Raw genomic sequence first — 57,671 nt, forward strand, 5'->3', positions numbered from 1 at the left:
CGGGCGAGCAGCCCGCCGAGGGTACCGGTGGCGCCGGTGATCAGCACGGTGCCCTCGGGGTCCAGCGCACGGGTGGCGCCGGTGGTGCCGGTCGCGCCCTGGGCGCGGGCGAGCCGCGGGGTGTGCGCCTGTCCGGCGCGCAGCGCGAGCTGCGGCTCCCCGGAGGGGAGGACCGCCGGGAGGGCCCGTACGGACTCCTCGTGCTCGTCGAGGTCGACGAGGGTGAACCGGTCGGGGTTCTCCGACTGCGCCGAGCGCACCAGGCCCCAGACGGCGGCGCCCGGCAGATCGGCGACCTCCGCGCCGGGCTCGGTCGCCACCGCGCCCCGGGTGACGAACACCAGCCGGGAGTCGGCGAACCGCTCGTCGGCCGACCAGTTCTGGGCCAGCTCCAGGGCGGTGCGCAGGGAGTCCCGCACCGCGTCGGCCGGTGCGCCGGGCCCGGCGGCGCAGGACACCAGGACCGCCGCGGGGGCGGCCGTACCGGCGTCGACGGCCGCGCCCAGCGACTCCAGGTCCACATACGACTCCAGGTGGACCCCGGCCGCGAAGAGACTCTCGGTGACGTCCAGCCCGTCGTCGCCGACCAGCGCGGCCCGGGTCAGCGGGGCGGGCCGGCCTGCGCCCGTGAGCGCGGGCCAGTCGAGCTGGAACAGCGACTCGCTGCTCGCGGCGCGGGCGCCGCTGAGCTGATCGCCGGTCATCTTGCGCAGCAGCAGGCCCTCGACGGTGGCCACCGGACGGCCGGTGGGGTCGGCCACCGCGAGCGCCACGGTGTCCTCCCCGGCCGGGGAGATCCGCACCCGCACCTCGTCGGCCCCGGCGGCGTGCAGCGACACCCCGGTCCAGGAGAACGGCAGCCGCCCCTGCGCCGTCCCGGGGTCCTCCCCGGCGAAGAGGGTGCCGAGCGCGATGCCGTGCAGGGAGGCGTCGAGCAGCGCCGGGTGGATCCCGTACCCGGCGGCGGCCGGCCGCTGCTCCTGGGCCAGCCGCACCTCGGCGAACACCTCGTCGCCGCGCAGCCAGGCCGCGCGCAGCCCCTGGAACGCCGGGCCGTAGCCGAAGCCGCCCGCCGCGTACCGCTCGTACATGTCGCCGACGTCGAGTTCGGTGGCGTCCGCCGGAGGCCACGCGGTCAGCTCGGCGGGGGCGCCCGGTGTGGCGGTGGCGAGCGCGCCGGTGGCGTGCGGGGTCCACGGCTCGCCGAACCCGGCGCCCTCGGGGCGGGAGTGGACGTTCAGCGGGCGCCGTCCGCTCTCGTCGGGTTCGCCGACCGTCACCCGGAGGGTGAGCGCGCCGCGCGCGGGGAGGATCAGCGGCGCCTGGAGGGTCAGCTCCTCGACCTGGTCGCAGCCGACCTGGTCACCGGCCTGGATGGCGAGCTCGAGGAAGGCGGTGCCGGGGAAGAGGACCGTGCCGGAGACGGCGTGGTCGGCCAGCCAGGGCTGGGCGGCCAGGGACAGCCGCCCGGTGAGCACCAGGCCGTCGCTGTCGGCGAGTTCCACGGCGGCGCCCAGCAGCGGATGCCCGGCCGGGCCAAGACCCGCCGAGGTGACATCGCCCGCCCGATCCGAGCCGTCCAGCCAGTAGCGCTGCCGCTGGAAGGCGTACGTGGGCAGCTCGACCCGGCGGGCGCCACGGCCCGCGAACACCTGCTCCCAGTCCACCGCGCCACCGTGGGCGTGCACCCGGCCCACCCCGGCCAGCAGCGACTCGGCCTCGCCACGGTCCTTGCGCAGCAGCGGGACGAACGCGGCGGCGTCGGGATCGGCGACGCACTCCTGCCCCATCACGGACAGCACACCGGACGGGCCGACCTCGACATAGCGGGTCACGCCCTGGTCCTCCAGGAACCGCACCCCGTCCCGGAACCGCACCGGCCGCCGCACATGGCGCACCCAGTACTCGGGCGAGCTCAGCTCCTCGGCGACCGCCTCGCCGGTCACATTGGACACCACCGCGATCCGGGGGGTGGCGTAGGTCAGCTCACCGGCGACCTTGGCGAACTCCTCCAGCATGGGGTCCATCAGCGGCGAGTGGGCGGCGACGCCGACCCGCAGCCGCTTGCTCTTGCCGCCGACCGCGTCCGCGATCCGCAGGACGGCCTTCTCCTCACCGGAGATCACCGTGGCGGCCGGGCCGTTGACCGCGCCCAGGGACACCTGGTCCTCCTCGCCCGCCAGATGGGGCAGCACCTCGGCCTCGGCGGTCCGCAGCGAGACCATCGCGCCTCCGGCGGGCAGCGCGTCCATCAGCCGGCCCCGGGCCGCGACCAGCGCACACGCGTCCTCCAGCGAGAACACGCCCGCCACATGGGCGGCCGCCAGTTCGCCCACCGAGTGGCCGACCAGGAAGTCCGCGGTCACGCCCCAGGACTCCAGCAGCCGGTACAGCGCCACCTCGACGGCGAAGAGACCGGTCTGGGTGTAGAGGGTCCGGTCGAGCAGTTCGGCGTCCTCGCCGAAGACCACGTCGCGCACCGCGTGCCCGACATGGCCGTCCAGGTGGCGGTCGAGCTCGGCGCAGACGGCGTCGAAAGCGGCGGCGAAGACCGGGAAGGCGGTGTGCAGGGCGCGTCCCATGCCGAGCCGCTGTGCGCCCTGCCCGGTGAACAGGAACGCCGTCTTGCCCGCACCGGCCACCGCCCCGGGGGTGACGCCGGAGGCCAACTGGTCGAGTTCGCCCAGCAGTTCGGTACGGTTCGATCCCACGACCACGGCGCGGTGGGCGAAGGCGGAGCGGGTGAGCGCCAACGAGTAGCCGATGTCCGCGGCGGACGGCCCGGACGCGCCCGCCACGTAGGACCGCAGCCGCGCGGCCTGGGCCCGCAGGGCCTCCTCGGTCCGCCCCGACAGCGGCCACGGCACCAGGTCGGACGACACGGCGGCGGGGGCGGCGGCGGGCGCGGTGTCCGTGGGTGTCTCGTCAGCGGGTGTTTCGTCGGCGGATATTTCGTCCGCGGCCTCCTCGGCGGGGGCCTGTTCCAGGATCACATGGGCGTTGGTGCCGCTGAATCCGAAGGCGGACACGGCGGCGCGGCGCGGCCGTTCTGCCTCCGGCTCGGGCCATGGCCGGGCCTCGGCCAGCAGCCGTACCGCGCCCGACTCCCACTCCACGTTGGGCGTCGGCTCCTCGGCGTGCAGGGTCTTGGGCAGCACGCCGTGGCGCAGCGCCAGCACCGTCTTGATGACCCCGCCGACGCCCGCGGCGGCCTGGGTGTGGCCGATGTTGGACTTCAGCGAGCCGAGCCACAGCGGCCGGTCCTCGGGGCGGTTCCGGCCGTAGGTGGCGAGCAGCGCGCCCGCCTCGATGGGGTCGCCGAGCGGAGTGCCGGTGCCATGTGCCTCGACCGCGTCCACATCGGCCGGGGTCAGCCCGGCGTCGGCCAGCGCCTGCCGGATGACGCGCTGCTGGGAGGGGCCGTTGGGGGCGGTGAGCCCGCTGCTGGCGCCATCCTGGTTGGTGGCGGAGCCCGTGACGACGGCGAGCACCTGGTGGCCGTTGCGCCGCGCGTCCGACAGCCGCTCCACGAGCAGCATGCCCACGCCCTCGCCCCAGCCGGTGCCGTCGGCGGACGCGGCGAACGCCTTGCAGCGGCCGTCGGAGGCGAGCCCGCGCTGGCGGCTGAAGTCCACGAAGGCCACCGGTGTGGACATCACCATCGACCCGCCGACCAGGGCCAGGGAGCACTCCTGCCGGCGCAGCGCCTGCGCGGCGAGGTGCAGGGCCACCAGCGAGGACGAGCAGGCGGTGTCCACGGTGACCGCGGGTCCTTCGAGACCGAAGGTGTAGGCGATACGGCCGGAGGCGATGCTGCCGGAGCCACCGCTGCCGACGTACCCCTCGACATCGTCGGGCACCTGGCGCAGCCGGGTCGCGTAGTCCTGGTACATCACGCCCGCGAAGACGCCGGTGCGGCTGCCGCGGAGCGTGGCCGGGTCGACCCCCGCGCGCTCCATGGCCTCCCACGCGGTCTCCAGCAGCAGCCGCTGCTGCGGGTCCATGGCGAGGGCCTCGCGCGGGGAGATGCCGAAGAACGCGGGGTCGAAGTGGTCGGCGTCGGTGACGAAGCCGCCTTCGCGCGCGTAGCTCGTCCCCGGCTTGTCCGGGTCCGGGTCGTACAGGGCCTCCAGGTCCCAGCCCCGGTCGGCGGGGAACCCGGTGACCGCGTCACGGCCGTTCGCCACCAGTTCCCACAGGTCCTCCGGCGAGGCCACGCCACCGGGGTAGCGGCAGGCCATCCCGACGATGGCGATGGGCTCGTGGTCCTTTGCCTCGGCCTCCTGGAGGCGCTGGCGAGTGCGGTGCAGATCCGTGGTCACTCGCTTGAGGTAGTCGCGGAGCTTTGCCTCGCTCACCGTTTACCGCCCATCTCTGTGAATTCCAACTCCGTGTACTACAGGCCGAGTTCGTTCTCGATGAAGTCGAAGATCTCGTCGTCCGAGGCGGCGTCGATGCGGCCGGCGACCGCGTCCTCCGCGTCCTCCGGGCCCTGGCCGAGCCGTTCCAGCAGGTCCTGCAGACGCGAGGCGAGCGTGGTGCGCGCCTCGTCGTCGGCGGCGACCTCGGCCAGGTTGCTTTCCAGGGCGTCGAGTTCCGGGAAGGTCATCGACGCGGCGGTGAATGCCTCCGGGGCGATCTCCGCTTCCAGGTACGCGGCGATCGCCGTGGAGGTGGGGTAGTCGAAGAGCAGGGTCACCGGCAGGCGCCGGCCGGTGGCCTTGCCGAGCTGGTTGCGGAGTTCGACCGCGGTGAGCGAGTCGAAGCCGAGGTCCAGCAGTCCGCGCTCCGCCTCGACGGCCGCCACCGACTCGAAGCCCAGCACCCCGGCCACGGTGGTGCGGACCAGGTCCAGCAGGAACCGGCCACGCTCGGCGTCCGGCAGGCTCGTCAGATGCTGCTTGAGCCCCTCGGGCCGCGCGGGCGCGGCCCCGGCTCCGGCGGCCGTCCGCCGGGCGGGCCTGGTGGCGGGCGCGGCCCTCACCAGCCCGCGCAGCAGCGCCGGTACGTCACCGGGCCGTGCCCCGAGCCCCGCGGCGTCCAGCCGCATCGGCAGCACGACGGCGGTGTCCACGGCGCGTGCGGCGTCGAACAGCCCGGCGCCGTCCTCGGAGGAGAACGGGACGATGCCACCGCGCGCCAGCCGGTTCAGATCGGCGCCCGCCAGCTTGCCGGTCATCTCGCTGCGCTGGGCCCACAGCCCCCACGCGTGTGACTGGACGGGCCGGCCCTGGGCGCGGCAGTGCTGGGCGAAGGCGTCGAGGAAGGCGTTGGCCGCCGCGTAGTTGCCCTGGCCCATTCCGCCGAAGGTGCCGGCGATGGAGGAGAACAGGACGAGCGCGGACAGGTCCAGATCGCGGGTCAGCTCGTGCAGAGTGAGCGCGGCGTCGACCTTGGGCCGCAGCACCGTGTCCAGCCGCTCGGGGGTGAGCGAGGAGACCACACCGTCGTCCAGGACGCCCGCCGTGTGCACGACGGCCGTCAGCGGATGTGCGGCGGGGACGGTGGCCAGCAGCGCCGCCAGCGCCTCCCGGTCGGCCACATCGCAGGCGGCGAGGGTGACCCCGGCGCCCAACTCCGCCAGCTCCGCACGGAGTGCGGCCACGCCCTCGGCGTCCGGGCCACGGCGGCTCGTGAGCAGCAGATGCCGCACTCCGCCCTCGGCCACCAGATGGCGGGCGATGACCCCGCCGATGGTGCCGGTGGCCCCGGTGACCAGCACCGTGCCCTCGGGGTCCCAGGCGGGCGGGGCGGTGTCGGGGACGGGGGTGGTGGTGAGCCTGGCCACCGCGATGTCGCCCTGGCGCACGGCGAGTTGTGGCTCGTCCAGGGCGAGCGCGGCCGGCAGGGCGAGCGCCGACTCCTCGTGCTCGTCGAGGTCGACGAGCACGAACCGGCCGGGGTTCTCCGACTGCGCGGAGCGCACCAGGCCCCAGACGGCGGCGTGCGCCAGATCGGGCACGTCCGCGCCGGGCGTGGCGGCCACCGCGCCCCGGGTGATGAACACCAGGCGGGAGGCGGCGAACCGCTCCTCGGTCAGCCAGGCCCGGAGCAGCGCCAGCGCCCGGTGGGTCGCGGCCCGAACGGCGTCGGCCACGCCCTGGGGGTCCGGTGCGCAGGGCACCAGTACGGTGGCGGGCACGGCGGCCGGGTCGGCGGGCAGCGCCTCCAGGTTCGGGTATGTGCGCACATCGAGTCCGACCAGCTTGAAGTCGTCGTCGCCGAGCAGGACCCAGTGCCCGGAGGGTTGTTCGGGCGTGGTGGCGGAGGTGTCGGCGGCCACCCAGTCGAGCCGGTAGAGCGAGTCACCGCCGGTGGCGGCGTCGCCGAGCCGTTCGGGCCGCTTGCGCAGCACCAGCGATTCGACGGTGGCCACCGGCCGCCCGATGGTGTCCGCCACGGTCAGGGCCACCGTGTCGGTGCCGCTCGGCGTGAGCCGCACCCGTATCTCACCGGCCCCGGAGGCGTGCAGTGTCACCCCGGTCCAGGAGAACGGCAACCGGCCCTCGTCCGCCTTGAGCATCGGGCCGAGCGCGATGGTGTGCAGCGCGGCGTCCAGCAGGGCGGGGTGCAGTCCGTAGCCGGTGGCGGCGGACTGCTGCTCCTGCGCCAGCCGTACCTCGGCGAACACCTCGTCGCCGCGCAGCCAGGCCGCGCGCAGCCCCTGGAACGCCGGGCCGTAGCCGAAGCCGCCCGCGGCGAACCGCTCGTACAGGTCCTCGACCTCGATCGGCTCGGCGCCCGGCGGCGGCCACGTCCCGCCCAGGTCGTACGAACCCTCGGCGGCACCGTCCGCCAGCACACCCGTGGCGTGCCGGGTCCACGGCGGCTCACGGTCCGCGTCCTCGGGGCGGGAGTAGACGTTCAGGGCGCGCCGGCCGTCTTCCTCGGGCGGGTCCACCACCAGTTGCAGGGTGACGGCGCCACGCTCGGGCAGGATGAGCGGCGCCTGAAGGGTCAGCTCGTCGACCCGGCCGCAGCCCACCCGGTCCCCGGCCTGGACCGCGAGTTCCAGGAACGCGGTGCCGGGGAAGAGGACCACACCGGAGACCGCGTGGTCGGCCAGCCAGGGCTGGCCGCGCGTGGACAGCCGCCCGGTGAGCACCAGGCCGTCGCTGTCGGCGAGTTCGACGGCCGCGCCCAGCAGGGGGTGCCCGCCGGCGCCGAGACCGGCCGAGGCCACATCGCCCACGGTGGCGGGCGCGTCCAGCCAGTAGCGCTGCCGCTGGAAGGCGTACGTGGGCAGCGCCACCCGGCGGGCGCCACGGCCCGCGAACACCTGCTCCCAGTCCACCGCGCCACCGTGGGCGTGCACCCGGCCCACCCCGGCCAGCAGCGACTCGGCCTCGCCGCGGTCCTTGCGCAGCAGGGGGACGAACGCGGCCGCGGTGTCGGCGTCGGTCTCGGTGTCGGCCTCGGCCAGGCACTCCTGGCCCATGGCGGAGAGCACGCCCGCGGGGCCGAGCTCGACGAAGCGGGTCACATTTCGCTCGGCGAGGAAGCGGATGCCGTCCCCGAAGCGCACCGCCCGGCGGACGTGGCGCACCCAGTACTCCGGCGTGCACAGCTCCTCGCCCGCCGCCTCACCGGTGACGTTGGAGACCACCGCGATGCGCGGCGCGGAGTAGCCGATCCCGGCGGCCACCGTGGCGAACTCGGCGAGCATCGCGTCCATCAGCGGCGAGTGGAAGGCGTGGGAGACGGTGAGCCGCTTGCTCTTGGCCCCGGTCGCTTCCGCGATCCGCAGGACGGTGCCCTCGTCACCGGAGATGACGGTCGCCCGCGGCCCGTTGACCGCCGCCACGCTCACCCGGTCCTCGTGGCCTTCGAGATGCGGCAGCACCTCGGCCTCGGCCGCCTGGAGCGACACCATCGCACCGCCCTCCGGCAGCGCCTGCATCAGCCGGCCCCGGGCCGCCACCAGCGCACAGGCGTCCTCCAGCGAGAACACCCCGGCCACATGGGCGGCCGCCAGCTCGCCCACCGAGTGGCCGACCAGGAAGTCCGGTCGCAGATCCCAGGACTCGACCAGCCGGTACAGCGCCACTTCGAGGGCGAACAGCGCGGTCTGGGTGAACACGGTCCGGTTCAGCCGCTCCGCGTCCTCGCCGAACACCACCTCCCGCACCGAACCGTCCAGATGGCGGTCCAGCTCCGCGCACACCGCGTCGAACGCCGCCGTGAACACCGGAAAGACGTCGTACAACTCCCGCCCCATGCCCGTCCGTTGGGCGCCCTGACCGGTGAACAGGAAGGCCGTCCTACCGGTGTCGGCCACCGTCTCCCGCGCCGCCCCCGAGGCCAGCTCCGCCAGGCCCCGCAGCAGTTCCTCCCGCTCGGCGCCGACGACCACGGCGCGGTGGCCGAAGGCCGCGCGGCCCGTCGCCAGCGCGTAGCCGACATCCACCGGGCGCAGCTCCGGCCGCTCCTCCAGATGGGCGCGCAGCCGCCCGGCCTGCGCCCGCAGGGCCGTCTCGCCGCGCGCGGAGAGCACCCACGGCACCACGTCCGAGTCGACCGTCCGCTCGGCCACCGGCGGGGTGTGCTCGGGGCCCTGCTCCAGCACCACATGGACGTTCGTGCCGCTGACGCCGAAGGCGGACACGCCCGCGCGCCGCGGCCGCCCCGTCTCGGGCCACTCCCGGGCCTCGGTCAGCAGCTCCACCGCACCGGCCGACCAGTCCACGTCGGGCGAGAGTTCATCGGCGTGGAGGGTCTTGGGCAGCACGCCGTGGCGCAGCGCCAGCACCGTCTTGATGATCCCGGCGACGCCCGAAGCGGCCTGGGTGTGGCCGATGTTGGACTTCAGCGCCCCCAGCCACAGCGGCCGGTCGGCGTCCCGCCCCTGGCCGTAGGTGGCCATCAGGGCCTGTGCCTCGATGGGGTCGCCGAGCCGGGTGCCGGTGCCGTGGGTCTCGACCGCGTCCACATCGGTGGCCGACAGGCCAGCCCCGGCCAGCGCCTGGCGGATCACCCGCTGCTGGGAGGGGCCGTTGGGGGCGGTGAGGCCGTTGCTGGCGCCGTCCTGGTTGACGGCCGAGCCGCGCACCAGCGCCAGCACCTCGTGGCCGTATCTCCGCGCGTCGGAGAGCCGCTCCAGCAGCAGCATGCCGACGCCCTCGGCCCACCCGGCGCCGTCGGCGTCCGCCGAGAACGCCTTGCAGCGGCCGTCGGGGGCCATGGCCCGCTGCCGGCTGAACTCGATGAATGTGTCCAGCGTGGACATCACCACGACACCGCCCGCGAGCGCCAGCGAGCACTCCCCCTGGCGCAGCGCCTGGGCCGCCTGGTGGAGGGCGACCAGCGAGGACGAGCAGGCGGTGTCCACGGTGACCGCGGGCCCTTCGAGGCCGAAGGTGTACGAGATGCGCCCGGACGCCACGCTGCTCGCGCTGCCGGTGGCCAGATAGCCCTCGAACTCCTCGGGCGCGCGGGTGAAGCGGGAGCCGTAGTCGTTGTAGCTGGCGCCGATGAAGACTCCGGCCTGGGTGCCCTTCACCGAGGCCGGGTCGATCCCGGCCCGCTCGAACGCCTCCCAGCTGGTCTCCAGCAGCAGCCGCTGCTGGGGGTCGATGGCGAGCGCCTCGCGCGGTGAGATCCCGAAGAACTCGGGGTCGAAGTGGTCGGCCTGGTGGAGGAAGCCACCACCGGTGGCGTAGAAGGTGCCCGGCTTGTCGGGGTCGGGGTCGTAGTGGCCGTCGATGTCCCAGCCGCGGTCGGTGGGGAAGTCCGAGATGGCGTCCCGGCCGTCCATCAGCAGCCGCCACAGCTCCTCGGGGGTGGTCACCCCGCCGGGGAGGCGGCAGCTCATGGCCACGATGGCGATCGGGTCACCGTCCACCGCGACGGCGGCGGGCACCGGCCCCGCCGGGGCGGTGGCCGCGGTTTCACCGGCGCCGCTCTCGGCGAGCAGGAAGCGGGCCAGCGCGGTGACGGTCGGGTAGTCGAAGACGAGGGTGACCGGCAGCCGCAGCCCGGTGGCCGCGTTCAGCCGGTTCCGCAGGTCGACGGCGGTCAGTGAGTCGAAGCCCAGTTCGCGGAAGGCACGCCCGGCCTCGACCGCCGCGGTGTCGGCGTAGCCGAGAGCGGCGGCCACTTCGGTGCTGACGAGGTCGGCCAGCGCGTCCTCGGCCTCCTGCGGCGACAGCCCGGCCAGCCGCTGGGCCAGGGGCGTGTCCTGCTCGCCCGTGGTGGCGGCCGCCTCCTCCGCCCGCCGGGCGTCGGGGAGTTCGCCGAGCACGGCGGCCCCGTCCAGCGAGGGGGTGGCGGCGATGAGCCGGTTCCACTCGACGTCGGCCACGGCCACATGGGTGTCGGCCACGTCCAGGGCGCGCTGCAGGGCGGCGATCGCCAGGTCGGGCGCCATGGCGGGCATACCGGTGGCGCGCAGCCGCGCCTGGACGGCCTCGTCCACCAGCCCGCCGCCGGACCACGCGCCCCAGGCCACGGAGGTGGCGGGGAGGCCCTGGGCGCGGCGGGCGTGTGCGAGCGCGTCGAGGAAGGCGTTGGCGGCCGCGTAGCTGCCCTGGCCGGGGCCGCCGAGCGTGCCCGCGAAGGAGGAGAAGAGCACGAAGGCGGACAGCTCGCGGTCACGGGTGAGCTCGTGCAGATGGAGCGCCGCGTCCACCTTCGGGCGCAGCACCCCGTCGGCGCGCTCGGGGGTGAGGGTGTCGAGCACCCCGTCGTCCAGGACGCCCGCGGTGTGGACGACGGCGTCGAGCGGTGCCTCGTCCGCGTCCAGCGTGGCGAGGAGGTCGGCCAGCGCGTCGCGGTCGGCCGCGTCGCACGCGGCCACGGTCACCCGGGCCCCCGACTCCCGTAGCTCGGCGGCGAGTTCTTCCGCTCCGGGCGCTTCGGGGCCCCGGCGGCTGGTGAGCACCAGGTGTTCGGCGCCGCCCCGGGCCAGCCAGCGCGCCACATGGGCGCCCAGGCCGCCGGTGCCGCCGGTGACCAGCACGGTGCCGCCCGGTTGCCACGGTGCGGTGGGGTCGGTCGGTGCCGCCGGGGCCCTGACCAGCCTGCGCCCGTGGACCCCGGAGGCGCGCACCGCGACCTGGTCCTCGTCCGTCAGCCGGCCCGCGAGCACACCGCACAGCCGCGCGACGGCGCGGTCGTCGAGGGTGCCGGGCAGATCCACCAGACCGCCCCGGCGCCGCGGGTACTCCACGGCCGCGATCCGGCCCAGGCCCCAGCTGAGCGCCTGCAGCGGGTGGTCCAGCGCGTCCGCGCGGCCCACGGACACCGCCCCGCGCGTGGCGTACCACACCGGGACATCGGCCCCGGTGTCGCCGAGCGCCTGCAGCAGGGCGAGGTTGAGGGCCAGGCCGAGCGGCTGCGCCGTGCCCGCGCGGTACGGGTCCTCGACGAGCGCGAGGAGCGAGAGCACCGCGGTCGGCGGCGTATCCGCCGTGGCCTCGCCGAGCCTGCGGGCGAGCGCCTCGCGTACGGCGTCGGCCTCGGTCAGCTCCACCAGCCGCACCTGGGCGCCGCGTTCCCGCAGCGCCTCCGCGACGCGCGGGCCCTCCGGCGCTCCGGCGGGCGCGGCGATCAGCCAGGTGGCACCGGCGGCCGAGCGGTCGTGGGGGGAGGTGAGAGCGTCGCCCAGGGGCTTCCAGGTGACGTGGTAGCGCCAGGAGTCGAGCACGGACCGCTCGCGGCGCGCCCGGCGCCAGGCGGCCAGCGCCGGAACCACCATGGCCAGGGACGACTCGTCGGCGTCCACCTCCAGCGCGGCGGTCAGCGCGGCCAGATCCTCGCGCTCCACGGCGTCCCAGAAGTCCGCGTCCACCGCCTCGCCATCGGTGGGTGCGGAGGCGGATGAGGAGGAGCCTTCGAGCCAGTAGCGCTGCCGCTGGAAGGCGTACGTGGGCAGTTCCACCACGGACGCGCCCAGCCCGGCCAGCACCGCGCCCCAGTCAACCGCCACGCCACGGACGAACGCCTCGCCCAGCGAGGCCAGGAACCGCTCCGGACCACCCTCGTCGCGCCGCAGCGACCCCACGACCACGGCATCCTCGGCGGTCGCCTGAAGCGGCATCGTCAGCACCGGATGGGGGGACATCTCCAGGAACGTCCCGAACCCGGCGGCGGAGAGGGCTCGTACCGCCGACTCCAGCTCGACGGTCTCCCGCAGATTTGTGTACCAGTACCCGGCGTCCAGGCAGGTGGTGTCGATGGTGTCGCCGGTGACCGTCGAGCAGAACGGCACCTCGGTCCGGCGCGGGACGATCGGGGCCAGGACGTCGAGGAGTTCATCGCGCAACTCCTCGACATGGGCCGAGTGGGACGCGTAGTCGACCGGGATCAGCTTCGCCCGTACGCCCTCGGCCTCGCACTCCGCCTGGAGTTCACGCAGTGCCTCCGGGGCACCGGACACCACGATCGAACCGGGACCATTGACCGCCGCCACAGAGATACGGCCGTCCCAGGCGGTGATCCGCTCCCGCACCCGATCAGCGCCCTCCGAGACGGACATCATCCCGCCACGCCCCGCCAGCCCACGCCCAATGGCCTGCGACCGAAGCGCCACCACCCGCGCCCCGTCCTCCAACGACAGCGCACCCGCCACCACCGCGGCCGCGATCTCCCCCTGCGAATGCCCCACCACAGCGGCCGGAGCCACCCCACACGCCCGCCACACCTCCGCCAACGACACCATCACCGCCCACAACCCCGGCTGCACCACATCCACCCGCTCCAACCCCGGACCCTCACCCCGCAACACCTCAGTCAGCGACCAGTCCACAAACGGCGCCAGCCCCGCCTCACACTCCGCGATCCGACCCGCGAACACCGGCGACGAATCCAGCAACTCCACCGCCATCCCCACCCACTGCGACCCCTGCCCCGGAAACACGAACACCGGACGGGTGTCGGTGGCCGTCGCTCCGTCGCCACGCACCACACGCGGGGACTCGCCGCCCGACGCCAACGCGCCAAGTGCGTCGATCAGTTCGTCGCGGTCGCCGCCGAGGACCATCGCTCGGTGGTCGAAGCGGCCACGGGTGGTGGCGAGCGAGTGGCCGACGTCGGCCGGGGAAAGCCCGGGGCGCGCGGTCACATGCGTCAGCAGCCGTTCGGCCTGCGCCCGCAGGCCCGTCGCGCTCTTCGCCGACAGCACCCACGGCAGCACTCCCCGGCCCACCGGGGTGTCCCCCTCGGCCGCGGTCTCCGCACGCTCCTCCTCGGGAGCCTCCTCGAGGATGGTGTGCACATTGGTGCCACTGGCCCCGAAGGCCGAGACGGCGGCCCGGCGGGGCTCCTCGCCGCGCGGCCACTCCCTGGCCTCGGTCAGCAGCTCCACCGCCCCCGCCGACCAGTCGATCCGCGAGGAGCGCTCCTCGGCGTGGAGCGTCCTGGGCAGCAGGCCGTGGCGCATGGCCTGCACCATCTTGATGACACCGCCGACACCACCGGCGGCCTGCGGATGGCCGATGTTGGACTTCAGCGAGCCGATCAGCACGGGGCGGTCCGCCGCGCGGTCCTTCCCGTACGTGGCGAGCAGCGCGCCCGCCTCGATCGGGTCGCCCAGCGGGGTGCCGGTGCCATGGGCCTCGATCGCGTCGATCTGCTCCGCCGTGAGTGCGGCGTTGGCGAGCGCCTGGCGGATCACCCGCTGCTGGGCACGGCCGTTGGGCGCGGTGAGGCCATTGCTGGCGCCGTCCTGGTTGACGGCCGAGCCGCGCACGACGGCCAGCACTTTGTGGCCGTTGCGCCGCGCGTCCGAAAGGCGTTCCAGCAGCAGCATGCCGACGCCCTCGCCGAGGCCCATGCCGTCGGCTCCCTCGGCGAACGCCTTGCAGCGGCCGTCCTGCGCCAGCCCGCGCTGCCGGGCGAAGCCGATGAGCCCCATCGGGGCGCCCATCACGGCGGCGCCGCCCGCGAGGGCGAGCGAGCAGTCGCCCTGGCGCAGCGACTGGCAGGCCAGGTGGAGGGCGACCAACGAGGACGAGCAGGCGGTGTCGATGGTGACGGCCGGGCCCTCCAGACCCAGGGTGTAGGCGACGCGGCCGGACATGATGCTCGCGGAGATGCCCGTGACCAGGTGGCCCTCAAGGCCCTCGGGCATATGGGGCCAGTCGGGGATGTAGCCCTGGTAGGCGGCGCCCACGAAGACGCCGGTCTTGCTGCCGCGCAGCGCCGCCGGATCGATTCCGGCGCGCTCGAACGCCTCCCAGGAGGTCTCCAGCAGCAGCCGCTGCTGCGGGTCCAGCACGGTGGCCTCACGGGGGGAGATACCGAAGAACGCGGGGTCGAACTGGTCGGCGTCGTGGAGGAATCCGCCCTCGGTGGCGTAGACGGTGCCCTGCCGGTCGGGATCCGGGTCGTAGAGGTTCTCCAGGTCCCAGCCGCGGTTGCCGGGGAATCCGGAGATGGCGTCGCGCCCGCCGGTGACCAGCTCCCACAGATCCTCGGGGCCGCGCACATCGCCGGGGTAGCGGCAGCTCATCGCCACGATGGCGATGGGTTCCCGGGAGGCGGCGGTGAGTTGCTGATTGACCCGGCGCAGCCGTTCGGTCTCCTTCAGAGACTCCCGCAGCGCGCCAACGATCTTGTCGGTTGGGTTTGCCATTGTCAGCTCCGCAGTCGAGTCTCGTCAGAGGTCGTTCTTGTCGTAGGCCATGCGCACGAGGTCGTCCACGTCCAGGTCGTCGATGGACTCGGCGGGCTCCTCGTCCGCCGGTGCGGTGGCGGGGTCGAGGGAACCGGCCAGCCGCAACAGCTCGTCCAGCAGTCCGGATTCGCGGAGCCGGAGCACGGGGATGGAGGTCAGCGCCCTGCGGACGTCGGCCTCTTCGGGGTCGAGGGCGGTGGCGGCGGCGTCGGTGTCATCGGGGAAGAGTTCGGTGCCGATGTGTCCGGCGAGCTCCTCCGCGCTCGGGTAGTCGAAGACGACGGTGACGGGGAAGCGGAGCCCGGTGGCGGCGCTAAGGCGATTGCGCAGGTCGACGGCGCTCAGGGAATCGAAGCCCAGCTCGCGGAAGGCGCGCGCGGCGTCGACGGCCTCGGGGCCGGGGTAGCCGAGGACGGTGGCGATCTGCGAGCGTACCAGCGACAGCACGGCCGCCCGCCGGTCCGCCGGGGCCAACTCGGCCAGCCGGTCGCGCAGCGATGAGGACTCGCCGGTCGCGTCCGCCCGGGTGTCGGCGTCGGCGGCGAGGATCCGCGCCACGTCGGGCACCTGGCCGATGAGCGGGCTGGGCCGGGCCGAGGTGAAGACGGGGACGAACCGCTCCCAGTCCACGTCGGCGACCACCACCACGGTCTCGTCCCGCTCCATCACCTGCCAGAACGCGTCGATGGCGAGCCGGGGGGACATGAACGGGATGCCCCGGCCGCGCAGTTGCTCCTCGGCGAGGTTGGCGGCCATCCCGCCCTCCTCGGGGCTCCAGATGCCCCACACCACCGAGGTGGCGGTGAGGCCGCGGGCCCGGCGGTGCTCGGCCAGCCCGTCGAGATAGGCGTTGGCGGCGGCGTACGCGCCGTGTTCGCCACTGCCCCAGACGGCCGAGATGGAGGAGAAGAGCACGAAGGAGTCGAGCGTGTCCCGGTCGAAGAGCGCGTCCAGGTTCGCGGCGCCCGCGACCTTGGCCTCCGCCGTGTCCGCGAACTCGTCCAGATCGGTGTCGGCGAGCGGGACGAGCACACCGGCACCGGCGATGTGCAGTACGGAACGGATCGGCGGGCCCTCGGCCTCCACCTGCCGTACGAGGGACTCCAGCGCGGCACGGTCGGCCACGTCGCACGCGGCCACGGTGACCTTGGCGCCGAGCTCGGTCAGTTCGGCCTTGAGCTTGTCGGCGCCGGGCGCCTCGGGGCCACGGCGGCTGGTGAGCACGAGGTGTTCGGCACCGGCCTGGGCCAGCCGGCGGGCGATCTGGGCTCCGACGCCGCCCGTGCCACCGGTGAGCAGCACGGTGCCCCCGGGGGTCCACGCGGGGCCGCTCCCCCGGTGCTCCGCGGCCCGTACGAGCCGCCGGACGAACACCCCGGAGGGCCGCAGGGCGAGCTGGTCCTCGTCGTCGAGGCGGCCCGCGAGCGCACCGCACAACCGGGTGGTCACCCGGCCGTCGACGGTGTCCGGCAGGTCGACCATGCCGCCCCAGCGCTGGGGGTGTTCGAGGGCGGCGACCCGGCCAAGTCCCCATACGGCCGCCTGGGCGGGGCTGTCGAGGGCGTCGGTGCCGCCGACGGACACGCCGCCACGGGTGGCCAGCCACAGCGGGGCGGCCACCCCGGTGTCGCCGAGGGCCTGGACGAGGGCGAGGGTGAGCGCGAGGCCCATGGGCACGCCCGCGTGTGCGGGGTGCGGTGCGCCGGGGAACCCGAGCAGCGAGAGCACTCCGGCCGGGGCGGCCCCGGCGGTGGCCTCGGCGAGCCGCGCGGCGACCGCGGCGCGGTCGGCCTCGGCCACCTCGACGGTGACGACCGTGGCGCCGTGGGTCTCCAGACCGTCGCGTACGGCGTCGATGAGCTCGGTGCCGGGGTTTCCGACGAGGTTTCCGACGGGGTGTCCGGTGAGGTTTCCGACGGGGTGTCCGATGAGGTTTCCGGCCGGGACCGCGAGCAGCCAGGTGCCGGTCAGGGCCGCCGAGGCCGGGTCCGGCACCCGGTTCCAGGTCACGTGGTAGCGCCAGGAGTCGAGTACGGACCGTTCGCGGCGGCCACGTCGCCAGGAGGACAGCGCCGGGAGCACGGTCCGCAGCGACGAGCGCTCCTCGTCGGCGTCCACCTCCAGCGCGGCGGTCAGCGCGGCCAGATCCTCGCGCTCGACGGCGTCCCAGAACTCGGCGTCCACCGGGTCGCCCCCGGTGGCGGCCGTCTGCCCCGTGGGCCGCTCCAACCAGTAGCGCTGCCGCTGGAAGGCGTACGTGGGCAGTTCCACCACGGACGCGCCCAGCCCGGCGAACACCGCGGCCCAGTCGACCGCCACGCCACGGACGAACGCCTCGCCCAGCGAGGCCAGGAACCGCTCCGGACCACCCTCGTCGCGCCGCAGCGACCCCACGACCACGGCATCCTCGGCGGTCGCCTGAAGCGGCATCGTCAGCACCGGATGCGGCGACATCTCCAGGAACGTCCCGAACCCGGCAGCCGACAGGGCCCGCACCGCCGACTCCAGCTCGACCGTCTCCCGCAGATTGGTGTACCAGTACCCGGCGTCCAGACCGGCGGTGTCCAAGGGTGTGCCCGTGACGGTGGAGTGGAAGGTGATGTCCGAGGTGCGCGGGCGGATCGGGGCGAGCAGGTCGAGCAACTCCTCGCGGAGCGCCTCCACATGGGCCGAGTGGGACGCGTAGTCGACCGGGATCAGCTTCGCCCGTACATCCTCGGCCTCGCACTCCGCCTGGAGTTCACGCAGTGCCTCCGGGGCACCGGACACCACGATCGAACCGGGACCATTGACCGCCGCCACAGAGATACGGCCGTCCCAGGCGGTGATCCGCTCCCGCACCCGATCGGCACCCTCCGAGACGGACATCATCCCGCCACGCCCCGCCAACCCGCGCCCAATGGCCTGCGACCGAAGCGCCACCACCCGCGCCCCGTCCTCCAACGACAGCGCACCCGCCACCACCGCAGCCGCGATCTCCCCCTGCGAATGCCCCACCACAGCGGCCGGAGCCACCCCACACGCCCGCCACACCTCCGCCAACGACACCATCACCGCCCACAACGCCGGCTGCACCACATCCACCCGCTCCAACCCCGGACCCTCACCCCGCAACACCCCGGTCAACGACCAGTCCACAAACGGCGCCAGCCCCGCCTCACACTCCGCGATCCGACCCGCGAACACCGGCGACGAATCCAGCAACTCCACCGCCATCCCCACCCACTGCGACCCCTGCCCCGGAAACACGAACACCGGCTTCCCGGCGTGGCCCGCCACGCCCTGGGCCACGAGGCCACCGGGCTCGGCCCGGGTGAGCGCCGTCAGCCCGGCGCGGAAGTCCTCGGCGCCGCCACCGACCACCACCGCGCGGTGGTCGAAGCGGGCGCGGGTGGTAGCCAGCGAGAAGCCCACATCCGCCGGGGACGGCTCCGGACCCTCCGCGAGACGCGCCAGCAGCCGCTCCGCCTGGCCCCGCAGACCCGACTCGGTCTTGGCCGACAGCACCCACGGCACCGCCGCGCCGCCCACGGGTGCCACGCCCGCCGCCGAGGTATCAGCGGGCCCGGGGGCCTCGGGGGCCTCGGGGGCCTCGGGGGCCTGCTCGATGATGGCGTGGGCGTTGGTACCGCTGGCGCCGAAGGCGGACACCCCGGCGCGGCGGACCCGCCCGGTCTCCGGCCACGGCCGGGCCTCGGTGAGCAGTTCGACGGCGCCCGAGGACCAGTCCACGTTGGGCGACGGCTCCTGGACGTGCAGGGTGCTGGGCAGCACCCCGTGGCGGATCGCCTGCACCATCTTGATCACGCCGCCGACCCCCGCGGCGGCGGCCGTGTGGCCGATGTTGGACTTCAGCGAGCCGAGCCACAGCGGCCGGTCGGCCGGGCGGTTCCTGCCGTACGTGGCGAGCAGGGCGTTCGCCTCGATGGGGTCGCCCAGCGACGTTCCCGTGCCGTGTGCCTCGACCACGTCCACATCGGTCCCGGAGAGGGTGGCGTTGGCCAGCGCCTGGCGGATCACCCGCTGCTGGGCACGGCCGTTGGGCGCGGTGAGGCCGTTGCTGGCGCCGTCCTGGTTGATGGCGGAGCCTCGTACGACCGCGAGCACGGTGTGGCCGTCGCGGCGGGCGTCCGAGAGCCGTTCCAGCAGCAGCACTCCGACGCCCTCGCCCCAGGCGGTGCCGTCGGCCGTCGAGGAGAACGCCTGGCAGCGGGAGGAGGTGGACAGCGCCCGCTGGCGGCTGAACTCGATGAAGCCGCTCGGCGTGGACATCACGGTGGTGCCGCCGGTGAGCGCCATCGAGCAGTCGCCCTGGCGCAGCGCCTGGCACGCCATGTGCAGCGCCACCAGCGAGGACGAGCACATGGTGTCGACCGTGACGGCCGGGCCCTCCAGGCCCAGGGTGTAGGCGACCCGGCCGGAGAGGATGGCACCCGAGGCACCTATGGACATCTGGCCTTCGAGCCCCTCGGGGAGCTCGGTCAGATCGCGGGCGTAGTCGAAGTCGGTGGCGCCCATGAAGATGCCGGTGTCGCTGCCGCGCAGGGTGCCCGGGTCGATTCCGGCCCGTTCGAAGGTCTCCCAGACCACTTCGAGCAGCAGCCGCTGCTGCGGGTCCATGGTGAGGGCCTCGCGCGGCGAGATGCCGAAGAACACCGGGTCGAACTGGTCCACGTCCTGGAGGAATCCGCCCTGGCGGGCGTAGGTGCGGCCCTCGCGGTCGGGGTCCGGGTCGAAGAGGTTCGGCAGGTCCCAGCCCCGGTCGGCCGGGAAGTCGCCCATGCCGTCGCGACCTTCGGCCACGGCCTGCCACAGGTCCTCGGGGGAGCGGATGTCGCCCGCGTAGCGGCAGTTCATCGCCACGATGGCGATGGGCTCGGGGGCCTGCAGCTCCTGGATCCGGCGGTGTGCGGCCCGGAGGTGGCCGGTGGCCCGCTTGAGGTAGTCGCGCAGCTTCTTCTCGTTGTCCATGGTCGTCAGCTCCTCAAGAGGGCCGGAACGTCGGTGGCGGCCGGGGCGGTGGGGCGGCGTTTCATCAGGCCGTCAGATCCCGGCCCAGCAGCTCGAACATCCCGTCGAGCAGCTCGAACATCTCGTCGTCGGTGGCCGATTCGATGTCGTCCAGCTCCAGGGCGGCGAGGGTGGACTGGACGCGGTCGAGTTCGGCGAGCGCCATCGTGTCCACGGGCTCCGAGCCCGATGGCAGGAGTTCCTCCCGCAGCAGCACAGCGAGGTCGTCGGCGGTCGGGTAGTCGAAGACGAGGGTGACCGGCAGCCGCAGCCCGGTGGCGGCGTTCAGCCGGTTGCGCAGGTCGACGGCGGTGAGCGAGTCGAAGCCGAGCTCCTTGAAGGCACGTCCGGTCTCGACCGCGCCCGCGTCTGCGTAGCCGAGGGCCGCGGCCGCCTGCTCGCTCACCAGCTCCACGAGGGCGGTGTGGCGGTCGGCCGGGCTGAGCTCCGCGAGCCGCGTGCGCAGCGCGGCGGCGCCACCGGCCGCCTCCCCATCCGCTCCGGCCGGATCCTGCCCGGTGCCACCCGCCTCGGGGAGTTCGGCGAGCAGCGGCAGCGGGCGGGTGGCGGACAGGGCGGGGGCGAAACGGCCCCAGTCGATGTCGGCCGCGACGAGGAAGCCATCGCCCCGCGCGACCGTCTGCCGCAGCAGCTCCAGGGCCCGTGCGCCGTCGATGGGCGGCGCGCCACGGCGTCGCAGCTGGTCCGCCACCTCGCCGTCGACCATTCCGCCGCCCGCCCAGGCGCTCCAGGCCACCGAGGTGGCGGGCAGGCCGTCCGCGCGGCGCAGCTGGGCGAGCGCGTCGAGATACGCGCTGGCCGCCGCGTAGTTGCCTTGCCCGGCGGCGCCCACGGTGCCGGCGATCGAGGAGATCAGGACGAACGCGTCGAGGTCCAGGTCCCGGTCCCGGCCCCGGCCCCGGCCCCGGGTGAGCTCGTGCAGATGGCGCGCGCCCGCCACCTTGGGGCGCAGTACGGCCTCGATCCGCTCGGGGGTGAGCGCGTCGACGGTGGCGTCGTCCAGCGCGCCCGCGGCGTGCACCACGGCGGTCAGCGGGTGGTCCGCGCCGTCGCCCACGACCTGGTCCAGCAGGTGTGCCAGCGCGGCCCGGTCGGCCACATCGCACGCGGCGACGGTCACCCGGGCGCCGCGCTCGGTCAGTTCGGCCTCGAGCTCGGCCGCGCCCGGGGCCTGGGGCCCGCGACGGCTGACGAGCACCACGTGTTCGGCACCCTCGGCGACCAGTCCGCGGGCGATCTGGGCGCCGACGCCTCCGGTGCCACCGGTGATCAGGACGGTGCCGCGGGGCTGCCAGCGGTCACCGGAGCGGGTGGCCCCGGCTCGCCTGAGCCGCCGGGCGAGGGTGCCCGAAGCGCGGATGGCCAGTTGGTCCTCGCCGTCCTGGCCGGTCAGGGCACGGGCGAGGGCCCGGAAGGCGCCCTCGTCGAGCTTGCCGGGCAGATCGATCAGACCGCCCCAGCGCTGCGGATGCTCCAGGGCGACCGCGCCGCCCAGGCCCCAGACGAGGGCTTGCGCCGGGGCTTCGAGGCGGTCGGCGCCGCTGGTCGAGACGGCGCCGCGGGTGACACACCACAAGGGCGCGTCGACACCCGCCTCGCCCAGCGCCCGCACCAGGTCGAGGGTGGTGGCGAATCCGGTGGGGACGTCGGGGTGTTCCGGGTGCGGAGCCTGGTCGAGAGCGAGCAGGGACACCACACCGCCGGGCGCCCCGGCCTCCCCGAGGGCCTCGGTGATACGGGCGGCGAGCCGGGCGCGGTCGGTGTCGTCCGGGCCGACGCGTACGGGGACGACCTCGACGCCGAGCGCGGCCAGCCCGGCGGTGATGGCCTCGGAGGCGGGACCGGCGGCTGGGGCCTCGATGCCGGTGTCGGTGGCCCCGGAGTCAGCGGGTCCGGCCTCGGCGGCCCCGGCGGCGGCCTCGGCGTCGGCGACCCCGGCGGCGGCCTCGGCGTCGGTGGCGCGAGCTTCGGCGGGCACGGCCACCAGTAGGCGGCCCGGGAGCGCGAGGGCCCGCTGGCTGTCGACCGGTCGCCACCCGATGCGGTAGCGCCAGGCGTCGAGCGCCGCCTGGTCGGTCAGCCGGGACCGCCAGGACGACAGCAGCGGAAGCACCTCGCTGAGCGGTGCGTCGGCAGCCGCGCCCAGCGTCGCCGTCAGCGCGTCCAGGTCGGCCTTCTCGACCGCGGTCCAGAATTCCGTCTCCGCCGGGCCGGTGGCCGCCTCGCTGGCGGGCCCGGTCTGGGGCTCGACCCAGTAGCGGGTGCGCTGGAACGCGTACGTGGGAAGGTCGAGACGCCTCGCTCCCCGCCCGGCGAACAGACCCCGCCAGTCCACCTCCGCGCCGTGGACGTAGCCCTGGGCGAGCGAGAGCAGCATCCGCTCGGGGCCGCCCTCCTCGCGTCGCAGGGTGCCGATGACGGCGGCCGAACCCTCGGCGGCCTCGACGGTGGCCTCGATGGCGGCGGCAAGTACGGGGTGCGGACTCACCTCCACGAACAGCCGGTGGCCGCTGGTGAGCAGCGCCCGGGTGGCCGCTTCGAGCCGTACGGTCTCCCTCAGGTTGCGCGCCCAGTAGGCGGCGTCCAGCGCAGCCGTGTCGAGGGGTTCACCCGTGACGGTCGAGTGGAAGACGATCCGCGAGGTGCGGGGGCGGATGGGGGCGAGGATCCGCAACAGCTCGTCGTGGATCTTCTCCACCTGGGCCGAGTGCGAGGCGTAGTCCACCGGGATCAGCTTCGCCCGGACATCCTCGGCCTCGCATTGGGCCAGCAGTTCGCGCAGCGCGTCCGGTTCACCGGAGACCACCACCGCGCCGGGGCCGTTGACGGCCGCCACGGAGATACGGCCGTCCCAGGCGGCGATCCGTTCCCGCGCCTCCTCGACCGGGAGCGACACGGACATCATGCCGCCGTGTCCGGCCAGCCCACGGGCGATGGCCTGCGAGCGAAGCGCGACGACCCGCGCCCCGTCCTCCAGCGACAGCGCACCCGCCACCACCGCAGCCGCGATCTCCCCCTGCGAATGCCCCACCACAGCGGCCGGAGCCACCCCACACGCCCGCCACACCTCCGCCAACGACACCATCACCGCCCACAACCCCGGCTGCACCACATCCACCCGCTCCAACCCCGGACCCTCACCCCGCAACACCTCAGTCAGCGACCAGTCCACAAACGGCGCCAGCCCCGCCTCACACTCCGCGATCCGACCCGCGAACACCGGCGACGAATCCAGCAGCTCCACCGCCATCCCCACCCACTGCGACCCCTGCCCCGGAAACACGAACACCGGACGGGCCTCCGGAACCGCCGCGCCCTCGCCTCGCACGACGCCCGCCGACACCCCGCCGGAGGTCAACGCCTCCAGGTGGCCCAGCAGTTGGGAGCGGTCCGCGCCCACCGCCGTGGCGCGGTATTCGAAGGCCGACCGTCCGGTGGCGAGCGAGTGGCCGACATCGGCCGGGGACACCTCGGGGCGCTCGTGCAGATGGGCCAGCAGCCGCTCCGCCTGCGCCCGCAGGGCCGCTTCGCTCCGGCCGGAGAGCACCCAGGGGACGGCGGAGCCACCGAGCGCGGTCCCGTCGAGAGCGGGGGCGCCTTCTTCGTGGTCCTCCCCCTCAGCCGGGGCCTGTTCGAGGATGACATGGGCGTTGGTGCCGCTCACGCCGAACGCGGACACCCCGGCGCGGCGCGGACGGCCACGCTCGGGCCACTCCCGTGCCTCGGTCAGCAGCTCGACCGCGCCGGAGGACCAGTTGACGGCCGGGGACGCCTGCTCGACATGGAGTGTCTTCGGCAGCGTGCCGTGGCGGAGCGCCATAACCGTCTTGATGACGCCGCCGACCCCGGCCGCCGCCTGGGTGTGACCGATGTTGGACTTGAGCGAGCCGAGCCACAGCGGCTGACCCGAGGTGCGGCCCTTGCCGTACGTGGCGAGCAGCGCGCCCGCCTCGATGGGATCGCCGAGCGCGGTGCCCGTGCCGTGGGCCTCGACGGCGTCGACGTCGTCCACGGTGAGTCCGGCGGCGGTCAGCGCCGCCTCGATGACCCGGCGCTGGGCGGGGCCGTTGGGCGCGGCGAGGCCGTTGCTGGCACCGTCCTGGTTCATGGCGCTGGAGCGCAGCACGGCGAGGACGGGGTGGCCGTTGCGGCGGGCGTCGGACAGCCGCTCCAGCAGCACCATGCCCGCGCCCTCGCCCCAGCCGGTGCCGTCGGCGCCCGCGGCGAAGGACTTGCAGCGGCCGTTGGCGGCCAGCCCGCGCTGATGGCTGAACTCGACGAAGACACCGGGGGTGGCCATGACCGCCACCCCTCCCGCCAGCGCCAGCGAGCATTCGCCGCGGCGCAGCGCCTGGGCCGCCAGATGCGTGGTCACCAACGACGAGGAGCACGCGGTGTCCAGGGTGATGGCCGGTCCCTCGAGGCCGAGGGTGTAGGAGATCCGGCCGGAGGCCACGCTGGAGACGTTGCCGATGAGCAGATGGCCCTCGACGCTCTGCGGGGCGTACTGCGGGTCCCCGCCGTACTGGAACGAGGCGAGCCCCACGTAGACCCCGGCCCTGGTGCCCTTCAGCGAGAGCGGGTCGATGCCCGCGCGTTCGATCGCCTCCCAGGACACCTCCAGCAGCAGCCGCTGCTGCGGGTCCATGGCCAGCGCCTCGCGCGGGGAGATGCCGAAGAAGGCCGGGTCGAACTGGTCGGCGTCGTGGACGAATCCGCCTTCGCGGGTGTTGCAGGTGCCGGACCGGCCCGGGTCGGGGTCGTAGAGTCCCTCGACGTCCCAGCCCCGGTTGGCGGGGAACTCCGAGACCGCGTCGCGGCCCTCGGCCACCAGCCGCCACAGATCCTCCGGCGAGCGGACCCCGCCGGGGAAGCGACAGCCCATCGAGACGATGGCGATCGGCTCCCGCTCGTCGGCCTCGATCCGTTCCAGCCGGTCACGGGCCTGCTTGAGGTCGGAGGAGACCCGCTTGAGGTAGGTGAGGAGTTTCTCTTCGTTCTCGTTCGCCATCAGGAAGCCCCGAATTCGTTGTCGATGAAGTCGAAGACCTCGTCGGCGGTAGCGGAGAGGAAGCCGGTGTCGGGGGACGGGCCGCCGGTGTGTTCCCCGGGCGTGCCGCCCAACTTCGCCATGAGGTCGTTCAGACGCCCCGTCAGCCGCTCCCGCACCCCGTCGTCGGCCATCAGCTCCGGCAGCGCGGACTCCCACCGGTCCAGGTCGTCGAGGAGGGCGCGCGCGTCCGCCGGGCGGGCCGACGGCAGCTCGCCGCGGAGGTATTCGGCCAGTGGCGCGGGCGCCGGATAGTCGAAGACGAGGGTGGCGGGCAGGTCCAGTCCGGTGACCGCGGCCAGCCGGTTGCGCAGTTCGACGGCGGTGAGCGAGTCGAAGCCCAGCTCCTTGAAGGGGCGGCCGCCCGCGACCGCGTCGGACGAGGAGTGGCCGAGCACGGCCGCTGCCTGGGCGTGCACCAGGTCGCGCAGCGCCCGGTCCAGGTCATCGCCCGTCAGGCCCGCGAGGCTCGCCAGGAAGGTGTCCGCCACGTCATCCGGCCCGGTGGTGTCGGGGGCCGCGGTGGTGGCGAGGGCCTCGCGCACCTCAGGCAGCTCGCCGATCAGCGGCCGGGGGCGCGCGGCGGTGAAGCCGGGCACGAAGCGGTCCCAGCGCACATCGGCGAGGACGAGGGAGGTCTCGCCGGTGTGCAGCGCCTCGCTCAGCGCGGCCACCGCCAACTCCGGTGCCATCGCGGGCAGTCCACGGCGGCTGAGGTGCTCCGCCACCTCGCCGTGCTCGATCATGCCGTGGTCGGCCCAGGGCCCCCAGGCCACCGAAGTGGCGGGGAGACCGCGTGCCTCACGGTGCTCGGCGAGGGCGTCCAGATAGGAGTTGGCGGCCGCGTAGGCGCTCTGCCCGCCGCTCCCCCAGGTGGCGGCGATGGACGAGAAGAGCACGAACGCCTCGAGGTGGTCCTGGTCCAGCAACGCGTCCAGATGGGCGGCGCCCAGCACCTTGCCGTCGGCCATCTCCGCGAAGTCGGCCACCGTACTGTCGGCGAGCTGCGAGAACTCCACGACGCCCGCTGCGTGGAAGACGGCGTGCACCGGGTCGCCCCCGGTGGTGATCCGGCGCAGCAGCGCCGCCACCTCCTCGCGGTCGCGGACGTCGCACGCCGCCACCGTCACCCGGACACCGCCCTCGCCCAGCGCGACCAGCTCGTCGCGCAGCTCGGCGGCTCCGGGCGCCGCCATGCCACGGCGGCTGGTCAGCACGAGGTGTTCGGCACCGGAGCGGGCCAGCCAACGGGCCACCTGGGCGCCGAGCCCGCCGGTGCCCCCGGTGATCAGCACAGTGCCCTGCGGCTTCCAGCTCTCCCGGCCCGGTGTGCGCAGCGGCGCCCGGACCAGCCGCCGGACGAACACCCCGGCGTCGCGGAGGGCGAGTTGGTCCTCCGGGCCACTGCCGCCGGCGATGCCGGAGAGCGCGGCGCACAGCCGGTCCGCCGAGCGCTCGTCGAGGTCGCCGGGGAGGTCGACCAGACCGCCCCACCGCTGGGGGTGCTCCAGAGCCACCACCCGGCCGAGACCCCAGCTGGCGGCCTGCGCGGGGCTGCCGAGCGGATCGGACCCGCTCACCGAGACGGCCCCGGTGGTGGCGAGCCACAGCGGGGCGGCGATCCCCGCGTCGCCCAGCGCCTGGATCAGACCGACGTTGAGAGCCAGACCGGTGGTGAGCGCGGTGTGTCCGGGGTGCGGATCGTCGTCAAGGGCGAGCAGGGAGAGCACACCTGCCGGTGTGCCACCGGTGTCCGCCTCGTGGCGCAGCCGCGCGGCGAGATCGTCACGGCCGGTCGTGGCCACGGTGAGGGGCACCACGCGCGCCCCGCGCCGGTCGAGGGCGGCCGCCACGGCGGCGACCCGCGCACCGCCCGCCCGGCCCTCGGGCACGGCCACCCACCAGGTGCCGGACAGCGGCGCCGTACGCTCCTCGACGGCCACCGGGGACCAGGTGATCCGGTAGCGCCAGGAGTCCACGGTGGCGCGTTCGCTCTGGCCCCGGCGCCAGGAGGAGAGCGCGGGCAGCAGCTCACCGAGCCGCGCCTGCTGGTCGATCTCCAGGGCGGTGGTCAGCGCTTCCAGGTCCTCACGCTCGACCGCCTCCCAGAAGCGGGCCTCCACGGACGACGCGTCCGTGGTGGCGGCGACGGTCGGCGTACCCGGCGTGGCGGGGTCGAACCAGTAGCGCTGCCGCTGGAAGGCGTACGTGGGCAGCTCCACCCGATGCGCACCGCGCCCGGCGAACACCGCCTCCCAATCGACCTCGCCACCGTGAGCGTGCACCTGACCGACGCCGGACAGCAGCGCCTCGGTCTCGTCGCGGTCCTTGCGCAGCAGGGGGACGAACGCCGCCGGGCCGGAGACACATTCGCGGCCCATGGCGGCGAGCACACCGGCCGGGCCGAGCTCCACAAAGCGGGTCACACCCTGGGTCTCGAGGAACCGTATGCCCTCCCCGAAGCGCACCGCCTGACGCACATGGCGCACCCAGTACTCCCCCGAGCACACCTCCCCGCCCGCCAACTCGCCCGTGACGTTCGAGACGACCGCCAAACGCGGTGCGGCATAGCTGATCCGACCCGCCACCTCGGCGAACTCAGCCAGCATCCCCTCCATCAACGGCGAGTGGAACGCATGCGAAACACTCAGCCGCCGGTACTTGACCCCCACCGCCTCCGCCACCGCCAGCACCGCCGACTCCTCACCGGAGATCACAGTCGCCCCCGGGCCATTGACCGCCGCCACACTCACCCGGTCCTCATAACCCGCCAGATACGGCAGCACCTCCGCCTCCGGAGCCTTCAGCGACACCATCGCACCGCCACCGGGCAACGCCTGCATCAGCCGACCCCGGGCCGCCACCAGCGCACAGCCGTCCTCCAGCGAGAACACCCCCGCCACATGAGCGGCCGCGAGCTCCCCCACCGAATGCCCCACCAGAAAGTCCGGCACCAGACCCCAGGACTCCACCAGCCGGAACAGCGCCACCTCCAAAGCGAACAACCCCGTCTGGGTGAACACCGTCCGGTCCAGCGCCTCGGCATCCTCCCCGAACACCACCTCCCGCACCGAACCGCCCAGATGACGGTCCAGCCCGGCACACACCTCGTCGAACACCGCCGCGAACACCGGGAACTCCGCGTACAACCCCCGCCCCATACCAAGCCGTTGAGCGCCCTGCCCGGTGAACAGGAACCCCGTCCTGCCCTCGTCGTCGGACACCGCGCCCGGGACCATGCCCGTCGCGAGCTGCTCCAGCCCGCTCAACAGCTCCTCACGGTCGCGGCCGACGATCGCCGCGCGGTGGCCGAAGGCGGACCGGGTCAACGCCAGCGAATAACCCACGTCCACCGGATCCAGCTCCGGCCGCGCCACCACATACGACCGCAGCCGCTCCGCCTGGGCCCGCAACGCACCCTCGGTACGGGCCGAGAGCACCCACGGCACCACATCGGTGCGCACCGACGGCTCCGGCTCCGGTTCGGCGGGCGGGGTGGCGGCCGAGGCGGCGGGCGGCTCCTCCAGGATGAGGTGGGCGTTGGTGCCGCTGATGCCGAAGGCGGACACCCCGGCGCGCCGCACCCGCTCACCCGCGGGCCACTCCCTGGCCTCGGTCAGCAGCTCGACCGCCCCGGCCGTCCAGTCCACATGCGGAGTGGGCTCCTTGACATGGAGCGTCCTGGGCAGCAGGCCGTGGCGCATCGCCATGACCATCTTGATGACACCGGCGCCACCGGCCGCGCCCTGGGTGTGGCCGATGTTGGACTTCAACGCGCCCAGTCTCAGCGGCCGTTCGGCCTCCCGGCCCTGGCCGTACGTGGCGAGGATGGCCTGGGCCTCGATCGGGTCGCCGAGCGTGGTGCCGGTGCCGTGTGCTTCGACGGCGTCCACCTCGGCGGCCGACAGCCCGGCGTTCGCCAGCGCCTGCCGGATCACCCGCTGCTGCGAGGGGCCGTTCGGGGCGGTGAGGCCGTTGCTGGCGCCGTCCTGGTTGACGGCCGAGCCGCGCACCAGCGCCAGCACCTCATGGCCGTATCTCCGCGCGTCGGACAGCCGCTCCAGGAGCACCATGCTGACACCCTCGCCCCAGCTGGTGCCGTCGGTGTCGGAGGAGAACGCCTTCGACCTGCCGTCGGGGGCGAGCCCGCGCTGCCTGCTGAACTCGATGAACAGGCTCGGCGTCGACATCATGGTCGTGCCGCCCGCCAGTGCCATGGTGCATTCGCCCTGGCGCAGCGCCTGCGCCGCCTGGTGGATGGCGACCAGGGAGGAGGAGCACGCGGTGTCGATGGTGAGCGCCGGGCCCTCCCAGCCGAGGGAGTAGGCGATGCGGCCGGAGACCACGCTGGCGGCCTTGCCGGTCAGCAGATACCCCTCCATGCCCTCGGGGATCTCGCCCAGCCGCGAGGCGTAGTCCTGGCCGGTGGAGCCGATGAACACGCCCGCCGTGCTGCCCTTCGTGGAGTGCGGGTCGATCCCGGCGCGCTCCAGCGCCTCCCAGGAGGTCTCCAGCAGCAGCCGCTGCTGGGGATCCATGGCGAGCGCCTCGCGCGGGGAGATCCCGAAGAACTCGGGGTCGAAGTCGTAGGCGTCGTAGAGGAAGCCGCCTTCCTTGGCGTAACTCCTGCCCGGAGTATCGGGGTTGGGGTCGTAGAGCTCCTCGACGTTCCAGCCGCGGTCGGTCGGGAAAGTGGAGATCACATCGCGGCCGTCCGCCACCAGCTCCCACAGGTCCTCGGGGCCGCGGACCCCGCCGGGCAGTCGGCAGCTCATGGCCACGATGGCGATCGGATCGTCGTCGGCGGGGCGGACGGCGGCCACCACGGCCGCCACTTCCGCCTGCTCGCCCAGTGCCTCGCGCCGCAAGTGGTCCACCAGCACGGCGGGGGTCGGGTAGTCGAAGAGGAGGGTGGTCGGCAGCCGCAGCCCGGTGGCGGCGGCCAGCCGGTTGCGCAACTCCACGGCGGTCAGGGAGTCGAAGCCGACCTCCCGGAAGGCGCGGGTGGCCTCGATGTCGTCCGGGGCGGCTAGCCCCAGCACGCCCGCCGCGTGTTCCCGCACCAGGTCCAGCAGGAACGGGTCCCGCTCGGCCGCCGGCAGGTCGGCCAGCCGCCGCCCGAACGAGCTCTCGTCGCTCTCCGCCGCCCCGCCTCCGCCACCGGCCCGTACGACGCGGCGGACCGGCGTCCTGACCAGGCCGCGCAGATAGGCCGGTACGGCGTCCTGGCCGGGGGTGTCGGCGGCGTTCGCGGCGCGCTTGCGCAGATCGGCCAGGTCGAGCCGGACGGGCACGAGCGTGGCATCGCCCGCCGCCCGCGCCGCGTCGAAGAGCTCCATGCCCTCCGCGCTGGGCAGCGGGCGGATGCCGGAGCGCGCCATGCGCCGCACGTCGGTGTCGTCCAGATGCCCGCTCATGCCGCTGCGCTGCTCCCACAGGCCCCAGGCGAGGGACTGGGCGGCCAGGCCACGGGCCCTGCGGTGCTGGGCGAGGGAGTCCAGGAAGGCGTTGGCGGCGGCGTAGTTGGCCTGTCCGGCGTTGCCGATGGTGGCGACGACGGAGGAGTAGAGCACGAACGCGGCCAGGTCGTGGTCCGCGGTGAGCTCGTGCAGATTCCACGCGGCGTCCACCTTGGGCCGCAGCACCCGGTCGAGCCGCTCGGGGTTCAGCGCGTCCACGACGCCGTCGTCGAGCACACCCGCCGCGTGGATCACGGCCGTCAGCGGATGCGCGGCGGGTATCGCGCCGAGCAGCCCGGCGAGCGCTTCCCGGTCGGCGGCGTCGCAGGCGGCGACGGTGACGGTGACGGTGGCCCCCAACTTGCCCAGTTCGGAGCGGAGTTCGCCCATACCGTCGGCCGCGGGCCCACGCCGGCTGACCAGCAGCAGATGCCGTACGCCGTGCTCGCCCACCAGATGGCGGGCGACGAGCCCCCCGAGGGTCCCGGTGGCGCCGGTGATGAGAACGGTGCCTTCGGGGTCGAGCGGTCGACGGCTGTCGGCGAGCCCGGCGGCCCGGGTGACGGTGGCGGCGGCCCCGGTACACCCGGCGGCGGTGGCCTCGGCCGCCGCCGTCTCCCTCGCCACCCGCCCCAGCCGGGGCGCCCTCACCAGTCCCTCTCGTACCGCGCACTGGGGTTCGCCAGAAGCCATCGCGGCCGGGAGAGCGGTCACCGACTCCGGATCGGCGTCGAGGTCGACGAGGACGAAGCGGCCGGGGTGTTCCGACTGGGCCGAGCGCACCAGGCCCCATACGGCGCCGTGGGCCACGTCCGGGACCTCTTCGCCGGGGGCGACCGCGACCGCGCCGCGGGTGACGAACACCAGCCGGGAGGAGGCGAGGCGGTCATCGGAGATCCAGCGCTGGACCAGCGCCAGCGCTCGGTGGGTGGCCGCGTGGGCCGCCTCCGCCACATCGCCGTCGCCCTCGGCGACGCACGGCACCAGCACCGCGTCCGGCGCATCCGCCGTCTCGTCGTAGGGCACCGCGTCCATTGCCGCGGAGAGCCCGAGCGGATCGTCGCCGAGCACCGCCCAGTTCGCCGGAGTCCCGGTCGCGGTGGTGTCCGCGGCGGACACCCCGGGCCATTCCACGCGGAACAGCGAAGGGTGGAGGGCGGAGTGGCCGCCGATCGGTTCGGGCGTGGCCACCGCCCGCAGCACGAGCCGGTCCACCGAGGCCACCGGGGCGCCGCTCAGGTCGGCCGCGACGACCGCGTACGTATCGGGACCCGTCGGCGTCAGCCGCACCCGCAGCGCCGTGGCGCCGGTGGCGTGCAGGGCGACACCGCTCCATGCGGCGGCCAGCCGCGCTCCGCCGCCATCGCCGCCATCGCCGCCGTCGTCCCCGTCGCCGCCCGGGGCTTCCACCGCGTCGAGCGCCGACTCCAGCAGCACCGGGTGCAGTCCGTAGCGTCCGGCGTCGGCCTCCTCGGCCTCGGTCAGCCCGACCTCGACGTAGCGGTCCGCACCGAGCCGCCAGGCGGCGACGGCGCCTCCCGCCACCTCCACCGGGACGGCGTCGGCCGGGGGCCACGCGGCGAGGCCGATGTCGGCGGCCTGGCCACCGGTGCCGAGGACCGCCGTGGCGTACCGCGTCCACGGCTCGTCGGAGTCCGCGCCCTCGGCGCGCGCGTGGACGCTGAGGGCGCGCGAGCCCCAGCCGTCCGGGGCGCCGACGCGCACCTGGATCACCACGGCGCCCTTCTCGGGCAGCACGAGCGGCGCGTCCAGGGACAGTTCCTCGATCCGGTGGCAGCCGACCTGGTCGCCCGCCCGGATCGCCAGTTCGGCGAGGGCGCTGCCGGGGAGCACGGCCGCGTCGGGGCCGGTGCGCTCGGTCAGCCAGGGGTGGTCCTGGGCGGAGATCCGGCCGGTGAACAGGTGGTCGTCCGCGCCCGCCAGCGGGACCGCAGCACCGAGCAGCGGATGCCCGGCGGCGTCGAGCCCGGCCGCCGCCACATCGCTCGCCCCGACCGGCTTGTCCAGCCAGTACCGCTGCCGCTGGAACGGATACGTCGGCAGCTCCAGGGCACGCTCACCACGCCCCGGCGCACCCCCGAACGCCACGTCCCACGCCGGTTCGACACCCTGGACGTACGCCTCGGCGAACGAGCCGGCGAAGCGCTCCGGGTCGCCCTCGTCCCGGCGCAGCGTGCCGACGACGGCGGCGTTTCCACCCGCGTCCTCGATGGTCTGCTGGAGCGACATGGCGAGCATGGGGTGCGGGGCGCATTCGATGAACGCCGTGTGGCCGTCGGCCAGCAGCGCCCGGGTGGCCCGCTCGAAGTCCACCGGCTCGCGCATGTTCCGGTACCAGTAGTCGGTGTCCAGCTCGGTGGTGTCCAGCGGCCCGCCGGTCACCGTGGAGTAGTACGCGATCCGCGAGGCGCGCGGCCGCACCCCCGCCACCTCGCGCAGCAGCCGCTCGCGCAACCCGTCGACCTGCGGGGAGTGTCCGGCGGTGTCCACGCCCGGCACCCGGCGGGACTTCACCCCGTCGGCGGCGAGTTCGGCCATGAAGGCGTCCAGGGCCTCCGGGTCGCCGGAGACGGTCACGGTGGCGGGGCTGTTGACGGCGGCGATGCCGAGCCGTTCGCTCCACGGCCGCAGCCGATCGGCGACCGCCCCGGCCGACGCGAGCACCGAGAGCATGCCGCCCTTGCCGCTCAGCTCGGCCCACGCCTGGCTGCGCCGGGCCACCACCTTCGCGGCGTCCTGGAGCGAGAGCCCTCCGGCCACGTACGCGGCGGCGATCTCGCCCTGCGAATGGCCGACCACCGCGGCCGGTTCGACGCCGTGACTGCGCCACAGCGCCGCCAGCGACACCATCACCGCGAACAGCGCGGGCTGCACCACGTCGATGCGGGACAGCGACGGGGCGCCCGGCTCACCGCGCAGCACATCGCGCAACGACCAGTCCAGGAACGGCTCCAGGGCGTCGGCACACTCCTCCAGCCGCTCCGCGAAGACCGGCGAGGCGTCCCACAGCGGGAGTGCCATCCCGATCCACTGCGAGCCCTGCCCGGGGAAGACGAACACGGTCTTCCGCCGGCCGCCCGCCGTGCCCTGGACCACATGGGGCGCCGGGGCGCCCCGCGCGAGGGCGCCGAGGCCGTCCAGGAGCCGCTCCCGGTCCCGGCCGACGATCACGGCCCGGTGGCCGAAGGCCGTGCGGGTGGTGGCGAGGGCGTGGCCGAGTGCGGCGAGATCCGTGCCGGGGTGGTCGGCCAGGTGGTCCCGCAGCTGCTCGGCCCGGGTGCGCAGGGCCTGTTCGGTGCGCCCGGACAGCACCCAGGGCAGCACGGGAAGCCCCGGGGCCGCCGGGCGCGGCTCGTCGTGGCTGGCGGCCGGTTCGGCCGGGGCCTGCTCCAGGATGGCGTGTGCGTTGGTGCCGCTGATGCCGAAGGACGACACGGCCGCGCGGCGCGGCCGCGCGCTCTCCGGCTCCGGCCACCGCCGGGCCTCGGTCAGCAGCTCCACGGCCCCGGACGACCAGTCCACATGCGGCGAGGGCTCGTGTACGTGCAGGGTCCGGGGCAGGACGCCGTGGCGCAGCGCCAGCACCATCTTGATGACACCGGCCACGCCCGCCGCCGCCTGGGGGTGGCCGACGTTGGACTTCAGCGAGCCCAGCCACAGCGGCCGGTCCTCGGCGCGGTCCTGACCGTACGTGGCCAGCAGCGCACCCGCCTCGATGGGGTCGCCGAGCGAGGTGCCGGTGCCGTGTGCCTCGACCGCGTCCACATCGGCCGGGGTCAGCCCCGCGTCCGCCAGCGCCTGCCGGATGACCCGCTGCTGGGCCGGGCCGCTCGGGGCGGTGAGGCCGTTGCTCGCGCCGTCCTGGTTGGTGGCGGAGCCACGGACCAGCGCCAGCACCTGGTGGCCGTTGCGCCGCGCGTCCGACAGCCGCTCCAGCAGCACCATGCCCACGCCCTCGCCCCAGCCGGTGCCGTCCGCGCCGGACGAGAACGCCTTGCAGCGGCCGTCGGGTGACAGCGCCTTCTGGCGGCTCAGCTCCACGAAGATCCCGGGGCTGGACATCACGGTGGCACCGCCGGCCAGCGCCAGCGAGCACTCGCCCTGGCGCAGCGACCGTACGGCCATGTGCAGGGCCACCAGGGAGGACGAGCAGGCCGTGTCGACGGTGACCGCCGGGCCCTCGAGACCCCAGGTGTAGGCGATCCGGCCGGAGGCGACGCTGGTGGTGCCACCGGTCAGCAGATAGCCCTCGAACCCTTCCGACGCCTCGTCCATCCGCGGCCCGTAGTCCTGCGGCATGGCGCCGACGAAGACACCGGCGTCGCTGCCCTTGAGCGTGGTGGGGTCGATCCCGGCGCGCTCGAACGCCTCCCACGCGGTCTCCATCAGCAACCGCTGCTGGGGATCCATCGCCTGGGCCTCGCGGGGGCTGATGCCGAAGAAGGCCGGGTCGAACTGGTCGGCCTCGTGGAGGAATCCGCCCTCGCGCACATAGCTGGTGCCGTGGCGGGCCGGGTCCGGGTCGTAGAGCCCCTCCAGGTCCCAGCCCCGGTTGGCGGGGAAGCCCGCGATGGCGTCCCGGCCCTCGCTGACCAGCTGCCACAGCTGCTCGGGGGTGCGCACCCCGCCGGGGAGGCGGCAGCTCATCGCCACGATGGCGATCGGATCGTCGTCGCCGGTGGTGACGGCCCGGGTGGCGGCCGGGCGCGGGGCCACGGCCGCCGGGGAGCCCGCCGCCACGTCCCGGAGGTGGTGGGAGAGGGCCAGCGGGGTGGGGTGGTCGAAGAGGACGGTCCCGGCGAGCCGTGTTCCGGTGGCGGTGCCGAGGAGGTTGCACAGCTCCACGGACATCAGCGAGTCGAAGCCGAGATCCTTGAAGATCTTCTCGGGGTCGACGGCGTCGGGGCCCGGGGAGCCCAGCACCCAGGCGGTATGCGTACGGACCAGCTCCAGCGCCACACGCTCGCGCTCGGCGGCGTCGGTCAGGGCCACGAACTCCTCGCGCCAGGAGAGGGGTTCATCGGTGGCGGCGTCCTCAGTGCCGGGGAGGTCGGTGTCCAGCCAGTAGCGCTGCCGCTGGAAGGCGTACGTGGGCAGCTCCACCCGATGCGCACCGCGCCCGGCGAACACCGCCTCCCAATCGACCTCGCCACCGTGAGCGTGCACCTGACCGACGCCGGACAGCAGCGCCTCGGTCTCGTCGCGGTCCTTGCGCAGCAGGGGGACGAACGCCGCCGGGCCGGAGACACATTCGCGGCCCATGGCGGCGAGCACACCGGCCGGGCCGAGCTCCACAAAGCGGGTCACACCCTGGGTCTCGAGGAACCGTATGCCCTCCCCGAAGCGCACCGCCTGACGCACATGGCGCACCCAGTACTCCCCCGAGCACACCTCCCCGCCCGCCAACTCGCCCGTGACGTTCGAGACGACCGCCAAACGCGGTGCGGCATAGCTGATCCGACCCGCCACCTCGGCGAACTCAGCCAGCATCCCCTCCATCAACGGCGAGTGGAACGCATGCGAAACACTCAGCCGCCGGTACTTGACCCCCACCGCCTCCGCCACCGCCAGCACCGCCGACTCCTCACCGGAGATCACAGTCGCCCCCGGGCCATTGACCGCCGCCACACTCACCCGGTCCTCATAACCCGCCAGATACGGCAGCACCTCCGCCTCCGGAGCCTTCAGCGACACCATCGCACCGCCACCGGGCAACGCCTGCATCAGCCGACCCCGGGCCGCCACCAGCGCACAGCCGTCCTCCAGCGAGAACACCCCCGCCACATGAGCGGCCGCGAGCTCCCCCACCGAATGCCCCACCAGAAAGTCCGGCACCAGACCCCAGGACTCCACCAGCCGGAACAGCGCCACCTCCAAAGCGAACAACCCCGTCTGGGTGAACACCGTCCGGTCCAGCGCCTCGGCATCCTCCCCGAACACCACCTCCCGCACCGAACCGCCCAGATGACGGTCCAGCCCGGCACACACCTCGTCGAACACCGCCGCGAACACCGGGAACTCCGCGTACAACCCCCGCCCCATATCGAGCCGTTGAGCGCCCTGCCCGGTGAACAGGAACCCCGTCCTGCCCTCGTCGTCGGACACCGCGCCCGGGACCATGCCCGTCGCGAGCTGCTCCAGCCCGCTCAACAGCTCCTCACGGTCGCGGCCGACGATCGCCGCGCGGTGGCCGAAGGCGGACCGGGTCAACGCCAGCGAATAACCCACGTCCACCGGATCCAGCTCCGGCCGCGCCACCACATACGACCGCAGCCGCTCCGCCTGGGCCCGCAACGCACCCTCGGTACGGCCGGACACCACCCACGGCACCGTGTCGAGGGCCGTCGGCCGTTCCTCGGCGGGGTCGTCGGCGGGTGCCTCCTCCAGCACCATGTGCACATTGGTGCCGCCCATGCCGAACGAGCTGACGCCCGCGAGCCGTGGGGCGTCCGCCTCCGGGGCCCACGCGTCGAATGCGGTCTGGACCGTGAGGCCCAGGGTGTCCAGGGGGATCGCGGGGTTCGGAGTCTCGTGGTTGAGGCTCGGGAACAGCTCGCGGTGGACGAGCGAGAGCACCGTCTTGATGAGGCCGGTGATCCCGGCCGCGCCTTCGAGGTGGCCCACGTTCGTCTTGGCGGAGCCGACCCGCAGCGGCGCGCCGTCCGCCCGGCCGGCGCCGAGCACCGCGCCCAGCGCCGCGGCCTCGACCGGGTCGCCGACCTTGGTGCCGGTGCCGTGCAGTTCGACGTACTGGACCCGGGCGGGGTCGACCCCGGCGCGCTCGTAGGCGGCGCGCAGCATGGCCTCCTGCCCGTGGATGGCGGGGGTGGTGAGGCTGTCGCCGCCGCCGTCGTTGTTGGCGTCGGAGCCGCGGATCACACACAGCACCGGGTCGCCGTCGCGCAGCGCGTCCGGGAGCCGCTTGAGCACGACGAGGCCGCCGCCCTCGCCGCGCACATAGCCGTTGGCGCGGGCGTCGAAGGTGAAGCAGCGGCCGTCCGGGGAGAGCGCGCCGAACCGGGAGGCGGCGATGAAGCCGTCGGGGGCGAGGTTGAGCTGGACACCGCCCGCGACGGCGGTCTCGGTCTCGCCGCGCCGCAGGCTCTCGCAAGCCAGGTGCACGGCGGCCAGGGAGGAGGACTGCCCGGTGTCCACGGCCACGCTCGGGCCGCGCAGCCCGAGGGCGTAGGAGACCCGGTTGGCGATGATGCCGCGGTTCAGCCCGGTGAGGGTGTGCTGGGTGATGGCGGCGGGTTCGCCGCGGTGGACCAGGGCCGCGTAGTCGTCGGCGATGGCGCCGATGAAGACACCGGTGCGGCTGCTTTCGAGTCGTGCCGGGACGAGTCCGGCGTTTTCCAGGGCCTCCCAGCACAGTTCCAGCGCGAGCCGCTGCTGGGGGTCCATCGACCGTGCCTCTCGGGGTGAAATCCCGAAGAACTCCGGATCGAACTCGGCTGCCCTTTCGACGAACCCGCCGAATCGAATACCGGCGTCCCGGAGCTCATCGGCATACCGGTCCGCCGGGATCTGTGTGATGGCGCTCTCTCCATTGCGCAGCAACTGCCGGAACTCATCCGGGGTCGCCGCTCCCGGTACGCGACATGCCATACCGACGACCGCGATGTGCCCGTCACGCACCAGGGAGTTCTCCGACATCACGACCTCAGACTCTTCTCTCAGTTGAGATTCCGACGCGACTGGACTGACCATGATCCGGAAGTCGACGGTATGGGGCGGGAGTCGACTCAACCACCCCTAACCGCATCCACCCCTAACCCTGGGTGTAGGGGTGGTCATATCTTCTTGAGCGGTTCCCACCAACCGCGGTGTGTCATGTACCACTTGGCGGTTTCCGCGAGGCCGTTCTCGAACGACATCCCGGGGCGGTAGCCGAGTTCCGCGGAGATTTTCGCGATGTCCACCGAGTAACGGCGGTCATGGCCCTTTCGGTCGGGCACCCGCTCGATCAGGGACCGGTCGGCGCCGAGCAGTTCGAGCAGCCGTTCCGTGAGCTCCAGATTGGTCAGCTCGGTGCCGCCGCCGATGTTGTAGACCTCTCCCGGGCGGCCATTCCCGGCGACCAGGGCGATACCGCGGCAGTGGTCGTCCACGTGCAGCCAGTCCCGGACGTTCCCGCCGTCGCCGTAGAGCGGCACCGGTTTTCCGTCCATGAGGTTGGTGACAAAGAGCGGAATGACCTTCTCGGGGTGCTGGTAAGGGCCGTAGTTGTTGGAGCAGCGGGTCACACAGACGGGCAGTCCATGGGTGCGGTGGAAGGCCCGGGCCAGGAGATCGGAGGACGCTTTGGAGGCGGAATACGGGGAGTTGGGTTCGAGGGGGTCCTCCTCGCTCCAGGAGCCGCTTTCGATGGAGCCGTAGACCTCGTCCGTGGAGATGTGGACGAACTTTCCGACCTCCGCGTTCGCGGCCGCGTTGAGGAGGGTGTGGGTACCCAGCACATTGGTGCGCACGAATTCCTCGGCGCCGGATATCGAGCGGTCGACATGCGATTCCGCGGCGAAGTGGACCACCAGATCGGTGTCCCGCAGCAGTTCGCCGACGAGCTCGCCGTCGCAGATGTCACCGCGCACGAAGCGCAGCCGGGGGCTGTCGGCGACCTCGGCCAGGTTGGCCTCGTTGCCCGCGTAGGTGAGCTTGTCGACCACCACGACCTGGGCGTCCGCCCAGGCCGGGTACGCCCCTGTCAAGGTCTGCCGGACGAAGTGGGAGCCGATGAAGCCCGCGCCGCCGGTCACAACTATGCGCACTGGAGACAACCCTTCAGCGGTTATTGGCCGCGATATCCATCAGATATTGTCCGTAGTCCGTCTTGCTGAGCTCCGCACCGAGCTCATAGCAGGCGGCGGCGTCGATGAACCCCATGCGGAAGGCTATCTCCTCGAGACAGGCGATCCGCACGCCCTGGCGCTGTTCCAGAAGCTGCACATACTGGCCCGCCTGGAGCAGCGAGTCATGGGTTCCGGTGTCCAGCCAGGCGAATCCGCGGCCGAGCCCCACCAATCTGGCTTTTCCGCGTTCCAGATAGACGCGGTTGACGTCGGTGATCTCCAGTTCGCCGCGTGCGGAGGGCCGTACGTTCTTGGCGATGTCCACGACGTCGTTGTCGTAGAGATACAGACCGGTGATGGCCAGATTGGATTTGGGGGCGGCCGGCTTCTCCTCGAGGGAGATCAACCGGCCCTGCTCATCCATTTCCCCGACGCCGTAGCGCTCGGGGTCCTTGACTCCGTAGCCGAAGAGCACACAGCCGTCGACATGACTTGCCTCATGGTGCAGCATCTTCGAAAACCCGGGTCCGTGGAAGATATTGTCGCCGAGGACCAGTGCCACCTGGTCGTCGCCGATGAACTCGGCTCCGATGATGAATGCCTCGGCGATTCCATTGGCCTCGGGCTGCTCGGCGTACTCGATCGAAAGACCCAGTCGGCCGCCGTCGCCGAGAAGCGCGCGGAACAGCTCCACATGGAGCGGGGTCGAGATGATCTGGATTTCCCTGACGCCGCCGAGCATGAGCACCGACAGCGGGTAATAGATCATCGGCTTGTTGTAGACAGGAAGGATCTGCTTCGACACGGCATGTGTCAAAGGATGCAGTCGGGTACCGCTTCCTCCGGCGAGGACTATGCCCTTCATGCGGCCAGAAGCTATCAACGCGGTCAGCCCGCGCTCCAGGTCTGCCGCTGCGATAGGGGGGTAATCAGGGGTGGGCATGGAACAGGGGTGGCCGCGTGCGGCCACCCCTTCCGCGGGACATCGCCCCCCGTCCTCGCTCAGGCGATTTCGTCCACCTGGGCCCGGAGCGCGGTCGGCAGCTGCTGCCGACTCCTGATATTCAGCTTGCGGTACACCCGCGTCAAATGCTGTTCCACCGTACTGATGGTGATGAACAGGCTGGCGGCTATTTCCCGGTTCGTATAACCGTCCACCGCCAGGGCGGCCACCCGGGCCTCGGATTCACTGAGCTTGGTGCCCAGGGATGGCGGCACCGCCGGTTTCGGGCCGAGCGGTCCGGACACCGGCCGCACCACCGGCCGTGGATCGCGGGCCTCCAGACCGGAGTCGAGGCGGATCCGGGCACACAGCTCCTCGGCGCCGCACTCCTTGGCCATCCGCCAGGCCCGGCCCATGATGGCGTCGGCCCGCCCCAGCTCCCCGGATCCGCGCAGCGTACGTCCCAGATCGTCCAGCGCCCGGGCCAGCTCCAGGCGGTCGCCGGAGCACTGCAGCTCCTCGACGGCCTGGCCGAGCAGCCGGGAGCGGTTCTCGATGTCTCCCGCCGCGGCCAGTAACCGCAGGGAGACGCCGCGGACCCGGGAGTCCCCGGCGCCGTTCCTGGCCAGTTGCTCGGAGACCAGGTTGGCGGCCTTCTCCCGGTCGCCGAGCTCCAGCCATGCCTCGGCGGCGTCCGACCGCCAGGGCAGCAGCGCCGGCTGGTCGAGCTCCCACAGCTGGGCGAGCCGGCCGGCCATCAGGAATTCGCCGAGCGCCGCGTTGATGCGGTTGGTGGCCAGGTAGTAGCGGCCGCGGGCGCGGGTGTAGCCCAGTCCGTAGATGCTCTTGAACAGCGCCTCGGGGACCGGGCGGCTCAGATGCCGCGCCGCCGCGTCGTGCTTGCCCATCTCCGTGTACGCAAGGATCTGGCTGGCCAGGGGGCCGCCGATGAAGACGCTTCCGTCGCGGCCGGGCACGATCTCCAGGGCAGTGGTCGCATAGGCCGCCGACTCCACGAGATTGCCCTGCCGCAGGGCGATTTCCGCGCGGATCGAGGCGAAGATGGCCCGCCAGCCCGGCGCCCGGCGCCGCTCGGCCTCCTCCATCAGCGCGTCGCACCACGGCGCCGCCTTGTCCGGGCGGCCCGCGTACACCAACGCGTTCACCGAGTTGACGATGGGCTCGAAGGTGGCATCGGTGAGCGGCGAGACCTCGAGCACCTTCTCCGCCGCGGCCACCGGGGACTCCTCACTCCCGCCGCGGCCGAAGAAGCCGCTGAACGCCGCGGTGATCGTCGACAGCGCGGAGGGCCTGCGGGACCTGAGCTGGGTACGGGAGGCACCGCCGTCCTCGCCCTGGCGCGCCGCGGCTCCGGGGGCCCGGTCCTGCGCGCCGGACTCCTGGGCCCAGCGGGCGGTCAGCCGGAACTGGGACATCGACGTGGGTCCCGCGTTGCTCATGACGGCGTTGAGCCGGCCGATGGCGCCGCGCGCCTCCTCGATCCGGCCGTGGGCGAGCAACAGCTCGATCAGCCGCCCGATATGGGAGGCGGGCAGCCGGTCGGCGTACAGCGCGGCCAGCGGCTCCTCCAGCATCCGCTCGGACGCCGAGGGGTTGAGCCGCCACATGATCCCGGCGGTGCCGATCCTGATCCCGGCCCGCAGCTCCTCGTCCGCGCAGGCCGCGTACGCCAGCTCCAGGCAGGCCACCGCGAGCTTGGCGTCGTCCTCGGCGAGCGCCTGTTGCGCGGCGTCCCGCAGCAGCGGCACCGCCCAGGGCTCGTCGGCGGCCTGCGCGGCGAGCAGATGGCGGGCCACGGCGAGGGTCGCCCCACCGCCCTGGTGCAGGAGGACGGCGGCGCGCCGGTTCATGTCCAGCCGGATCTCGGGGTCCATGTCCTCCAGCACCGCGGCCTCGACATACGGGTGGCGGAAGGCCAGACCGGCGACGAGGCCCGCCGCGTCCAGCGCGGCGACTCCGCGGCGGGTTCCGGCGGGGCCGACGCGCAGCAGCCGGCCGAGGAGTTCGAGGGAGGCGGACGCCCCGAGCACCGCGATGCCCTCGGCCAGCCGGGAGACGGTGCGCCCGCTGCGGTAGACGCAGGTGAGTACGGCCTGCACAAACATGTCGCCCACCACGGGTTCCACTGCGCGGCTGCGCCGTGGCGGCGCTCCCGCGGTGCGGTAATCGTCTATCACCGCGCGTAGCAACAACGGATTACCGCCACTCACCTCATACCAGGTGTAGGCGACATCGGTGGAATCCGGAAGTCCCAGCCGAGTGGTGAGCAGATGTGCCGTCTCATCCCAGGACAGCCGCTCCAGTCGCAGCCGCTGGAAATTGGGCTGGCGCAGCAGTTCGGTATTGAAGACGGCGTCTTGTCGTTCGCTGTCCGTCGCCTGTGCGAACACCATGAGGAGTTTGGCGGAGCGTGAACGGGTCGCCAGGTACAGCAGGTACTGAAGTGACGCCGCGTCGACGAGTTGGAGTTCGTCGACGCAGACCACCACCGGTTCACGGGAGGCGAGTTCATGGAGGGCGGCGCGGAACTCCCGGGCTCCCTGGACATGGGTGGGATTCGCGCCGACGGGGTCGCCACCAGGGGTTTCCCGGGGCGGTGCGGCGTCGAGGGCGCCGTGGTCGAGTGCCCGGCGCAAATGGTCGGCGGTCGCCTTGGGCAGCCGGGGCGAGTCCAGGAGCTGGCGCAGTGTGCCGAGCGGGGCCCGGTCGGCCGAGGTTCCGTATGCCTTGAGGACGAGGGCTCCGGCCTTCGCCGCATGGGCCGTGACGGCTTCGAGCGTATGGGTCTTGCCACAACCGACCGCACCCTCGACGAGTACGATGCCCGCCTCTCCGGACAGACATCTGGAAAACGCTCGCCGAAGTCTCTCGAATTGCGCGTCGAATTGTCTGGCTCTGGCCGATGAAAACACCATTGCTCGCACCCCCGAATGCGACGCGAAGCACTGCTCACGGCAGCCCGAACGCCTCCCAGCAAGCTATACGCCCACCGGTCACGCCACCATCGCCGCACGTAAAATCATCGTTAACGAATTACCAATTCTGAGCGGACTGCCCGACGCCCGGCAAAAGCGATGCGAGCGGGACGCCCCTACATGGGGCTGCACGTTGAAGCCGAAGTACACCGACACCCTGACAACCTGCGCCACCCCCGTTCACGTGGGCATTTGTTTCGGAAGGGCCAGCATACACGAGACCCCCTAGCCGCACCCGGGAAAGCTTCCGACATCCTTGACTCCGGCACGAAGTGGTCATACGGAGAGGACTCCGGGGATCGCTTCGAACATTTATTTGCCCGTTTTGATCGTCAATGCGGTTCTTATGTCTGTTGCCGCTGGTAACCGCAAGTGATTCGCCGGGAATTCTCATGCCATAAAGCGGACAGAGGGCCGGCGTACCTATTCCGGTACCGATGAATTCCGGAGCCACACACCTCGCCGCTGGACTATTCCAATGGCATCTGCGTCCGCACACCCATTGTCATCGCTCGTGGCGGTGCAGCCCCCGCCCGCCCTTGCGGCCCAGGTGACCCGCCTCGACCAGCCGCCGAAGATGACGGGCCGGGGTCAGGGCCGGATCCCGGAAGGTGCCGTGCAGGGTGCGCTGGATGGCGAGCGAGACATCCAGGCCGATCACATCCAGCAGGCGCAGCGGGCCCATCGGATAGCCCTGCCCGGCCGCCATCACCGTGTCGATGTCATCGGCGGTGGCCCAGCCCTCCTCGAGCATCGTCACCGCGCTGTTCAGATAGGGGAAGAGCAGGGCGTTGACGATGAAACCGGCCCGGTCCGGGCAGTCCACCGCACGCTTGCCGAGCGCCGCGGCCACCGCGTGCGCCGTGCCGAGCGCTTCCTTGGAGGTCAGCACGGTGTGCACCACCTCGACCAGCCGCATCACCGGGGCGGGGTTGAAGAAGTGCATCCCGATGACGTCCTCGGGCCGCCGCGTCGCCATCGCGCACTCGATCACGGGCAGGCTGGAGGTGGAGGTGGCGAGCACCGCGCCCGGTGCGCACACCCGGTCCAGATCGGCGAAGACGGCCCGCTTGACGTCGATGTCCTCCGCCACGGCCTCGATCACCAGATCGCAGGCGCCGAGCGCCTGGAGTTCACAGCCGGCGGTCAGCCGGCCCATCGCCTCGGTGAGCAGTTCGGGCGCCAGCTTGCCGCGCCGCACCCCGCGCTCCAGCGAGCGCTCCACGGCGGCCGTGGCCTCCTCCGCCCGCGTCTCGCTCCGGGCCACCAGCACCGTCGGATAGCCGGAGCGCGCGCACACCTCCGCGATCCCGACGGCCATCGTGCCCGAGCCCACCACCCCGATCCGCCGCACCGCACGGGCCGGTACCGGCTCACCCAGACCGTCCGTCTCCCCGCCCCGCGCCGCGCCCCCGGCCTCGTACTCGTAGAAGCCGCGGCCCGCCTTCACTCCGAGCAGACCGGCGGACACCATATGGGCCAGGGTGGGCGCGGGCGCGTACCGCGGATCGCCGGTGCGCTCGTACAGCGCCTCCAGAGAGTCCCGCGCGGTGTCCAGGCCCATGGCGTCCAGCTGGGCCAGCGGCCCCATCGGCAGTCCGCAGCCCAGGGTCATGGCGGTGTCGATGCTGTCGCGCGAGGCGTAGCGCCGCTCGTACATGGCCACCGCGTTGTTGAGGTACGCCATGGTGAGCGCGCCCCCGACGAAGCCCGGCCGGTCGGCCACCCGCACCGGGATCCGGCCCAGGTCGCGGACCAGCTCCCGGACGTCGGCCAGGACCGCGTCCGCGGTGAGCGGGGTGCCCACCACCTCCACCGCCGGCTGCTCGCGGTCGGGGCCGAGCGGGAAGAGGTGCAGCCCCACCGTGCGGTCGGTCCGCCCGGAGCCGACGGCGATCTCGGTCACCGGGAGTCCGGTGGTCGTGGTGGCGAACACCGTCTCCGGCGGGCAGTCGGCGTGGGCGCGGGCGAGCAGCCCGCGCTTGGTCTCCAGCCGTTCCGGGACCGCCTCGACCACCAGATCGGCCCGGGCGGCGGCCGCCGGGTCGGTGGTGAACTCGACGGCGGAATCCGGCGCGGCCACCCCCGCCCGGCCGCGCCGCAGGGCCGGTTCGTCCCGCTCCACGGCGATCACCCGCCGGCCGCCGCGGACCAGGGCGTCCACGAGGTGGCGACCGGTGGTGCCGAGCCCGAACACCGCGACGGTGGGGAAGCGCTGTGCCATGCCGATGAGTCCTTTCGCTGGCTTGGACCTTGGGTTGGACACGGGCCGCGGTGGCCGTCCTGCCGTGTGACCCGGGTTGGTCACGGACCGCGGTGGCCGTCCTGCCATGTGAGCAGCGCGGCGCCGAGCGACATCCCGCCGCCGAAACCGGTCAGCAGCAGCGACTCCCCGTCGCCGAAGACCCCCTGCCGCCGGGCGTCGTCGAGCGCCAGCGGGATGGAGGCGGCGCTGGTGTTGCCGTGCCCGGCCACCGTCAGATGAGTGCGCGCCCGCGGCAGTCCGAGATCCGGAAGCGCCTTGGCCAGCAGCACGCCATTGCCCTGATGGGGGATGAAGTGGTCGACGCGCGCGGGGTCCGTGCGGTGTGCGGCCAGCAGGCGCCCTATCGCGCGCCCCAGCTCGGCCAGGACGTATTCGCTGACCGCGCGGCCCCGCATCCGGAAGAAGTGGCCCCCGTCGGCGAGGGTCTTCTCCGACGCCGGGGAGCGGCTGCCACCCGCCGTCACCTCGATCAGCTCGTGGAGCGCGCCGCCGCTGGTGAGCAGCGATCCGCTGAGGCCGTAGCCGGGTCGCACGGGTCCGAGCACCACCGCCCCGGCCCCGTCGCCGAAGAGCACGGCGGTGCGCCGGTCGGTGCGGTCGATGATGCGGGAGTAGACATCGGCGCCGATCACCAGGGCGTACGCGGCGGCGGCGCCGGACCCGGCGGACAGCAGCCCGGCCGCCGTCACCAGGGCGAAGACGAAGCCGCCGCAGACCGCGTCGGACACGGTCTCGGCGGGCAGATACGAGCCGGTGCCGAGGATCCCGATGGGCCGCCCGCCGGATGTCCGGACCGGCTGCTCGGTCATCTGGTTCTCCCGGCCCGCGCGGCCACCGCCGCCGTCGCCGGTGCCATCGCTGTCGTCGCTGTTCGCGGGGTGCGGCGGTGCTCGAGAAGAAGCATTGGGTGGTTCCCTCCGGGTCCATGCCGGGCTTCGACGCTACGGACCGGGCACGGCACGGATAACCCCTAACCCGTCACCCCCCTAGGCCCCCTACCGAATGAACCCGGTCCGCCGTATGACCCGGCGCATGACGGGCACCCGTCGGAGGTGGTACCGGATATATGCAGGCCGAAGGCGCACCGGCCCAGGGAGCGGTCCCCATGGAGTGGTTCACCTCATCCGACTACTGGCTGAGCCGGCTGGTCTTCCAACGGGGGCTGGCCGCCGTCTATCTGATCGCCTTTCTGGTGGCGGCCCGGCAGGGGCGGGCGCTGCTCGGCGAGCGGGGGCTGACGCCGGTGCCGCGCTTCCTGGACCGGGTGCCGTTCCGCCGCTCGCCCAGCCTGTTCCAGCTGCACTACTCCGACCGGTTCTTCGTCTGCTGTGCCTGGCTGGGGGCCGTGCTGTCGGCCGCGCTGCTGGTGGGGGCGGCGGACCGGGCGCCGCTGGCGGTCGCGATGGCGGCGTGGCTGGTGCTGTGGCTGCTGTATCTGTCGATCGTCAACGTGGGGCAGGTGTGGTACGGCTTCGGGTGGGAGTCCCTGCTGCTGGAGTCGGGGTTCCTCGCCGTGTTCCTGGGCAATGAGCACACCGCGCCGCCCGTGCTCATCCTGTGGCTGACGCGCTGGCTGCTGTTCCGGGTGGAGTTCGGCGCCGGGCTGATCAAGATCCGTGGGGACCGCTGCTGGCGGGACCTGACCTGTCTGTACTACCACCATGAGACCCAGCCGATGCCGGGGCCGCTGAGCTGGTACTTCCACCATCTGCCGAAACCGCTGCACCGCGTGGAGGTGGCGGCCAACCATGTGGCGCAGCTGATCGTGCCCGTGGTGCTGTTCACCCCGCAGCCGGTCGCGAGCGTGGCCGCGGGCATCGTCGTGGTCACCCAGCTGTGGCTGGTGGCCTCGGGGAACTTCTCCTGGCTCAACTGGCTGACGATCCTGCTGGCGCTCCCGGCGGTCGACGGCCGCCGGGCCGCCGAGGCGCTGGGGCTGCCCGGGCCGCCGGACCTCGCCGCTCCCCCGGTCTGGTACGAGGCGGTGGTGCTGGCCGCCACCGCTCTGGTGCTGGTGCTCAGCTACTGGCCGGCCCGCAATCTGCTGTCGGGGCGTCAGCTGATGAACCTCTCGTTCAATCCGGTGCACCTGGTCAACACCTACGGGGCGTTCGGGAGCGTCAACCGCAGCCGGCAGGAGGTGGTGATCCAGGGCACCGACGAGGCGGTCCTGACCCCGGACACGGTCTGGCAGGACTACGAGTTCCGGGGCAAGCCGGGCGATGTGCGCCGGTTGCCGCGCCAGTACGCCCCGTACCATCTGCGGCTGGACTGGATGATGTGGTTCGCGGGGCTCTCACCGGGCTACGCCGGGTCCTGGTTCACCCCGCTGATCGGCAAGCTGCTGGTCAACGACCGGGCGACGGTGAGGCTGCTGCGCGCCAATCCGTTCCCGGGGACGCCGCCCACCCATCTGCGGGCGCGGCTGTATCTCTACCGCTTCACCACCCGGGCGGAGCGGCGGGCCACCGGGGCCTGGTGGCACCGCACCCTGCTGAGCGAGTTCCTGCCGCCGGTCAGGCTGGAGGATCACGGCTCGTCACGGGGGTGACACGGGCCCAGGGTGAGGCTGAGGCGGCTGTCCGCCCGGGCTCGGACGGCTGCCGGGCCGAGGCTCACTCGGCTCAGGCTCACTCGGCTCAGGCGTGGCGCCCTTCGCGTTCGGGGTCTCGGCGCCGGGCGGGGGGTTGCGCAGCACGGCGTAGCCGACGCCGACGCCCAGCGCGATCGGCCATTCCAGGACTCCGGCGAGGCCCATGTGGTCGCTGCGCTCACGCCTTCCTCCTACCGGACGCCCTTTTGGTTACTTTATACCGAAATTAGATCAATATAGACCGATTTTATGACCCTGGCACACCAGGGCCGAGGGGAGAGCAGCCCGTGCCGCCCATCACGACGCTCACCGGCCTCGTCTCCGCACCGTCCCGCGCGATGAACGGCCTGCGGCTGCGGCTCGCGGACATCGCCGACGTCCTGCGGGACACCGGCGACCGGCGCACCGGCCGGACGGTGTGGGCGCGGGCGGGCCGGGCTCATGTGGAGGCACGCGGGCTGACCGGCCACGGCGAGGGCCACGAGCGGCTGGTCAAGGAGCTGGAGGACGCGCTGCGGCGGGTGGCGGGCGTCAACTGGGCCGGGGTGAACGCGGCGCTGGGCCAGGTCCTGGTCGACTTCGACGAGGACCGACTCGGTCCCAACGATGTGCTGGAGGTGGTCGAGCGCGTCGAGGAGGCCCATGGGACGGACGCGGACGCCTTCCCGGCGAGCCGTCCGCAACCGCCGTTCGCCTCCGCTCCGGCGACGCTGGCCGCGACCGCGCTCGCCGCCGACTGCCTGGGCCTGCTGACGGCCACGTTCCGGCGGGTGGCGATACGGCCCGCCCTCTCCCCCGCGCTGCGGACCCCGGCCGTGATGGCGGAGCTCCAGCCACGGGTGCGCGGTCTGCTGGAGTCCCGGCTGGGCCGTGCCCACGCCGACGCCCTGATCGGCGTGTCGAACGCCCTGGTGCACGCCCCTGACCAGGGGTGAGGCCCCGCTCGCCCTGGACGCGCTGCAGCGGGTGCTGCAACTCGCCGAGATCCGCGGCCGGCAGGCCGTATGGCAGCGCCGGGAGCCCGAGTTGGTGGCGGACGGCGCTGGGCTCCCGGCGTGCTCGCACCCGCCCACCTCCCGGCCCGCGCCGCTGCCTTCCGGGCCGGTGGAGACCTGCGTCTGTACGCCGCTGGGCCCGATGGCCTGGTCGATCGTCGGTGGCTGCTCGGCCGCCACCGTGGGGGCGGCCGTCGCGCCGCGACTGCTCTTCCCCCGGCGGGTGCCGCTCGCGGTCTGATTCCGAGGATTCCACCCCGGAACAGAACACGAGGATTCCACCTCAGAACGGAACATCCAGGGCGTTTCCCACCCAGATCTTTCCGTCCGTTAACCCACCGCTCACCCGATGTGCGCCGCCCGCTTTCCGGCCCCGGTCAGGCTATGGAACTGGAAGCGGAAGCCTCGCTTCCGATCGTGTCCCATCCAGTGAGGTACTCATGGCCGACATTCTCACGACCGTCCTGGTCAAGCTGGCCCAGCTCGCGCTGGAGGCGTTGGTCGCCCAGCTCGCGAAGACGCTTCTGACCGCCGCCCTCAGGCCGACCGCCGCCCCGGCCGCGGCCTGACACGGCCGACCCGCGGGTTCCCGGACCCCGCCGACCGTGCCCGGACCGCCCCCGCTCAGTGGCCGTACGACGCGGCCCTGTGCACCGGGCCGTGGGCGGTCGGACAGTGCTCCCCGTCGACACGTCCCCGCTCGGCGGGCTCGTCCAGATGGTCCACCTGCAGCGTGGTGTGGGTGATCCCGTACTCGCCGCTCAGCACCGCCTCCAGGTCCTCCCGGACGGCGTGGCAGTCGCCGCCCGCCGCCACCAGGACATGGGCGGAGAGCGAGACCTCGCCCGAGGTGATCTGCCAGACATGCAGATCGTGCACCTCGGCCACCTGCCCATGGGCGACCAGCCGGGCGCCCACCTCATCGGGCTCGACGCCGGTGGGGGCGGCCTCCAGCAGCACCCGCCCGGAGGCCCGCAGCAGTTCCACGCCCGCCTTGATCATGAGGAGCACCACCAGCAGACCGGCGATCGCGTCGGCCCGGGCGAAGCCCGTCGTCACCACCACCAGCCCCGCGATGGCGGTGGCGATGAAGGCGTAGAGATCGTTGAGCACATGCTGGAAGGCGCCCTCGACATTGAGCGAGGAGCGGTTCGCCTTCGACATGCACCACGCGGCCGCGAGATTCACGACCACACCGGCCAGCGCGGTGACCAGCACCAGACCACCGGTCACCTCGGGCGGATCGATCAGCCGCCCCACACCCTCATAGCCGAGATAGGCGCCGAGCAGCAGCAGGGAAAGCCCATTGGCCTGGGCGGAAAGGATTTCCGACCGCTTGAGCCCATAGGTGTATCCGCCACGTGCGGGGCGCGCCGAGAGCCGGATCGCGATGAGCGCGAGAACGATCGAGGCGGCGTCGGTGAGCATATGGGCCGCGTCGGACAGCAGCGCCACGGAGCCGGCGACAATCCCGGCGATGACCTCCACCGCCATGAAGCCGCTGATCAGCGCGAGGGCGAGGGTCAGCCACCGGCGGTCGGCGTTCTCCGCCACCCCGTGGGTGTGGCCGCCGTGGCCGTGCCCGCCGTGCCCCTCGTCGGGTCCGTGCGCATGAGCTCCCACCGGCTCCTCCTCGGATCGTCTTCGGAACAGCGCAATTGAAACAGGCCCGAGGGGAATTCACCAAAGGCTGCAATGGACACGGTTATCAATAAACTCTGACCCCCGCGGCGAATGGGCTTTATGAATGCGGCAACGCTTTTCATTTCACGGTGCGAAAAGGGGAGCGGCCCCGGTCGCCGGGCGGGTCACCGTGGCACCGCCGGATCGGGCCGCCAGGCAGTCGCTGACATGTGCGACACCACGCCGATGCGGGTGAGACCGGCGTGTGGAAGGTGACCCGGCGGGGCGGGGCGCGTTGTCCGAATATGACGACGACGATGCGACGCCGTTCTCTCTCGCAGCCGAGCAGAGCGCTGGACCGGAGCACCGAAGGCGACGGAACGGTACATCAGACCGTTCACACGTCCACGTCCGTACCGATCTACGCGGCGCTGGTCGAGCGCTGGGCCTCCGCGGGACGCGCGGTGCCCGGGCGCTACGACCGCGAGTGGACCGAACTGGTCAACTGTCCGCCCTGGCCGGACCGGATCCGGGCGGCGACCCGCCCGGCGGCACGCTCGTCCGCCGACTGAGCCACCGCCGGACGCACCGGGAAGCGCGGACGCGCCTACTCGTCGTCCCCGCCCTCCAGGCCGCCCTCCGTCTCCAGGTACAGCTCCCGCACCCGCTCCAGCACCTCCGGGTCGGGCTCGTCCCACAGCCCGCGGCTCTCGGCCTCCAGCAGCCGCTCGGCCATGCCGTGCAGCGCCCAGGGGTTGGCCTCCTCCAGGAAGGCGCGGTTCTCCGGGTCGAGCAGATAGGTCTGGGCGAGCTTGTCGTACATCCAGTCGGCGACCACGCCCGTGGTCGCGTCGTAGCCGAAGAGGTAGTCGACCGTCGCGGCGAGCTCGAACGCGCCCTTGTAGCCGTGGCGGCGCATCGCCTCGATCCAGCGCGGGTTGACCACCCGGGCCCGGAAGACCCGTGAGGTCTCCTCGTGGAGGGTGCGGGTGCGGACCGTCTCGGGGCGGGTGGAGTCGCCGATGTACGCGGCGGGCGCGGTGCCCTTCAGGGCGCGCACGGTGGCCACCATGCCGCCGTGGTACTGGAAGTAGTCGTCGGAGTCGGCGATGTCGTGTTCGCGGGTGTCGGTGTTCTTGGCCGCGACCGCGATCCGGCGGTAGGCGCTCTCCATCTCCGCGCGCGCCGGGCGCCCCTCGAGGCCGCGGCCGTAGGCGTAGCCGCCCCAGACCGTGTAGACCTCGGCGAGGTCGGCGTCGGTGCGCCAGTCGCGGCTGTCGATGAGCTGGAGCAGTCCGGCGCCGTAGGTGCCGGGGCGGGAGCCGAAGATCCGGGTGGTGGCGCGGCGCTCGTCACCGTGTGCGGCGAGGTCGGCGCGGGTGTGCGCCCGTACGTAGTTGTCGTCGTCGCTCTCGTCGAGGGTGGCGGCGAGCCGTACGGCGTCGTCCAGCAGCCCGACGACATGCGGGAAGGCGTCCCGGAAGAAGCCGCTGATGCGCAGGGTGACATCGACACGCGGGCGGCCCAGCTGGTCGAGGGGTACCGGTTCGAGCCCCGTCACCCGCCGCGAGGCGTCGTCCCACACCGGTCGGATGCCCAGCAGCGCCAGCGCCTCGGCCACATCGTCGCCGGAGGTGCGCATCGCGCTCGTCCCCCACAGCGAGAGGCCGACGGACTTCGGCCACTGACCGTCGTTGTCGGCGCGGTAGCGCTCCAGCAGCGAATCGGCGAGCGCCTGGCCGGTCTCCCAGGCCAGCCTGCTGGGCACGGCCTTGGGGTCGACGGAGTAGAAGTTGCGGCCGGTCGGCAGGACGTTGACCAGTCCGCGCAGCGGCGAGCCCGACGGGCCGGCCGGGACGAAGCCGCCGTTCAGCGCGTGCACGGCGTGGTCGATCTCGTCCGTCGTGGCGGCCAGCCGGGGTACGACCTCGCGGGCGGCGAAGTCGAGGACCGCGGAGACCGCGGGGCGCTGCTCATCGGGCAGGGTGAGGACCGCCTTCTCGACGGCCTCCGGGGCCCATCCGGCGTCCTCCATCGCCTGGACCAGCGCACGGGCCCGCTCCTCGGCCTCGTCGGCACCGGTGCGGGTGGCGGCCGACTCGTCCAGGCCGAGCGCCTCGCGCAGACCGGGGAGCGCGGACGTACCGCCCCAGATCTGGCGGGCGCGGAGGATGGCCAGTACGAGGTTGACGCGCTCGGGGCCGGTCGGCGCGCCGCCCAGGACATGCAGTCCGTCGCGGATCTGGGCGTCCTTGACCTCGCACAGCCAGCCGTCGACGTGCAGCAGGAAATCGTCGAAGCCGTCGTCGTCCGGCCGCTGCTCCAGGCCCAGGTCGTGGTCGAGCCGGGCGGCCTGGATGAGGGTCCAGATCTGGGCGCGGATGGCGGGGAGCTTGGCCGGGTCCATCGCGGAGATGGCCGCGTACTCGTCCAGCAGCTGCTCCAGCCGGGCGATGTCGCCGTAGGAGTCGGCGCGGGCCATCGGCGGCACGAGGTGGTCGACCAGGGTGGCGTGGACTCGGCGCTTGGCCTGGGTGCCCTCGCCCGGGTCGTTGACCAGGAAGGGGTAGACCAGCGGCAGATCGCCGAGCGCGGCGTCGGGGCCGCAGGCGGCGGACAGCCCCGCGTTCTTACCCGGCAGCCACTCCAGGTTGCCGTGTTTGCCCAGGTGGACCATGGCGTCGGCGCCGAAGCCGCCGTCCGTCCGCGCGGTGGCCATCCAGCGGTAGGCGGCCAGATAGTGGTGCGAGGGCGGCAGATCGGGGTCGTGGTAGATGGCGATGGGGTTCTCGCCGAAGCCGCGCGGCGGCTGGATGACGACCAGGAGGTTGCCGCGGCGCAGCGCGGCCAGCACGATCTCGCCCTCGGGGTCGCGGCTGGTGTCCACGAACATCTCGCCGGGCGGCGGGCCCCAGTGCTCCTCGACCGCGTCCCGGAGCTCCCGCGGGAGCGTGGCGTACCAGCGGCGGTAGTCGGCGGCCGGGATGCGGACGGGGTTGCGGGCGAGCTGCTCCTCGGTGAGCCACTCCTGATCGTGGCCGCCCGCCTCGATGAGGGCGTAGATCAGCTCGTCGCCCTCGCCGGAGACCAGGCCCGGCAGCGCGTCCGGTCCGTCCTCGGGACCGAGGTCGTAGCCTTCGGCGCGCAGCCGGCGCAGCAGTGCGACGGCGCTCGCGGGCGTGTCGAGGCCGACGGCGTTGCCGATCCGGGAGTGCTTGGTGGGGTAGGCGGAGAGGACGAGCGCGAGGCGCTTGTCGGCGGCGGGGATATGGCGGAGCCGGGCGTGTCGTACCGCGATCCCGGCGACACGCGCGGCGCGCTCGGCGTCGGCGGCATAGACCGGCAGACCGTCCTCGTCCACCTCCTTGAACGAGAACGGCACGGTGATGAGCCGCCCGTCGAACTCGGGGACGGCGACCTGGGTCGCGGCGTCCAGCGGCGAAAGACCCTCGTCGTTCTCCTCCCAGGCGGCGCGCGGCGAGGTCAGGCACAGCGCCTGGAGTACGGGCACGTCGAGCGCGGTGAGCGCGCCCGCGTCCCAGGCCTCGTCGTCGCCGCCCGCGGACGCCTCGGCGGGGCGGGTGCCACCGGCCGCGAGAACGGTGGTGACGATGGCGTCGGCCGCGCCGAGGGCCTCGACCAGCTCGGGTTCGGGGGCCCGCAGCGAGGCGACGAACAGCGGCAGCGGGCGGCCCCCGGCGTCCTCCACGGCGCGGCACAGGGCCTCCACGAAGGCGGTATTGCCGCTCATGTGGTGGGCGCGGTAATAGAGCACCGCGATGGTCGGGGCGGCGGTGTCGCCCGGGGCGGCCGCGTGGCCGGTGCGCTCCAGCGGACCCCAGGTGGGCGCGGGCGCGGGCGGTTCGAAGCCATGGCCGGTGAGGAGCACGGTGTCGGAGAGGAACCGGGCCAGTTGGTCCAGGTTGGCGGGTCCGCCGTGGGCGAGGTAGGCGTGGGCCTCGGCGGCGATGCCGACCGGGACCGTGGACGCCTCCATGAGCTGGGCGTCGGGCGCCTGTTCACCGCTGAGGACCACGACGGGCAGATCGCCCGCGAGCAGCGTGTCGAGTCCCTCCTGCCAGGCGCGGATGCCGCCGAGGAGCCGTACGACGACGAGTTCGGCGCCGTCGAGCAGGGCGGGGAGGTCCTCGAGGGCGAGGCGGGCCGGGTTGGCGAGGCGGTACGGCACCGGGCCCGTGGCGGCACGGGCGCTGAGCAGGTCGGTGTCGGACGTCGACAGCAGCAGAATCATGCGGCGCATGCCTTCCTCGGGGTCCGCGCCCCGGGCGGGTTGAAGACGGCGGCAGTTCCTGGCTCGCGCGCCCGCTGCCGTTTCGGCAGCCGCCGCGCTCACAGTGGCGGGACCGCGCCGGATTTCCACCGGCTTCCTACCGTGAGTGCCGTCTTGTGCGTTTCGGCGGGCCGGGACCGACCCGCCGCTGAGCATAGTAAGCGTTGCTGACCTGCCACGGGGCGGTGCGTTCCGGTCTCCGTGGAGTCTGGCCGGGGCGGTGGGCCGGAGCGGATCGTCGGTATGCTCGCCGCCATGCCCCTCCCCCCGACAACCACCCCATCCGGGGATGAAACCCCCGTGCGCGGTCGCGATGACGCCTGTCCGGGCGCGCTGCGGCTGCACCCGGCGGACGACGGTTCGCTGGCCCGGATCCGGGTGCCGGGCGGGCTGCTGACGGCTCGTCAGGCGCAGGCGCTGGGGCGGGTGGCCGAGGAGCTGGGCGACGGGCGGCTGGACATCACCTCACGGGGCAATGCGCAGGTGCGGGGCCTCGCGGCGGGGTGCGGCGCGGAGCTGGCGGCCCGGCTGCGGGCGGCCGGGCTGCTTCCCTCGGACCGCCATGACCGGGTGCGCAACATCGTGGCGTCGCCGCTGTCCGGCCTGGACGGCGCGGGGTACGCCGATGTGGTGGCGTGGGTACGGGAGTTGGACGCCGCGCTGTGCGACGAGGCATGCGTCGGCACGTTGGCGGCACGCGGGGAATTGTCGGGCTTGTCGGGCAGGTTTCTGTTCGCGCTGGACGACGGGCGTGGCGACGTGGCCGCGTTGGGCGCGGATGTGACATTGATCGCAACGCCCGGTGGTGGAGCGGTGCTGCGGGTCGGGGGGCCGCCGGCGGGTGCGGGCGTGGCGAGCGCCGGCCCGGGCGGGGCGGCCGGGGCTGGTGATCTGTGGATGCGGAGCGAGGACGCGGCGCGGGCGGCCGCGCTGGCCGCGGTGGAGTTCCTGGCGAGGGCGCGGGAGAGCGGGACCCGGGCGTGGCGGGTACGTGAACTCCCCGCGCAACACGCGGTGACCGCCGATCGCTTGGCGGCCCGGCTCGCCGACGCGGGCATCGGCACCGGGCCGCACCCGGGCGCGCCGGGCCCGCGCCCGCCGCAGCCGCCGCCGGCCCCCGGGGTGGTCCGCGGCCCGGACGGGCGCCACGCGCTGTCCGTCGCCCTCCCCCTGGGCCGGGTGAGCGCGGCGCAGTGGCGGCTGCTCACCGGGCTCGCCTCCCGGAGCGGGGCGGATGAGCTGCGTATGACACCCTGGCGCGGCGTGGTGCTCCCCGGGTTCGCCCCGGACGACACGCGCGGCGCCTTGTCGGAACTGTCCGGCGCGGGACTGGTGACCACGCCGGACTCGCCGTGGCTCGGGGTCGGCGCGTGTACGGGACGGCCCGGCTGCGCCAAGTCCCTGGCGGATGTGCGGGCCCACGCGACGCGCATGGTCGCGGACACGGCGCGCGGGGCCGCGGAGACAGCGGAAGCGGACACGGCTGAAGCGGACACGGCTGAAGCGGTAACGGACACCGGACGAGCGGTCGCGGGCGGTTCGGAGCCGCGGCCGATGAGCGGCACCGCGTCCGGCGGCGGCCGCCGGGGCGCGCCCGATCCGCCGCCGGTGTACGTCTCCGGCTGTGAACGGCGCTGCGGCCACCCCGGGGGCCGCTGGGTGGACGCGCTGGCGACCGGCGACACGGGCTACCGGGTCACCGTGCGGGGCGGCGCGAAGGGCGACCCGCCGGAGGCGGAGGACGGCGTGGCGGAGGACGGCGTGGAAGTGACAGCAGAGCAGTTGGCCGGCGCCGTTGCGGCGGCCCGTGGAACGACATGATCGAGGACACCGTGTTCGACTACGAGAAGGACGGGGCGGCCATCTACCGCGCGTCCTTTGCCACCATCCGCGCCGAGGCCGACCTCGGCGGGCTCCCCGCCGACGTCAGCCAGGTGGCGGTGCGGATGATCCACGCCTGCGGCATGGTCGACCTGGTCAAGGACCTCGCGTACACCCCCGAGGTGGTCTCCCGCGCCCGCGCCGCGCTGCGGTCCGGCGCGCCCGTGCTCTGCGACGCGCGCATGGTGGCCAGCGGGGTCACCCGCAAGCGGCTGCCCGCCGACAACGAGGTGATCTGCACCCTCGCGGACCCCGCCGTACCGGAGTTGGCGCGGCGCATGGGCACCACGCGCAGCGCCGCCGCGCTGGAGCTGTGGCGGGACCGGCTGGAGGGGGCGGTGGTGGCGGTCGGCAACGCGCCCACGGCGCTGTTCCGGCTGCTGGAGATGATCGAAGAAGGCGGGGCGGGCGCGCCGCGCCCGGCCGCCGTGATCGGCGTGCCGGTGGGCTTCATCGGCGCGGCCGAGTCCAAGGAGGCGCTGGCCGGGCATCCGGCGGCGCTCGACCACCTGGTGGTGCACGGCCGGCGCGGCGGCAGCGCCATCGCCGCGGCCGCGATCAACGCGATAGCGAGCGAGGAAGAGTGAGCGAGCAGCAGACGGGCCGGCTCTACGGTGTGGGGCTCGGCCCCGGCGACCCCTCCCTGATGACCGTACGCGCGGTGGAGGTCATCGCCGCGGCCGACGTCATCGCTTACCACAGCGCCCGGCACGGGCGCAGCATCGCGCGCTCCATCGCCGAGCGCCATCTGCGGCCCGACCACATCGAGGAGCGGCTGGTCTACCCGGTCACCACGGAGACCACCGACCACCCGGGCGGCTATCGCGGCGCGATGGAGGAGTTCTACGCGGACGCGGCCGCCCGGCTCGCCGCGCATCTGGACGCGGGGCGCACGGTCGCGGTGCTCGCGGAGGGCGATCCGCTCTTCTACGGCTCGTACATGCACATGCACAAGCGGCTCGCCGACCGCTACCCCACCGAGGTCATCCCCGGTGTCACCTCGGTCAGCGCCGCGGCCGCCCGGCTCGGCACACCGCTGGTGGAGGGCGAGGAGGTGCTGACGGTCCTCCCCGGCACCCTGCCGGAGGAGGAGTTGACGGCCCGGCTGGCCACGGCGGA

Annotated in this window: 20 protein-coding genes and 1 riboswitch (2 of these 21 running past the window's edge); of the genes, 8 read left to right on the forward strand and 12 right to left on the reverse strand. The window is 73.3% G+C overall.

Going from position 1 to position 57,671, the window contains the following annotated elements; translation table 11 throughout:
• The 10 genes from LIV37_RS06610 to LIV37_RS06655 form a co-directional block, all read right to left on the reverse strand.
• Positions 1-4,358, reverse strand: the 5' portion of a protein-coding gene (locus LIV37_RS06610; protein ID WP_020866321.1) for a type I polyketide synthase. Its footprint begins 1,993 nt before the window's first position; only the first 4,358 of its 6,351 coding nucleotides appear in the window; its start codon is at positions 4,356-4,358; its stop codon lies off the left edge, out of view.
• 38 nt (positions 4,359-4,396) lie between these two features.
• Complete coding sequence (locus LIV37_RS06615) at positions 4,397-14,578, reverse strand: type I polyketide synthase (RefSeq protein ID WP_420877161.1); 10,182 nt, start codon at positions 14,576-14,578, stop codon at positions 4,397-4,399.
• A gap of 18 nt (positions 14,579-14,596) precedes the next feature.
• A complete protein-coding gene (locus LIV37_RS06620) occupies positions 14,597-19,585 on the reverse strand; it encodes a type I polyketide synthase (protein ID WP_020866323.1) in 4,989 nt (1,662 codons plus the stop codon).
• 64 nt (positions 19,586-19,649) lie between these two features.
• A complete protein-coding gene (locus LIV37_RS06625) occupies positions 19,650-24,656 on the reverse strand; it encodes a type I polyketide synthase (RefSeq protein ID WP_020866324.1) in 5,007 nt (1,668 codons plus the stop codon).
• Positions 24,656-37,831 carry a type I polyketide synthase gene (locus tag LIV37_RS06630; protein WP_121825755.1) on the reverse strand — a complete coding sequence of 4,392 codons (13,176 nt, stop codon included), beginning with the start codon at positions 37,829-37,831 and terminating at the stop codon, positions 24,656-24,658. Before LIV37_RS06630 ends, LIV37_RS06625 begins: the two co-directional genes overlap by 1 nt.
• A gap of 137 nt (positions 37,832-37,968) precedes the next feature.
• Positions 37,969-38,943, reverse strand: a complete 975-nt coding sequence (gene rfbB, locus LIV37_RS06635; RefSeq protein WP_121825754.1) for a dTDP-glucose 4,6-dehydratase — start codon at positions 38,941-38,943, stop codon at positions 37,969-37,971.
• Positions 38,944-38,956: 13 nt separating this feature from the next.
• Complete coding sequence (gene rfbA, locus LIV37_RS06640) at positions 38,957-39,829, reverse strand: glucose-1-phosphate thymidylyltransferase RfbA (RefSeq protein WP_121825753.1); 873 nt, start codon at positions 39,827-39,829, stop codon at positions 38,957-38,959.
• Between the two features lie 137 nt (positions 39,830-39,966).
• Positions 39,967-42,843 carry a helix-turn-helix transcriptional regulator gene (locus LIV37_RS06645; protein WP_020866329.1) on the reverse strand — a complete coding sequence of 959 codons (2,877 nt, stop codon included), beginning with the start codon at positions 42,841-42,843 and terminating at the stop codon, positions 39,967-39,969.
• Between the two features lie 565 nt (positions 42,844-43,408).
• Positions 43,409-45,127, reverse strand: a complete 1,719-nt coding sequence (locus LIV37_RS06650) for a 3-hydroxyacyl-CoA dehydrogenase family protein (RefSeq protein WP_020866330.1) — start codon at positions 45,125-45,127, stop codon at positions 43,409-43,411.
• Positions 45,128-45,207: 80 nt separating this feature from the next.
• On the reverse strand, positions 45,208-45,978 hold the full coding sequence (locus tag LIV37_RS06655) for a 3-oxoacyl-ACP synthase III family protein (protein ID WP_020866331.1): 771 nt from the start codon (positions 45,976-45,978) through the stop codon (positions 45,208-45,210).
• A gap of 296 nt (positions 45,979-46,274) precedes the next feature.
• On the opposite strand from LIV37_RS06655, the gene LIV37_RS06660 reads away from it, so the two are divergent.
• The 4 genes from LIV37_RS06660 (at position 46,275) to LIV37_RS51700 (ending at position 49,326) form a co-directional block, all read left to right on the forward strand.
• The gene (locus tag LIV37_RS06660) at positions 46,275-47,720 is read left to right on the forward strand and encodes a lipase maturation factor family protein (protein WP_020866332.1); all 1,446 of its coding nucleotides are present in this window, start codon (positions 46,275-46,277) and stop codon (positions 47,718-47,720) included.
• A gap of 329 nt (positions 47,721-48,049) precedes the next feature.
• Positions 48,050-48,697, forward strand: coding sequence for a hypothetical protein (locus LIV37_RS06665; protein WP_020866333.1), 648 nt, complete (start codon positions 48,050-48,052; stop codon positions 48,695-48,697).
• A 31-nt stretch (positions 48,698-48,728) separates the two neighbouring features.
• Positions 48,729-48,998 carry a hypothetical protein gene (locus LIV37_RS06670; RefSeq protein ID WP_020866334.1) on the forward strand — a complete coding sequence of 90 codons (270 nt, stop codon included), beginning with the start codon at positions 48,729-48,731 and terminating at the stop codon, positions 48,996-48,998.
• A 199-nt stretch (positions 48,999-49,197) separates the two neighbouring features.
• The gene (locus LIV37_RS51700) at positions 49,198-49,326 is read left to right on the forward strand and encodes a hypothetical protein (protein ID WP_020866335.1); all 129 of its coding nucleotides are present in this window, start codon (positions 49,198-49,200) and stop codon (positions 49,324-49,326) included.
• A gap of 55 nt (positions 49,327-49,381) precedes the next feature.
• Here LIV37_RS51700 and LIV37_RS06675 read toward each other — a convergent pair whose 3' ends face one another.
• Positions 49,382-50,380, reverse strand: a complete 999-nt coding sequence (locus LIV37_RS06675) for a cation diffusion facilitator family transporter (RefSeq protein WP_020866336.1) — start codon at positions 50,378-50,380, stop codon at positions 49,382-49,384.
• Between the two features lie 317 nt (positions 50,381-50,697).
• On the opposite strand from LIV37_RS06675, the gene LIV37_RS06680 reads away from it, so the two are divergent.
• Positions 50,698-50,952 carry a hypothetical protein gene (locus LIV37_RS06680; protein WP_121826201.1) on the forward strand — a complete coding sequence of 85 codons (255 nt, stop codon included), beginning with the start codon at positions 50,698-50,700 and terminating at the stop codon, positions 50,950-50,952.
• A 35-nt stretch (positions 50,953-50,987) separates the two neighbouring features.
• Here LIV37_RS06680 and cobN read toward each other — a convergent pair whose 3' ends face one another.
• Positions 50,988-54,632, reverse strand: coding sequence for a cobaltochelatase subunit CobN (gene cobN / locus LIV37_RS06685; RefSeq protein WP_121826200.1), 3,645 nt, complete (start codon positions 54,630-54,632; stop codon positions 50,988-50,990).
• A gap of 52 nt (positions 54,633-54,684) precedes the next feature.
• Positions 54,685-54,771: riboswitch (cobalamin riboswitch) on the reverse strand.
• Between the two features lie 143 nt (positions 54,772-54,914).
• Between cobN and LIV37_RS06690 the strand changes: the two genes are divergently transcribed.
• The 3 genes in view from LIV37_RS06690 to LIV37_RS06700 are tightly spaced (each overlapping or abutting the next) and all read left to right on the forward strand, a layout consistent with a single transcriptional unit that may run on beyond the window.
• Positions 54,915-56,492 (forward strand): nitrite reductase, encoded by a 1,578-nt coding sequence (locus tag LIV37_RS06690; RefSeq protein ID WP_121825752.1) that lies wholly within the window; start codon positions 54,915-54,917, stop codon positions 56,490-56,492.
• Complete coding sequence (locus LIV37_RS06695) at positions 56,489-57,139, forward strand: precorrin-8X methylmutase (protein WP_014056941.1); 651 nt, start codon at positions 56,489-56,491, stop codon at positions 57,137-57,139. The genes LIV37_RS06690 and LIV37_RS06695 overlap by 4 nt, the downstream gene beginning before the upstream one ends.
• A protein-coding gene (locus LIV37_RS06700; protein ID WP_020866339.1) for a precorrin-2 C(20)-methyltransferase crosses the window boundary here: on the forward strand, positions 57,136-57,671 show its 5' portion. It continues 1,063 nt past the right edge of the window; 536 of the gene's 1,599 nt are visible here — the first part of the coding sequence; it begins with the start codon at positions 57,136-57,138; its stop codon lies beyond the right edge, outside the window. Before LIV37_RS06695 ends, LIV37_RS06700 begins: the two co-directional genes overlap by 4 nt.

Origin of the sequence: Streptomyces rapamycinicus NRRL 5491, assembly GCF_024298965.1 — a bacterium.
Taxonomy (GTDB): domain Bacteria; phylum Actinomycetota; class Actinomycetes; order Streptomycetales; family Streptomycetaceae; genus Streptomyces; species Streptomyces rapamycinicus.

Coding starts and splice junctions, on each gene's coding strand:
- rfbA (WP_121825753.1), bottom strand. CDS start 39,829: ATGAAGGGCATAGTCCTCGCCGGAGGAAGCGGTACCCGACTGCATCCT.
- LIV37_RS51700 (WP_020866335.1), top strand. CDS start 49,198: ATGGCCGACATTCTCACGACCGTCCTGGTCAAGCTGGCCCAGCTCGCG.
- LIV37_RS06650 (WP_020866330.1), bottom strand. CDS start 45,127: ATGGCACAGCGCTTCCCCACCGTCGCGGTGTTCGGGCTCGGCACCACC.
- LIV37_RS06655 (WP_020866331.1), bottom strand. CDS start 45,978: ATGACCGAGCAGCCGGTCCGGACATCCGGCGGGCGGCCCATCGGGATC.
- LIV37_RS06695 (WP_014056941.1), top strand. CDS start 56,489: ATGATCGAGGACACCGTGTTCGACTACGAGAAGGACGGGGCGGCCATC.
- LIV37_RS06690 (WP_121825752.1), top strand. CDS start 54,915: ATGCTCGCCGCCATGCCCCTCCCCCCGACAACCACCCCATCCGGGGAT.
- LIV37_RS06660 (WP_020866332.1), top strand. CDS start 46,275: ATGGAGTGGTTCACCTCATCCGACTACTGGCTGAGCCGGCTGGTCTTC.
- LIV37_RS06680 (WP_121826201.1), top strand. CDS start 50,698: ATGCGACGCCGTTCTCTCTCGCAGCCGAGCAGAGCGCTGGACCGGAGC.
- LIV37_RS06630 (WP_121825755.1), bottom strand. CDS start 37,831: ATGTCGGAGAACTCCCTGGTGCGTGACGGGCACATCGCGGTCGTCGGT.
- LIV37_RS06620 (WP_020866323.1), bottom strand. CDS start 19,585: ATGGACAACGAGAAGAAGCTGCGCGACTACCTCAAGCGGGCCACCGGC.
- LIV37_RS06645 (WP_020866329.1), bottom strand. CDS start 42,843: ATGGTGTTTTCATCGGCCAGAGCCAGACAATTCGACGCGCAATTCGAG.
- cobN (WP_121826200.1), bottom strand. CDS start 54,632: ATGATTCTGCTGCTGTCGACGTCCGACACCGACCTGCTCAGCGCCCGT.
- LIV37_RS06625 (WP_020866324.1), bottom strand. CDS start 24,656: ATGGCGAACGAGAACGAAGAGAAACTCCTCACCTACCTCAAGCGGGTC.